Raw genomic sequence first — 53,849 nt, 5'->3', positions numbered from 1 at the left:
GGCAGGGGGCGGCCGGACGGACCGGGTGCGCACGGCCCGGTGCGGGAACGCAGTGAGCGGTCGGCGCGCTCGATTCGGCGAGTTCGTCGAGGAGCCGCACCGCGACGTCGCGCAACCCCGGGGCCGGTGGACCGGACGCCCCCGCGCGTTCCGGCGCCGGATGGCCGCCTGCCGCCAGCCAGCGCGACTCCGCCCACGAGGTGTCGTAACCCTCCAGGGCCAACTGCCGCAGCTCGTGGCCGATCAGGTCCTCCGGCTGGACCCACGTGAGGCGGAGATTCATCGGGCGTCCAGGAGTGCGGCGAAGGCTGCCTCGTGGGTGCGGCGGCGGGAGAGGTCCCGTGCGTAGATCTCGCGGGTCACCTGGGACAGGGCCAGTGCGGGGGACGACAAGTCGATACGGCTGGCCTCCGCGACCTGCTTCGCCCACTCCTCGGGGACCTCCGCACCCAGCGCCCCCGCCATCGCCCCGCTCATCGTGGCGATCGAGTCGCAGTCCCGGCCGTAGTTGACCGCGCCGAGCACCGTGGAGCGGTAGTCGCCGCCGCCGACGAGCAGCATGCCGAGGGCGATGGGGAGTTCCTCGATGGAGTGGAGGCGGGACGGGCGGCGGGCGCCGAGGGACGGGGCGCGGTAGTTGGGGCCCACGGTGTCGAAGGGCTCGACGGCCGCCCGCAGCGGGGCTAGGGCGGGTTCGAAGGAGTCGTACGACGCGGCCGTCGTGCACACCGCCTCGATCGCGGCCCGTGTGCCGTCCTTCGCCAGGGACAGACAGGTTTCCACGACGGAGGCGGGCGTCGCGCCCGGGGTGCAGGCCGCGGCCACGCCCGCCGCGAAGACGCCCGCCGCCTCACGGCCGTACGAGGACTGGTGCGCGCCCGCGATGTCCAGGGCCTCGGCGTAAGCACCGGCCGGATGGCCCGCGTTGACCAGGCCGACCGGCGCCATGTACATCGCCGCGCCGCAGTTGACGATGTTGCCCGCGCCCGCCTCGCGCGGGTCCACATGGCCGTAGTGGAGGCGGGCGACCAGCCACTTCTCCGCGAGGAAGACCCGCTGGAGCAGGATCGCCTCCGTCTCCAGCTCCGGGATCCAGCGCGGCTCGCCGGTCAGTTCGGGGACCAGGTGCTCGGCCACGGCGTACGCGTCGAGGTGGTCCCGTACCTTCTCGTACACCCTGATCAGCGCGTGCGTCAGCAAGGTGTCGTCCGTGATGTGGCCGTCGCCCTTGTGGTACGGGGCGATCGGCCGGGCGGTGCGCCAGTCCTCGAACCAGGGGCCGACGACACCGTGCACCCGGCCGCCGTGGCGCTCCAGGATCTGCTCGGGGCTGTAGCCCTCGACCGGTCCGCCGAGGGCGTCGCCGACCGCGGCGCCGGTCAGGGCACGGCTGATGCGGTCGTCCAGGGGAAGACCGCCTGCGTCAGATGCGCCTTTCCTGTCTGTCATGCGTGAATTGTCCACCCGTGGAGGCCGGTTCCCGGTCTGGTGCGAGGAGTTCGGCGAGTTCCGCCGCGAGTTCCACCAGATCGGTGCCCGCGAGCCGGGGCAGCGCACAGCCCGACAGGGTGCGGCAGGCCGCGCGCCAGGACTCGGGCACGCCCGCGGCCCCTTCGTACGCGCCCGCGAGCGCGCCCGCGAGCGCCGGCGCCGAGTCGGCGACGCGGGAGAGGCAGGCGGCGGCCGGTACCGCGCGTGCGAGGGAGCCGCGCGACGCAGTGGTCAGGGCGAGGGCGACCGGGACGGTTTCGGCGGCCGCGATGCCGTAGCTGTAGACGTGATCGACGATCTGGTGCTCGAGGACCGGCACGAGGGCGAAGGCGTCGGCCGCGTAGACCGGGTCCCGGGCGAGCTTCACGGCATGTTGGGCGTTGCGGCCGATCTCCGTCGCGTCCGGCAGCTGATCGAGCGCCGCGTCCACGGCCGCGTCGATGTCCCAGCCGCCGAGCAGTGCGGCACTCGCCGCGGCCATGGCGCGTGCGCCGTGCACACCGTCGCCGTCCTGGGTGTAGCGGGCGTCGAACTCGGCCAGGTCCGCGGCCTGTTGAGGATCGCCGGGGTGCAGCAGGGCGAGCACGCAGCCGCGTACACAGGCCGCGTCGTCGAAGTAGTGCGGATTGTCGTGGCCGGTCGCGGGCGGCCGCAGACCGCCGGCGAGATTGCCCAGACCCGCGCGTACGGAGATACGGGCCCGCAGCGGCACGACCGCGGACTCGACCTCGGGGGCGCGCTGTTCTGCCTCGGCGATCTGGGCCGCGAGGGTCTGCCAGGTGTGGTCCACGGCGGCTCGTACGCGCAGTGCGGGCACACCCGCGGCGGCCGACTTGAGCAGCGAGACCGCCGTGAACGCCGCCCACTCGGCGTCGTCGGACGGCCCCAGCTGCAGGGGCTCGGGCGGCTGGTTGAGGGCGATGGGCACGGGAAGCGTGGTGGTGGCGTTCTGCTCGGCGAACGTGTCGAGCTCCCGGGTGAGCCGGCGGGTCCACTCGGGCATCCGGGCGGCGCGGTGCCGGGCGGCGGGCCAGCCGGCGGCGTCTCCCGCGGCGATCCCGAGGAGGAGCCCTTCGATACGTGAGTGGCTCGGGGCGGGGTTCGTGTCGTGATGCGGCAGGGCGGCGTCGTCGCGCGTCATGGTGTCGTCTCCTCGTCGTCCGGGGTGAGCAGGTCGGCGACGTCCAGGACGTGATGGCCCGCCATGGAGGGCAGGCAGCTGCCGCGGACCGGGCCGATCGCCTGCGCCCACGGTTCGGGGATGGCCGTCTCGCCCTGCAGCGCCCCGGCGAGGGCGCCGGCGAGCGCGGCCGTCGTATCGGCGTCGCGGCCCATGTTGACCGCCATGAGGACCGATGCGCGGAAGTCGCCGCGCGCGGCGGCGAAGGCGCCGAAGGCCAGGCCCACCGCCTCGGGCGCGAGATCGGTCCACGGGTAGCCGCCGATGACGACCGCGCTGCGGACCGCGCGCTCCCCGGCGGGGGCGGCGATCACCGCGCGGCGCAGGGAACGTGCCGTCCACGAGTCCATGGGGATGACGGAGAGCGCGGCGCCGATCACCGAGGCCGCGCCCGCGCCGCCCATCGCGGCGGCGACTCCGGCGGCGACGGCCTGACCGCCGTAGATGCCCTCGCCGTCGTGGCTCACCGAGCCGTCGATCGCGACGAGGCGGGCGGCCTCGGCGGGGTTGCCCACCGCGTACACCCCGAAGGGCGCGGCCCGCATCGCGAGCCCGTCGCTCCAGGCGTGCCGGTGCTGGGCGGTGACGGGGGCGGCGAGGCCCCGGCGGAGGTTCTCGAGGGTGCCGCGCTCGCTGAACCCGGCCCCCTTGAACGGGCCCTCGTCGAGGTCGGCGATCCACTGGTGCCAGGCGGTCTCGGCCCGCGCGGTGGTGAGTCCCGAGCCGTAGCGGGCGAGCAGCAGGCCGGAGAAGATCGCGTACTCGGTGTCGTCGGTGCCGGCGGGGTCGTCGACGACGAACCCCTCGATACGGCCCCAGCGGGCGCGGATCTCGGAGGGCTTGAGGTTCTCGGCGGGGGCGCCGAGGGCGTCGCCGACGGCGAGGCCGAGGAGGGCGCCTCTTGCGCGGGTGCGCACGGAGGGGCTGTTCGTGGTGGGCGCCGCTGCTTCCGGCGGAACGTATGCAATCGGCTGCTGCATAGGGGATGCGTTCCCCGTCGGGTGCTTTGCGCTGCGTGTGTGGGGGCTTATGTCACCCCTTCGCCCGTGAGGGGCTTTTCTCCCCCACCCCGCCCCTTCCCGAAACCGAGGGCTTCGCCCCCGGACCCCCGCATCCGAACTTCGTTCGGATCTGCTCAAACGCCGCAGGGGCTGAAGGGTGTTAGCCAGGCCTTCCTTGCTGGCAGGAGCCATTTTTCGCGCGTACTTTCGAGGTCGTACGACGAGAAAACAGGGGGCCGGAACATGGCGATCATCGAGACCGAAGCACCACTCCACGAGGCGCACCGCGACAACCACACGCACCGCGATGTGAACGGCGGCTGGCTGCGGCCGGCCGTGTTCGGGGCGATGGACGGACTCGTGTCCAACCTCGCGCTGATGACCGGTGTGGCCGGCGGGTCCGTGTCGCAGCAGACGATCGTGATCACCGGGCTCGCGGGTCTCGCGGCCGGTGCGTTCTCCATGGCCGCCGGCGAGTACACCTCCGTCGCCTCCCAGCGCGAGCTCGTCCAGGCGGAACTCGACGTCGAGCGGCGCGAGTTGCGCAAGCACCCGGAGTGCGAGGAGCGGGAGCTCGCCGAGCTGTACGTCTCGCGCGGTGTCGAGCCCGGGCTCGCCCGCGAGGTGGCGCGGCAGCTGTCGCGCGACCCCGAGCAGGCCCTGGAAATCCACGCGCGCGAGGAACTGGGCATCGACCCGGACGATCTGCCCTCGCCTGCGGTGGCGGCCGTCTCCTCCTTCGGTGCGTTCGCGCTCGGGGCCCTGCTCCCCGTACTGCCGTATCTGCTCGGTGTCTCCACGATGTGGCCGGCCGTGCTGCTCGCGCTTGTCGGGCTTTTCGCCTGCGGGGCCGTGGTGGCGAAGGTGACGGCGCGCAGTTGGTGGTTCAGCGGGCTGCGGCAGCTGGCGCTCGGTGGGGCCGCTGCGGGTGTGACGTACGCCCTCGGCACACTGTTCGGAACGGCCGTAGGATAAGGGCTTGCAGGTCTATGCGGCGGCTGGCATAAGTAGTCGTTACCGAGCGGTTTCGATCCCATGACGGCCGGGCATGAGCCGTAAGCGCCGTGGGCAATGAGGCCCCGGCGTACCCATGGGCAAAGAAGCCCACGCGAAACATGGGCCCCCGGTCATTGATCTGCCCGCGTAGGTCCTGTCCCCGACGGGACGACCGTCACGCGCGGTGTCCGCATGATGGAATGCGCTATCCGATTTTCGAGAAGCGCCTCATCATGTAACCTGCACGAAATTTCGCGCAGTTCTTGAAGCGTGAGGGCCAACGTCGTCCCTCGGCACCTGCACTTTTGCCTCGACGACGACGGGAGAGCCGATGCGTTCCGACGCCTGGTCGCCCATGGACGGTCGCCCCGCCCAGCAGGGGATGTACGACCCCCGTAACGAGCACGACGCCTGCGGTGTCGGGTTCGTGGCCACCCTGACCGGTGTTGCCAGCCACCAGCTGGTGGAGCAGGCGTTGACCGTACTGCGCAACCTCGAACACCGCGGTGCCACCGGCTCCGAGCCCGACTCGGGTGACGGCGCGGGCATCCTGTGCCAGGTCCCCGACGCCTTCCTGCGCGAGGTCACCGCGTTCGAGCTGCCCGAGGCCGGTGCGTACGCCGTGGGCATCGCCTTCCTTCCGGTCGAGGGCGCCGACGAGACCGCCGAGAAGATCGAAGGTATCGCCGCCGAGGAGGGCCTGAACGTCCTCGGCTGGCGCGAGGTGCCGGTCGCGCCCGAGCTGCTCGGCGCTTCCGCCCGCTCGACGATGCCGGTGTTCCGGCAGCTGTTCGTCGCGGACGGCGAGAGCGAGGGCATCGCGCTCGACCGCAAGGCGTTCGCGCTGCGCAAGCGGGCCGAGCGGGAGGCCGCGACGTACTTCCCGTCGTTCTCCGCGCGCACCATCGTCTACAAGGGCATGCTGACCACCGGCCAGCTCGAGCCCTTCTTCCCGGACCTGTCCGACCGCCGTTTCGCCTCGGCGCTCGCGCTCGTCCACTCGCGCTTCTCGACGAACACCTTCCCGAGCTGGCCGCTCGCGCACCCGTACCGCTTCGTCGCGCACAACGGTGAGATCAACACCGTCAAGGGCAACCGGAACTGGATGACGGCGCGCGAGTCCCAGCTGGCTTCCGACCTCTTCGGCAGTGAGCAGTTGCAGCGGATCTTCCCGATCTGTACGCCGGACGCCTCGGACTCCGCGTCCTTCGACGAGGTGCTCGAACTCCTGCACCTGGGCGGCCGTTCGCTGCCCCACTCGGTCCTGATGATGATCCCGGAGGCCTGGGAGAACCATGCCTCCATGGACCCGGCCCGGCGCGCGTTCTACCAGTACCACTCCACGCTGATGGAGCCCTGGGACGGTCCGGCCTGTGTCACCTTCACCGACGGCACCCAGGTCGGCGCGGTCCTGGACCGCAACGGTCTGCGCCCCGGCCGCTACTGGGTCACCGACGAGGGTCTCGTCGTGCTCGGTTCCGAGGTCGGCGTGCTCGACATCGACCCGGCGAAGGTCGTCCGCAAGGGCCGGCTTCAGCCCGGCCGGATGTTCCTCGTCGACACCGCCGAGCACCGCATCATCGAGGACGACGAGATCAAGTCGGCCCTTGCCGCCGAGCACCCGTACGCGGACTGGCTCGAAGCCGGCGAGATCGAGCTCTCGGACCTGCCCGAGCGTGAGCACATCGTGCACACCCACGCCTCGGTCACCCGCCGCCAGCAGACCTTCGGTTACACCGAGGAAGAGCTGCGCATCCTGCTCACGCCGATGGCCAAGTCCGGTGCCGAGCCGATCGGTTCGATGGGCACCGACTCGCCGATCGCGGCGCTGTCCGAGCGTCCGCGGCTGATCTTCGACTACTTCACCCAGCTGTTCGCGCAGGTCACCAACCCGCCCCTTGACGCGATCCGCGAGGAGCTCGTCACCTCGCTGCTCTCCTCGCTCGGCCCGGGCTCCAACCTGCTCGACCCGCAGGCCTCGTCCTGCCGTTCGGTCACGCTGCCCTTCCCGGTGATCGACAACGACGAGCTGGCCAAGCTCATCCACATCAACGCCGACGGCGACATGCCCGGCATGAAGGCCGTGACGCTGTCCGGTCTCTACCGGGTCTCCGGCGGCGGCGAGACCCTCGCCGCCCGGATCGAGGAGATCTGCGCCGAGGCCGACGACGCGATCGAGGGCGGCGCCCGTCTGATCGTGCTCTCGGACCGGCACTCGGACGCCGAGCACGCGCCGATCCCGTCGCTGCTGCTCACCGCGGCCGTGCACCACCACCTCATCCGTACGAAGCAGCGCACCCAGGTGGGTCTGCTCGTCGAGGCCGGCGATGTCCGCGAGGTGCACCACGTCGCGCTGCTCATCGGGTTCGGCGCGGCCGCGGTCAACCCGTACCTGGCGATGGAGTCCGTCGAGGACCTCGTCCGGGCCGGAACGTTCCTGCCCGGCATCGAGGCCGAGCAGGCCATCCGCAACCTGATCTACGCGCTCGGCAAGGGCGTCCTGAAGGTCATGTCCAAGATGGGCATCTCGACCGTCGCCTCCTACCGCGGCGCGCAGGTCTTCGAGGCCGTCGGTCTCGAACAGGCCTTTGTCGACAAGTACTTCAACGGCACCACCTCCAAGATCGGCGGCGTCGGCATCGACGTCATCGCCAAGGAGGTCGCCGCCCGCCACGCCAAGGCCTACCCGGCCTCCGGCGTCCCCTCGGCGCACCGAGCCCTGGAGATCGGCGGCGAGTACCAGTGGCGCCGTGAGGGCGAGCCGCACCTGTTCGACCCGGACACGGTCTTCCGCCTTCAGCACGCCTCGCGCAACCGACGCTACGACATCTTCAAGCAGTACACCTCGCGTGTGGACGAGCAGTCCCAGCGCCTGATGACGCTGCGCGGTCTGTTCGGCTTCAACTCGGGCCGTCCCTCGATCTCCATCGACGAGGTCGAGCCCGTCTCCGAGATCGTCAAGCGGTTCTCGACCGGCGCCATGTCGTACGGCTCCATCTCCAAGGAGGCGCACGAGACCCTCGCCATCGCCATGAACCAGTTGGGCGGCAAGTCCAACACCGGTGAGGGCGGCGAGGATTCGGAGCGTCTGTACGACCCGGCGCGGCGGTCGAGCATCAAGCAGGTCGCCTCGGGCCGCTTCGGTGTGACTTCGGAGTACCTGGTCAACGCCGACGACATCCAGATCAAGATGGCCCAGGGCGCCAAGCCCGGCGAGGGCGGCCAGCTGCCAGGACCGAAGGTCTACCCGTGGGTCGCCAAGACCCGTCACTCGACGCCTGGTGTGGGGCTCATCTCGCCGCCGCCGCACCACGACATCTACTCCATCGAGGACCTGGCTCAGCTGATCCACGACCTCAAGAACGCCAACCCGTCGGCCCGCATCCACGTGAAGCTGGTCTCCGAGGTCGGCGTCGGCACGGTCGCCGCGGGTGTCTCCAAGGCGCACGCGGACGTGGTCCTGATCTCCGGCCACGACGGCGGTACGGGTGCTTCGCCGCTGACCTCGCTCAAGCACGCGGGCGGTCCCTGGGAGCTCGGTCTCGCCGAGACCCAGCAGACGCTGCTGCTCAACGGCCTGCGCGACCGCATCGTCGTGCAGACCGACGGTCAGCTGAAGACCGGCCGTGACGTGGTCATCGCCGCGCTGCTCGGCGCCGAGGAGTTCGGTTTCGCGACCGCGCCGCTCGTCGTCTCCGGCTGCGTCATGATGCGTGTCTGCCACCTGGACACCTGCCCGGTCGGTATCGCCACGCAGAACCCGGTCCTGCGCGAGCGCTTCACCGGCAAGGCCGAGTACATCGTCAACTTCTTCGAGTTCATCGCCGAAGAGGTCCGCGAGATCCTCGCCGAGCTCGGCTTCCGTACGATCGAGGAGGCCGTCGGCCACGCCGAACTCCTCGACACCGAGCGGGCCGTGCAGCACTGGAAGGCGCAGGGCCTGGATCTGGAGCCGCTGTTCCACGTGCCGGACCTGCCCGAGGGCGCCGTCCGTCACCAGCTGATCTCCCAGGACCACGGTCTGGAGAAGGCGCTCGACAACGAGCTGATCAAGCTCGCCGCCGACGCCCTCGCCGTGGACTCCGTCGAGGCCGCCCAGCCGGTCCGGGCCCAGGTCGCGATCCGCAACATCAACCGGACCGTCGGCACGATGCTCGGCCACGAGGTCACCAAGCGCTTCGGCGGCGCCGGTCTGCCGGACGACACGATCGACATCACCTTCACGGGCTCCGCCGGTCAGTCCTTCGGTGCCTTCGTTCCGCGCGGTGTGACGCTGCGCCTCGAGGGCGACGCCAACGACTATGTGGGCAAGGGCCTTTCGGGCGGCCGCGTCATCGTCCGCCCGGACCGCGCGGCCGACCATCTCGCCGAGTACTCGACGATCGCCGGCAACACCATCGCGTACGGCGCGACGGGCGGTGAGATCTTCCTGCGCGGTCGTACGGGAGAGCGCTTCTGCGTCCGTAACTCCGGTGCGCTCGTCGTCTCCGAGGGTGTCGGTGACCACGGGTGTGAGTACATGACCGGTGGCCAGGCGGTCGTCCTCGGCGAGACGGGACGCAACTTCGCGGCCGGTATGTCCGGCGGCACCGCGTACGTCATCGACCTGGACCGCGACAACGTCAACGCCGGGAACCTGGCGGCGGTCGAGGAGCCGTCCGACGCCGACAAGCAGTGGCTGCACGACGTCGTGCGCCGCCACGCCGAGGAGACCGGATCCACCGTCGCCGAGAAGCTGCTCGTCGACTGGGACGCTTCGGCCCAGCGCTTCACCAAGATCATTCCGCAGACGTACAAGGCAGTGCTCGCCGCCAAGGACGCCGCCGAGCGAGCCGGACTCTCCGAGTCCGAGATCACCGAGAAGATGATGGAGGCGGCGACCAATGGCTGATCCGAAGGGCTTTCTCAAGCACGGCCGCGAGGTCGCCTGTTCCCGTCCGGTCGAGGAGCGCGTTCAGGACTGGAAGGAGGTCTACGTCCCCGGATCCCTGCTTCCGATCATCTCGACGCAGGCCTCGCGCTGCATGGACTGCGGCATCCCGTTCTGCCACAACGGCTGCCCGCTCGGGAACCTGATCCCGGAGTGGAACGACTACGCGTACCGCGAGGACTGGGCCGCCGCTTCCGAGCGTCTCCACGCGACGAACAACTTCCCCGAGTTCACCGGTCGCCTGTGCCCGGCTCCCTGCGAGTCGGCCTGCGTCCTCGGTATCTCGCAGCCGGCCGTCACCATCAAGAACGTCGAAGTCTCGATCATCGACAAGGCCTGGGACGCCAACGACGTCAAGCCGCAGGCGCCCGAGCGCCTGTCCGGCAAGACCGTCGCGGTGGTCGGCTCGGGTCCCGCGGGTCTCGCGGCCGCGCAGCAGCTGACGCGGGCCGGTCACACGGTCGCCGTGTTCGAGCGTGCGGACCGTATCGGTGGTCTGCTCCGGTACGGCATCCCCGAGTTCAAGATGGAGAAGGTGCACATCAACCGGCGCATCGAGCAGATGCGCGCGGAGGGCACCCGCTTCCGTACGGGCGTCGAGATCGGCCGTGACCTCAAGTCGACGGACCTGCGCAAGCGGTACGACGCCGTGGTCATCGCCGCCGGCGCCACCACCGCCCGTGATCTCCCCGTCCCCGGACGGGAGTTGAAGGGCATCCACCAGGCGATGGAGTACCTGCCGCTCGCCAACAAGGTGGTCGAGGGCGACTTCGTGGCCCCGCCGATCACGGCCGAGGGCAAGCACGTCGTGGTCATCGGCGGCGGTGACACGGGCGCCGACTGCGTGGGCACCGCCCACCGTCAGGGTGCCGCGTCCGTCACCCAGCTGGAGATCATGCCCAAGCCGGGCGAGGAGCGTGCTTCCGGTCAGCCGTGGCCGACGTTCCCGATGCTGTACAAGGTGACCTCCGCGCACGAGGAGGGCGGCGAGCGGGTCTACTCCGTGTCGACCACGCACTTCGCGGGCGACGAGGACGGCAACGTCCAGGAACTGCACCTCATCGAGGTCGAGTTCATCGACGGCAAGCTGACCCAGAAGCCGGGCACCGAGCGGGTCATCCCGGCGCAGCTCGTGACGCTCGCCATGGGCTTCACCGGTACGGATGTCGAGAACGGGCTGGTCTCCCAGTTCGACCTCGAGCTCGACGCGCGCGGCAACATCGCCCGCAACGACGACTACGAGACCAACGTCCCCGGTGTGTTCGTCGCCGGTGACGCGGGCCGTGGTCAGTCGCTGATCGTCTGGGCGATCGCCGAGGGCCGCTCGGCGGCGCGCGGTGTGGACCGCTTCCTGACGGGTGCGTCGGAGCTGCCGGCCCCGATCCGCCCGACGGACCGGTCGCTGACGGTCTGACCCACGGGCCCGCTGCTTGCGCTGTTCGCGGCGGGCCCCAACTGACGCTCCGTACAACGGCGTACGGACCTGACGCTACGCCCACCCCTGTCCCCGACCGGACTGTGGGGTGGGCGTTGCGGCGTGTGCACCCTGTTCAGGGAGACGTGCCGTGGTGGGCTCTGCCGTCCTGATCCCGGCTTGTCAATCGTGGCTGAATACACGGCGGGCGCGAAGTTCGACGAGTCTGCATGTCGACGCGGCGAATTCGAGGTGGGACCCCTCGGAATCCGCGCTGAAACGGATCGTGCCGTCAGCATGGCGGTACAGGCGTGCGTGTTTGTTCCCCGGAGCCTGCCACCCTTTCACTCGAAGTCTCTCGACGTCGGTGAACTGCAAGTAGAACTCGACAGAGTTGGGGACGGGTGTCTGCTCGCCTTCGTGGTGCTCCGCATCCAATGGTGCATCGAGGCCGAGCGTGACGGAATGATGTCGCTCGTCCATCTGGACATAGAACAGGTCGCATGCGTCCAACGCCGGAGGAGTGTCCCAGTGGGAATTGAGTTCGTAAGTATTGGCGACCAGTGAAGCCCAGTCAGACTCGCTCATAGAAGGTCTTCTCATGAGGGGGCGGAACAGAATCATGTCGGAATCTGTCGATTCTGCTCAGGAACAAGTGAGGTCCGTCGTCGGATCCGTCCTCTCGGCTCCTGAAAGCGCTGACGTGGCCGATGAGAACGGATTTGTTGCACGTGAAGGACAAGATGACTTCGGGGTTCGAGACCGTGACCGCCATGCGGTTCTCGAAACCCAGGTCAGTGGTCGAAATGTCGGCGAGCGCGGCTGTGGGCCAATCTTTGAGTGAGAGGTCTTCCACAGCCAGAAACTGAACATGGCACTGCACGGTGTCCATGCCCCTTTCGACCCATACGGTCGGGGCGCCCGCCGGGTGCTCCGGCAGGTCCATGCGAAGGGTGAGGGCGGGGCCTCGCCAGTTCAGTTGGATCGATCTCAGCCGCACGTTGTGGAGCGGAGGGATCCTGCCGTAAAGGGCTTCGAGCGCACCGGAATTCTCGAAGCGTAGTTCACTTGCCACAGTAGTAGTGTTCCTCCGCACGGCACCCCGGCGGCCGGCACCGCCACGTCCAGGAGCCGAGCGCCGGAACTCACCGAGCATCGCGGCGAACTCGCGGCGATGCCCCTTCACCTCGGCCGATTCGTCCGGCTTCACGGGCGGCTCGCTGCTCTGCGTCTCGCTCCGCACCGGTTCGTGAACCGCTTCGAGCGGCTCCGCGTAGTCCGACAGTCGTGACCGTGGCGGATCGCCCGCCGTTCCCCCGTACTCAGACATGCGCCCGATCATCGCAACCGCACACGGACAGCAGCAACGCAAGCCTCGTCACAGGAGGCATGAAGAGGCATGAGGAGACATGAGGAGGCGTAAGGAGGCATGCCGAGGGCCCGGACCTCGACGGTCCGGGCCCGGTGGGGTGGGGTCAGCTCTGGGTCATCAGGAGCAGGCGGGTCTGCGGGACCAGCTTCCGGTTCACGCTGGTGCTCTGGATGAAGATGGTGAACTCGTCGTTGTGGTCCGGCTTGATGCGGACCTCCGCGTTCGGCAGGCCGAGGAGCGTCCGGGCCTGGGGGCCCGTGTAGATCTTGTCCGTCTTCTTCTCCAGGACCGCTATCTGCTTGCGGGCCTGGACCTTCTCGGACTTGCTCAGTTCGTAGTAGGCGGCGCCCGTACGGTAGGTGTGGCCGCCGTCGACGATCCACGTGCGGATCGTCTCCGCGCGGTCCACCGCGAGCAGTTGGTAGCCGGACGGGTCCACCGAGGTGAGGCCGGCCGCCAGAATCGTGTCCTTGTTGACCGCGTCCGCGCCCGTGGAGAACACGGCACGGGAGCCGCGGATGCCCTTGGTGCGGCCCACCATGAACTTCTCGGTGGCCTCCTGGATGACCTGGCCGGCCTCCTCGAGGCCCTGGGTGCTGGTGGCGTCCCAGATCGCGATGTTGTCCTTCGGGAAGCCGCACTGCATGGCCTCGCGCTTGCCCATCTGGTCGGGGACGAGGACGGCCAGCGTCCAGTTGTCCTCCTGGGTCCGCGCCAAGTCGGCGACCGCCCGCACCAGTTGCTGCTGCGTCTTGCCCTGGCTGTCCGAGCAGCGATGGCTCGTGTTCTCCTGGCCGTCGGTGAGGACGAAGGTCAGGAAGCTGTGGTCCCCGTAGAGCTGGGCTGTCTGGGCCAGTTCGCGCTGCGACTTCAGGGTGGCGGCGAGCAGCGCCGTCGAGCCGTTCGCCCGGTACAGCTGCTTCAAGGACGGCATCCGCAGCACGTCCTTGTCGTAGATGACGCACTCGACCTGGCTCGAGAAGACGTACACCGTCACGCGCGTCTCCTGGTCCAACTCCTGCGAGCGGCGCGCCAGATACGCGATCTGCTGGTCGGCGACCTCGACGACCTTGCTGCTCAGGTGGGACATGGACGAGCTGGCGTCGAGCACCAGTGCGACGTGGTTGATGTAGTTCTGCGCTCCGGACATGGATGATCCCCCTCGTCCCGGAAGCCCCTGCAGCTCCCGTTCGATGTCTCCATCTTCCCAGCCGGCACTGACAATTGATCTTGGTCGGAGGGGGTGACGCGCAGGGTGCCCAGGGCCGATGCCCAGGGCCGATGCCCAGGTCGAGGGGGCGCTGCTCAGCCGTGGAACCTCACGTACCCGTTCCCGTCCGGGTCGCTGCCGGCCTTCGTGTACGAGTGGACGTCGGCCCGGGGGCCGGACGGCTTGTAGAAGTAGATGGTGTCGCCCGGGTTGTTCCAGATGAAGTTGCAGTTGTTGCGGTAGACCACGTTGTTCGCGTCGGAGTCCGTGCCGTTGCCGCCGCGCAGCTTGATGTGGTCGCCGGGCTGGAGGGTGTGGTTCCTCGTGAACGTGAAGCGGTTGCCCGTCGCGTCCTTCACGAAGTAGCCCTTCAGGTTCACGGTCGTGCCGCGCGAGTAGTTCTTGATCGTCAGATACTCGTCCTTCGTATTGCCGCCCGAGCAGCGGTTGCTGTCCGTGCCCGGTGCGTCGTACTGCACGCCGTAGAGCTTGAGTGCGGATGAGTATTCGGCCGCCTGCGACGGGGCGGCGAGCGCGGTCAGGCCGCACGTGACGAGCGCGGCGGTGACTGCGGCTATGGCGGTGCGAGAGTGCAAGAAGACTCCTCGGGGCGTCCCGTGCAAGGGAGTTGAGTGACGAAGGGACACAAGTCACTCACGAAATCTCCACATTCGGCGGGCGTTGGCTGAAAGCGATCGATTGTGGACGTCAGGCAGCCAGGTGCGTTGCGTCAACTGCAATGGGCTGCGCGCATGTTGCAGTGTTTGCAATGGTCATTACGGTTCGGCCGCGTATCGGGAATGGCCTAGACCGCTCATGAACCCCTGTGCTGAGAATCACTTCACGCAAGTGGACCGCCATCCATGAAGGGGGCTCGTCATGAAGCGACGTGTCATCGCGGCAGCAATCGCCTTGACGCTCGGACTGACCGCCACGGCCTGCGGCGATGACTCGGGCGACAGCGGGGGCAAGGACGGTGCGACCGACGGGAAGGGCAAGACCCTGACCGTATGGATCATGGAGGGGACCAACCCCGACGCGCGCCCGTTCTTCAAGGAGGCCGCGGCGGCGTTCGAGAAGAAGACCGGCGCCAAGATCAAGGTCGAGTACCAGCAGTGGGCGACCGCGAACCGCAAGTTCACCACCGCGATCGCGGGCGGCGCGGACCAGGTGCCCGATGTCGCCGAGGTCGGCACCACCTGGGTGCCGCAGTTCGCCGAGACCAAAGCGCTCGTGGATGTGACCGACGAGGTCAAGGAGTCGGGTCTGACCGACGACCTCGTCGAGGGTCTCAAGGACGCAGGCACGCTCGACGGCAAGCAGTACGGCATGCCCTGGTACGCCGGGGTCCGCTCGATCCTGTACCGCAAGGACATCTTCGAGAAGCACAAGATCAAGCCCCCGACCACCTGGAAGGAGCTCCAGGAGGCGGCGAAGACGCTGAAGGAGAAGGAGCCCGGGCTTCTGTCCTTCCCGGTCGCCGGCGGCGCGGAGATGTTCGCGGCCCCCTTCATCTGGGGCGCCGGCGGCGAGCTTGCCGAGCAGGAGGGCGACTCCTGGAAGTCGGCGATCAACTCGCCCGAGGCGATCAAGGGCATCGAGTTCTACACGGGCCTCGCGACCAAGGACAAGGTCTCCCCGGCCAAGGTCAACACCTGGACGGAGAAGGAGGTCGGCGACGCCTGGAAGAAGGGGCAGATCGCGATGTCCATCTCCGGCAACTGGACCCCGAAGGCCTTCGTCGACGAGAACCCCGAGCTCGAGGGCAAGCTCGGCGCCGTACCGATCCCGGGCCCCGACGGCGGTATGAGCCGCTCCTTCCTCGGCGGTTCCTATCTGTCCACGTTCGACACGGACAAGAAGGAACTCGCCTGGGAGTTCGTGAAGATGCTCACCACCGGTGAGTTCGCCGCCAAGTGGGCCGAGCAGACCAACTACTTCCCCGGCCAGAACTCCGAGCTCGAGAAGGTCGCCGCGAAGAAGGATCCGCTCGTCGAGCCCTTCGCGCAGCAGATGCTGGAGGCCGGTGCCACGGTGCCGAAGACCGAGTCGTACGGGAAGATCCAGGCCGCTCAGGTCGTCCCCGGCATGATCCAGTCGATCATCACGGGCAAGGCCTCCGTCAAGGAGGCCGCGGACAAGGCGGCCCAGCAGATGGACGACATCTTCGCCAAGGACAAGTAGGGCGCTGCGAACCGTGAAGAACGCGCTCGTGGGCGGTGGGCAGAAGACTTCTGCCCACCGCCCCTCCACCGAGGGTGCCCGCCGCCGGCGCCTGATCCGGCTCACCCGCCCCTGGCTGCTGCTCGCCCCCGCGCTCGTGGTCCTCGCCGGACTCCTGCTGTACCCGATCTTCCAGGTGGGCAAGATCTCCTTGCAGGACTGGGAGGTCACGTTCGGGGGCGGGGTAGGGGAGTTCACCGGGTTCGACCACTACAGCGAACTGCTCTCCAGCGAGCTGCTGTGGAAGACGGTCATGCCCAACACCGTCTTCTTCGCCGTCGCCTGCGTCGGCCTCACCGTGGTGCTCGGCACCCTGGTCGCGCTGCTGCTCAACCGGCTCGGCACGACTTGGCGCGCCATCTGCTCGGTGTCGATCCTGGCCGCCTGGGCGATGCCGGCGGTCACCGGTACGTATGTCTGGATCTGGCTCTTCCAGCCGGAGGAGGGCATGTTCAGCCAGCTCGCCGGCGCCCTCGGCCTGATCGATCCGGCGACCACCAACTGGTTCACCGAGCGGCTGCCGTTCTACGCCATCGCGACGCTCAACGTGGTGCACCACGGCTTCCCGTTCGTGGCGATCACCGTCTTCGCCGGACTGCTCACGATTCCACGGGAGTTGTACGAGGCGGGCATGATCGACGGCGCCAATGCCTGGCAGCGGTTCTGGAAGATCACCGTGCCGACCATCCGTCCCGTCTTCCTGGTCGTCACGATCCTGTCGACCATCTGGGACTTCAAGGTCTTCACCCAGATCTTCCTGATGCCGGGCGGCAGCGGCTCCAACGAGGAGGTCTACAACCTCGGCGTCTACTCGTACGTGCAGGCCTTCGGCCAGGACGACTACGGGGCCGGGTCCGCGGCGGCGGTGCTGCTCACGCTGCTGCTTGTGCTGATCACCATCGTCTACATCCGGGCGCTGTTCCGACAGGGGGAGGAGGATCTGTGAGCACCCGCCGTACGTCCCGTGCCACGCGGATCGGCCTGCCGGCCGCCGTGTTCGCACTGCTGGTCTTCACGCTGTTCCCCGTGTACTGGATGGTGTCGACCTCGTTCGATCCGAAGGCGGTCACCCGAGGTTCGGACGTGCTGCCCAGCGGTTTCAGCTTCGAGCACTTCGAGTTGGTCTTCGAGCGGGGCAACTTCGGTACGTTCCTGCTGAATTCGGCCCTCGTCGGGCTCGGCACGATCCTCGCGGCCGCGGTGCTCTCGCTGTTCGCGGCGATCGCGGTGGCCCGTTTCAAGTTCCGCTTCCGCACCTCGGTGCTGATCATGGTCCTGATCGTGCAGATGGTGCCGCTCGAAGCCCTTGTCATCCCGCTGTTCCTCCAGATGCGGGACTACGAGCTGCTCAACTCCCTGCTCGGCCTGACCATCGTCTACATCGCGCTCTCGCTGCCGTTCGCCATCTGGACGCTGCGCGGCTTCGTCCAGGCGGTGCCCAAGGAGGTCGAGGAGGCGGCGTACATCGACGGGGCGTCCTGGTTCCGGATGTTCCGTTCGGTGCTGCTGCCGCTCGTGGCGCCCGGCCTCGTGGCCACCTCGATCTTCGCCTTCATCACGGCGTGGAACGAGTTCGTGTTCGCGTACACCTTCATGAAGGACAGCGAGAAGTACACGGCGGCCGTGGGCATCTACCAGTTCTTCGGCGAGAACTCGACGGCCTGGGGCCCGGTCATGGCCAGCTCCACGCTGGTCACGCTGCCCGTGATGATCTTCTTCGTCCTGGTGCACAAGCGGCTGGGATCGGGCCTGGCCGCGGGCGCCGTCAAGGGCTGAACCCTCCGCTGCGAGGCCCCGTCCGTACGCGGGCGGGGCCTCGTTCACTACACGCGGTACGGGTCCCTCGCGCCCTCACTTCACGCGGTACGGGTCCCCGTACACCTTCCACTCCAGCGGAGTCTTCAGCTGAAGGTTGCCCGCCTCGAGGAACACGCGCTGGGCGGTGTCGATCCGGGAGGTGTCGCGATGGGCCTCCTTGGTCTCCATCACCTCGCGCCGCACATCGAGAAAGGCCTTGAGGTACGCCTTCTCGTCGCCGCCCTCGGCCTTGGTCTTCGCCCGCTGCATGGCCTCCTCGCGGATCCCGTAGAAGGCGTTCGGGTCGGTGCCCGGGCCGTGCTGCACCATCGCGTCGTAGTAGACGAACTGGCCGAGCGTGCTCAGGCCGTCCATCTTGGCCTGCCGTACGGCGGGGTCGAAGTAGTCCTCGTCGCGCAGCCGGTCCTGCGCCTCGCGGAACTCGGCCCGCCCGGCCTCCTTCGCCCAGGCCTCGGGGAAGCCGTCCAGACCCTCGTGCGAGTCGGAGCCGTCGACCGCGCGCAGGGCGGGCAGATAGGTCGCGAGCCCGTTGTCCGGGTGGTCCTCCGTGTAGCTCTCGACGAGCTTGAGCATGTCGTGCGTGCCGGAGCAGAAGCCGATGATGCCCGCGGTGTAGCCGTTGCCGTCGCCGATGTCCTCGATGTAGCCGTAGTTCGCACGCCAGTCGAGCGTGGAGTTCTCGGCGCTCGACACGAGCTGCTGTGCCAGCTCCTTCTTGTCCTTCGCCGCGAGCCCGGGCGGCATCTTCGCGAGGCGCTCCTGGAGCTCCTTCTCGGTCTCCCGCGCCAGGCCGTCCGAGCCCTGGGAGGCCGAGGGCTTGTCGTCCGGGCCGCCCGCGTCGGGGTCGGGACCGAGCAGATAGACGACGAGGGTCGCCACCGGGGCTATGGCGAGAAAGAGGCAACCAGCACGTTTCATGCGCACAGGGTAGAGCTTGGGCCCAGGCCTCACTCCGTGCGGACCCGCCTCAGGCCGTCTGTCCACCATCGACCGAGAACTCCGTGCCCGTGATGTACGACGAGGCCTCCGAGGCCAGGAAGACCACCAGCTCGCCGACCTCCCGCGGCTGCCCCACCCGCCCGAGCGGCACATGGGACCAGTCGCGGCCCGCCGTGGCCTCGGCGATCATCGGGGTGGCGATGGCGCCGGGGTGCACCGAGTTCACGCGGATGCGGTACGGGGCGAGGTCGAGCGCCGCGGAGCGGGTCAGTCCGCGCAGCCCGAACTTCGTCGAGCCGTAGGCGGCGTGGCGGGGGAGGCCCTTCAGGCCCGCCGTGGAGGAGATGTTCACGACCGAGCCGCCGCCCGCCTCCTTCATCGCCGGCACGACGGCCTGGATTCCGAGGAACGGCCCGAGCAGGTTGACCCGGAGCAGCGCCTCGAAGTTGTCGTACGTCTCCTCCTCGACGGACGCGGTACGCCACAGCGCAGCGTTGTTGACCAGCGCGTCGAGCCGTCCGAAGCGGTCGAGCCCCGTGCGCACCGCCGCTGCCCAGCTCTCCGGGCCGGTCACGTCGAGCCGTACGAACAGGCCTTGGTCACCGAGGCACTTGGCGACCTGGTGGCCCTCCTCCTCCAGCACATCCGTCACCACCACGCGCGCGCCGGCCTCGGCGCACAGCCGCGCCTCCTCCGCGCCCTGGCCGCGCGCCGCACCGGTGATGAGGACCGTCCTGCCGTCGAGCGAGATCATGTGCGCCTCCCGAGCCCTCCCGCGTATATGACTGTTCGTCATATTCGTGCTGCGGCGCCGGAACATCAACAGGTGTGCCGCAACTGCCTAACCGGGGGCGCCTGTTGGCACCGGGGAGGGGTGTGCCTAACCTGGAGTACGCCTGAAGGGGAGAGGCCGGGGATGAGCAGCCAGGAGCGGATACGCAGTAATGGCCGGCCGGCACAGCCGGCCAAGGGTGAGAGCTTCGCCGACTGGGCCGACAGCCGGCTCGGCATCTACGGCCTCGCCAAGACGCAGATGCGCAAGGTGTTTCCGGACCACCCGAGCTTCATGCTGGGTGAGATCTGTCTGTACAGCTTCATCATTCTGATCCTGACCGGCACCTGGCTGACGCTCTTCTTCGAGCCGAGCAGTGTCGAGGTCGTCTACGGCGGTTCGTACGAACCGCTCAAGGGCGTCCTGATGACCAAGGCGTTCGAGTCCACCGTCGAGATCAGCATGGAGGTCCGCGGCGGGCTGCTCATCCGGCAGATCCACCACTGGGCCGCGCTGGTCTTCGTGGCCGCGATGCTCGTGCACATGATGCGGGTGTTCTTCACCGGAGCGTTCCGCAAGCCGCGTGAGATCAACTGGCTGTTCGGCTGGACCCTGTTGATGCTCGGTCTGATCACGGGTCTGACCGGCTACTCGCTGCCGGACGACCTGCTCTCCGGCACCGGCCTGCGCTTCGCCCAGGGCGCGATCCTGTCGATCCCGATCGTCGGCACGTATCTCGCGATGTTCCTGTTCGGCGGCGAGTTCCCCGGCACGGACATCATCGCGCGCCTCTACCCGATCCACATCCTGCTGCTGCCGGGCATCATGCTGGGCCTGGTGGTGGCCCATCTGATCCTGGTCTTCTACCACAAGCACACCCAGTTCGCGGGGCCAGGACGGTCCGAGAAGAAGGTCGTGGGTGCGCCGTTCTTCCCGATCTACGTGGCGAAGGCCGGCGGATTCTTCTTCCTGGTCTTCGGTGTGCTGGCGTTCATGGGCGCGGTCGCGACGATCAACCCGGTGTGGCTCTTCGGGCCGTACCGCGCGGACCTGGTCACCACGGGCGCTCAACCCGACTGGTATCTGGGCTTCTCCGAGGGCCTGATCCGGGTGATGCCGGGATGGGAGATCAACGCCTTCGGCCATACGCTCGCGCTCGGCGTCTTCATCCCGTTCATGCTCTTCCCGGTGTACATGACGCTGATCGCGGTCTACCCCTTCATCGAGGCCTGGGTAACCGGCGACAAACGCGAGCACCATGTCGCCGACCGGCCGCGCAACGTCCCGACCCGTACGGCGCTCGGCGTCGCCTGGCTCGCGGGATACGGGGTGCTTCTGATCGGCGGTGGCAACGACATCGTGGCCACCAAACTCCATCTCTCCATCAACGCGATCACCTGGTTCGTACGGATCGGCATCTTCGTCGTCCCGGTCCTGGCGTTCTGGATCACGCGCCGGATCTGTCTGGGGCTGCAGCACCGCGACCGGGACAAGGTGCTGCACGGCCGCGAGAGCGGCACGATCAAGCGGCTGCCGCACGGCGAGTTCGTGGAGATACACGAACCGCTCAGCCAGGGGGAGCGGTTCACGCTGACGGCCCATGAGCAGCGGGCGGCGCTCGACCCCGGCCCGGCGGCCGACACCAATGGGGTGCGGCGGCCCGTGCCACGGGGCGAGCGGATGCGCGTACGCCTGTCGAAGGCGATGTACGGGCCGGGCACCCAGGTGGAGAAGCCGACGGCCGAGGAGTACCGCGAGGTCACCAGCGGGCACGGTCACGGGGGTGACGGCGGCGGTCACTGAGGCGCGTTCCGCAGGTCCCCACCCTCCGCCATCCGCGCGCGGTGGCGCCTCATCCTGCGGGCGTGCTCGATCGCGTGCGGCAGAGCCAGCCGCACCGACCGCGTCAGATGCCGGGTGGACGGCCAGCGCACCAGGTCGTCCGCCACCACGCGCAACTTGATGTTGGTGTGCTGCGAGATGTACTTGAGGACCTCGAGGCCGTCCTCGGGAGGCAGTCCGCCGATGGTGATGACCACGCCGATGGCGTGATCGATGAGCGCCCGGGACTTCAGGGCCTGCCGCAGGTGTGCCACCTCGGACTCCAGGTCGGCGATCCGGCCCTCGTCCTCACCTCGTTCGATCATGCACAGAGCCTTCGTGCAGGTGGGGGACCGGGGACAGTCGGTAGGCGAAGCCCTCCAGCAGGGCTGTCCGGAAAACGAAAGCACCCGGCATGAGCGAGGCATGGGGACGTTCAGGTGTGGCATCTTCACATCTGTGGAGACGCTGACCTTCGAGAGCGACGACGTGGCGACGACCGAGGACTTCCTCTGCCGCGCGTACGCCAGGATGAGCATCGGCGGCGGTACACCGGGCTCCCACCGCGCCAGGATCTCCCGCACGGGCATCGGCGCGGTGAGCGTCGACGAGATCGATCTCGCCTGCGAGTTGAGCTACTCGGCGACACCGCTCGGCAGGATATGCGTGTGCGTCGTGCACGAGGGCACGATCCAGGACCACTCCTTCGCCGGCGTCGACGACGAGGCCTTCGGCCCCGGGGACGCCGTGCTGCTCGCCCCGCCCGAACTGCCGTACGCCGGGCGGATCCAGGAGGCCCGCTACACCATCGCCATGCTCGACCCCGAGCTGCTGGCCCAGCTCACGGGCAAGCCGGTGCAGTTGACGGGTCACCGGCCCGGCCCGGCTGCCGCCTCCCGGCAGCTCGCCAGGGCCATCGCCTATCTGCGCGACCATGTCCTCGCCGACGCGGCCGTCGCCGACGAACCCCTGGTGGCCTCGACGGCGGCGCAGCACCTCGCCGCGAGTGTGCTGTACGCGTTCCCGCACACCGCACGCGGTGAGGGGGCGGTGCGCGACCGCGTCGACGCGCACACGGCCACACTGCGCCGTGCCCTCGCCTACATCGACGACCACGCCGATCAGCCGGTCACCGTCGCGGAGATCGCCGCGGCCGCCCATGTCACCCCGCGCGCCCTGCAGTACGCGTTCCGCCGCCATCTGGACACCACGCCGCTGGCCCACCTGCGCCGGGTGCGCCTTGCCCACGCCCATCGCGAGCTGGCCGCCGCGGGGCCCGGCGACGGGGTCACGGTCACCGAGGTCGCCGCACGCTGGGGCTTCTACCATCCGGGCCGGTTCGCGTCCCACTACCGCGAGACCTACGGGCAGGCGCCGCACCGGACGCTGGGCGCGCCCTGACCGGAACGCGGGCCTCCCTTCACTGATCCCGCGGCAACGGGGGACTCGGCTTCCAAGTACCCCTTGTGTCCAGCCGAGTCCGCCGCGGCTTCGGCCGCTCTCATCACTGACTGGAGACCCGTCGATGGATGCTCAGACCTTGCAGAAGCACAACCGGCTGCTCATACGCCAGCGCGTACGGTTCATGGTCAACCAGTACGAGGTGCACACCCAGGCCCCCGACGGCTCGGAGGGCGACCTGGTGGCGTTCGCACAGCAGAAGCGGATGGCCTTCAAGGAGAAGGTGACGCTCTACACGGACGCGTCCAAGGAGCAGGTGTTCGCCGAGTTCCGGGCCCGCAACATCGTGGATGTGGGCGCCACATACGACGTCACGGTCCCGGGCGGCGGCACACTCGGCTCGTTCCGCAAGCTCTTCAAGCGCTCACTGCTGCGCTCCACCTGGCAGCTGGAACAGCCGGGTGCGCCCAAGGCCAAGGGCGAGGAGAGCAACGCGGCGCTTGCCGTGGTGCGCCGCGTCTGGGAGTTCATCCCGTTCCTCAACTCGGTGCCGTTCGCCTGGCCGTACCACTTCACCTTCACCTCGGACGGCGCGCCGTCCTTCTCGGTGACGAAGAAGTTCGCCCTGCGCGACAAGTACCTGGTGGACATCACCGATCCGGGCCTCGACCGGCGTCTGGTCATCGCGCAGGCGGTCGCGCTGGACGCCCTGCAGTCCCGCTAGGGCGCCCACGGCAGTCCCGGCTGAGGGCGCCCACGCAGGTGCCGTCCGCTCAGATACGGCCTGCCGGCGCTTGCGCCTCGGCGATCTCCGCCGCCTCCTGGGGCGTCTCCACCGAGGGCGGCGAGCCCTCGAGCGGCTGCTGCGCCGTCTCCTTCATGAAGGCGATGGCCACCAGGCCGACGAGCGCCGCGCCCATCGCGTAGAACGCCGGGAGCATGTCGGTCCCGGTCACCTGGATGAGTGCGGTGACGACCAGGGGCGTGGTGCCGCCGAACAGGGAGGCCGACAGGTTGTAGCCGACGGCGAGGCCGCCGTAGCGCACCTGCGTGGGGAACAGCGCGGGCAGGGCCGCGGACATCGTGCCGAGCAGGCACACCAGGGAGAAGCCGAGCATCAGCATGCCGGCCGAGACCGCGGCCAGGCTGCCCTGCTGCACGAGGGCGAAGGCCGGGATCGAGAGCACGAAGAAGCCGAGCATGCCCGCCGTCAGCAGGGGCTTGCGGCCGAAGCGGTCCGAGAGCCGGCCGACCTGGTTGATCACCAGCATCAGCACGATCATGGTGCCCACCAGGAGCAGCAGTCCATGGCTCTCGCTGTAGTGCATCTCGTCGGAGAGATAGGTCGGCATGTACGAAAGCAGCATGTAGTTCACGATGTTGTACGCGCCGACCAGGCTGATGCACAGCACGAGGGTGCCCCAGTACTGCTTGAAGATCTTCTTCAGATCGCCCTTCGCGGAGGTCTCCACCGCCGAGGCGGCATCGGAGGCCTTGTACGTGGAGGAGTCCTCCAGCTTCTGGAAGGCCGGGGTCTCGTCGAGCCGCAGCCGCAGATACAGGCCCACCAGGCCGAGCGGCCCGGCGACCAGGAACGGCACGCGCCAGCCCCAGTCCTCCATGCCCTCGCTGCCCAGCACGGCGGTCATCGCGGTGACCAGGCTCGCGGCGCCGACGTAGCCGGCCAGCGTGCCCAGCTCCAGGAAGCTGCCGAAGAAGCCCCGGCGCTTGTCCGGCGCGTACTCCGCGATGAAGGTCGAGGCGCCGCCGTACTCGCCGCCCGTCGAGAAGCCCTGCACCAGACGGAAGAGGATCAGCAGGACGGGCGCCCAGAAGCCGATGCTGTCGTACGAGGGGATGAGGCCGATCGCGAAGGTGCCGACCGCCATCATGATCATGGTGAGGGCGAGCACCTTCTTGCGGCCGACCTTGTCGCCCATGGGCCCGAACACCATGCCGCCGAGGGGCCGCACCAGGAAGGCCACGGCGAAGGTCGCGAACGACGAGAGCAACTGGGCGGTGTCGTTGCCCGAGGGGAAGAAGACATGGCCGAGGGTGACCGCGAGATAGCTGTAGATGCCGAAGTCGAACCACTCCATGGCATTGCCGAGGGAAGCGGCCTTCACGGCACGTTTGACCGCCGCCTGGTCCGTGATCGTGATGTCGGTGCGGCGCAGGCGGGGGTTGCGGCGACGCTCGAGCGCACGGAACAGAAGGCGGTGCCGTCTGCGGGCCTGCGGATCGGCCTCGGTCTCGTGGCCGTCGGAGGACATGGAGTGACCTTTCACTGAGGGGGCACCCGCTGAGCGGGCCGACGGAGCCCGCTTACCCGAAGATCCCGGCAAGATGCACCGTGCAACCGCTTTAGGTGTGTTTTGTGCCTCAGCCTTTCCCGTCCGGCCGTGGTCCCGCCAGTCCGGCCGGTCCGGCCGCGTGGCGCAGGACGTCGACGAGCATCGGCAGGGTCACGCGTTTGGTCGAGGTGTTGCGCTGGCTGGGGTGGTAGCAGCCGAGGACGGTCAGCTCGCGCCCGTCGACCGGGTCGTACGCGGTGAACCGGACGCCATGGCCGAAGGCCGGGCGCGGCCGCGGCAGCCGCCATCCCGCGGCGGCGAGCACCGGGAGCAGGGCCTGCCAGCCGAAGCCGCCGAGGACGACGACGGTGCGCAGGGTGGGGCGAAGCAGTTCCAGTTCACGGGCCAGCCAGGGCCGGCAGGTGTCGCGCTCCTGGGGTGTGGGGCGGTTGTCCGGAGGCGCGCAGTGCACGGGTGACGACAGGCGCACTCCGTACAGGCGCAGTCCGTCGTCCGCGGCGACCGAGGTGGGCTGCGAGGCGAGGCCCACCTCGTACAGAGCGGCCATCAGGAAGTCGCCCGAAGGGTCGCCGGTGAACATCCGGCCGGTGCGGTTGCCGCCGTGCGCGGCCGGGGCGAGTCCGACGACGGCGAGGCGCGCGTCCGACGGACCGAAGCCGGGGACGGGGCGGCCCCAGTACCGCTCGTCCTTGAAGGCGGCCCGACGGGTGTGGGCGACCTGCTCGCGCCACTCCACGAGCCGGGGGCACGCATGGCAGTCCGTGACCGCGAGGTCGAGCTCATCGACGGTGCGGCAGGCGGCGGCCTGGTGGCCGGGAAACGCGGGACTGCCGGGCGGGGGAGCATCCCTGTCGTCCATCCTCCGTGGCCTCCCTTCCCGCCGACGTCACCGCAGGACCGTATGCCCCTTGACCAGGCCTCCATGTGTACGGCACGCGGACGAGCCGGGCCGTCCAGGGGCCGTTACCCCTGGGTCGCCGCCTCGATCCGCGCGAACTGCTCGGCGTCGAGGGCGACTTCGAGCGCCCCGACGTTCTCGGCCAGATGGGCCGCGGACGTCGTGCCCGGGATGGGCAGCACGGTCGGGGAGCGGTGAAGGAGCCAGGCGAGCGCGGTCTGCGCGGCGGTGGCGCCCAGCTCGTGGGCGATCGTGTCGAGCGGGCCGCCGGGTGCGGCGTGCGCGCCCATGGCGACCGGGAAGAACGGCAGGAAGGCGATGCCCTGCCCGGCGGTGTACGTGACCACGTCCTCGTGGCCGCGCGTGGCCAGGTTGTAGAGGTTCTGGACGCTCGCGACGGGCGCGGTCTCCTCGGCCTCGCGTATCTGCTCGACGGTCACTTCGGACAGGCCGATATGCCGCACCTTGCCCTCCTCCTGGAGCTGCTTGAGCGCGCCGAGCTGCTCGGCCACCGGGTAGGCGGGGTCGATGCGGTGCAGCTGGAGCAGGTCGATGCGGTCCGTACGCAGCCGGCGCAGGCTCAGCTCGGTCTGCTGACGCAGATACGCGGGGTGCCCGAGCGGCACCCATTCCGTGGGGGACGGGCGGACGACGCCGACCTTCGTGGCGATCATCAGGTCGTCGCGGTACGGGTGCAGCGCGTCGGCGATCAGCTCCTCGCCCGCGCCGAGCGCGTAGGCGTCCGCGGTGTCGATCAGCTGGACGCCGAGCTCGACGGCGGTACGGAGCAGAGCGATCGCCGCGTCACGGTCGGCGGGCGCGGTCCAGATGCGGGCTTCGGGTCCGGTGGGGTCGCCGGGGCCGTCGGCGAGGCGCATGGTGCCGTATCCCAGGCGGCGGACGGGAAGATCACCGCCGAGCAGGACGGTTGTAGGGTTCTCGGCCGTGAGCCGGGAGGGCTGCGTGGGCTGCGTGCTGTGCGTGGTGTTCGTCATGGCAGGGACGCTATGAGCTCACACCGATGTGAGGTTCAAGTGTCTGTGAGGGGGGTCACAGTGGACGGGATGAAGATCGGGCAGCTCGCTGCCGAGACCGGTGTCTCCGTACGGCTGTTGCGCTACTACGAGGAGCAGGGGCTCCTGGCGTCCACCCGGACGCCCGGCGGCCATCGGGTGTACGGAGTGGACGCCCCCGCGACCGTCCGGCGGATCCGCCGCTTCCTGGACGCGGGCCTGTCCACGCGCATCATCGCCGAGATCATCGAGTGCGTCTGCGGCAGCGAGCAGGAGATCGAGCCGTGCCTGAGCCCGCTGGTCCTCGAGCAACTCTCGCGCGTGGACCAGGAGATGGAACGGCTCGCGCTCACCCGTGAGTCGCTCGCGGAGCTGGTGGCTGCCGCCCGGGCCTGAAGGGCCCGGGGCCGCCCAAGTCTGAAGGGCCCGGGCCGCTCAGGCCAGCACCCGCTTCCTGCACGCGCTCGGCGTGCCCCAAGCGGTGCGCAGGGCCTGCGCCTTGCGGATCCACAGGGACAGGTCCAGCTCCTCGGTGTACCCGATCGCGCCGTGCAATTGGAGCGCCGTGCGCGAGGCGTGATACGCCGCCTCCGAGGCCGTGAGCTTGGCGGCGGCGAGGTCGGCGCGGGTCATGGTGAGGGCCGCGCCGTACAGGAGCGGGGTCGCGAACTCGAGCTTCACCAGCGTGTCCGCCAGCTGGTGCTTCACCGTCTGGAACGTGCCGATCTCGGTCCCGAACTGCTTGCGCTGCTTCACGTACGCGACCGTACGGTCGAGCAGCGCCCGGCCCACCCCGAGCGCCTGCGCGGCCGCGGCGAGCGTGCCCCAGGCGTCGGTGGCCGCGAAGGCCGCGCGGTCCTGGGTGAGGAGTTCGGCGGGCGCGCCCGGTTCGGTCAGCCGGCGGGCGGGGTCGGCGGAACGGTGGGTCGGGCCGTGTCCGGTGCAGGTGTGCAGGCCGCCGTCCGCGAAGGTGATGGTGAGGTCGGCGGCTTCCGCGTCCAGGGCGTACGGGCCGCCCGGCGCCTTGACTGTCGCCATCACGGAACCGGAGGCGATGCCCGGCAGGAGCTGCTTGGCATGCGCGGAGTCGCCGGTCGCCGCCAGGAGCCCGGCGACCGCCGCGGTCTCCACGACCGGTCCCGGTACGGCATGGCGGCCCAACTCCACGTAGGCGACGGCCAGTTCGACGGGCAGCGGCCCCACACCCTCGTACGCCTCGGGTACGGCGAGCGCGAAGACGCCCGCGTCCGCGAGCCGCGACCACAGGGCCCGCCCGGCCGTGAAGTCCCCGGCGCCCCAGGACCGTACGACCGCAGGAACATCCGTGGCCGTCAGCATCGCGTCCAGGCTGCGGGCGAACTCGCGCTGCTCGTCGTCCAAAAGGAACCTCATGTGCGCCGTCCCTTCGGCAGGCCGAGCAGCCGCTCGGCGATGATGTCGCGCTGGATCTCGTTGGTGCCCGCGTAGATCGGGCCCGCGAGCGAGAAGACATAGCCCTCCGCCCAGTCGTACGGGCCGTCGTGGGACTCCAACTCGCCGTCCGCGCCCAGGAGATCGAGGGCGGTCTCGTGCAGCGCGATGTCGTACTGGGACCAGAAGACCTTGTTCAGGGAGGACTCCGCGCCGATGTCCCCCACTCTCGACTCCGCTCGAGCGGGGGTGCCCCCACCGCCGGCGGCGAAGCGGGACGCGTTGGCCGCCGTGAACAGCTGGTACGCGCGGGCGCCGACCACCGCGTCCGCCACGCGGTCCCTGGCGGCCGTGTCGGCGGGGTTCCCCTGCTCGCGCCACAGGTCGACGAGACGGTCCGCCGCCGCCATGAAACGGCCGGGGGAGCGCAGCGTGAGCCCGCGTTCGTTGCCCGTGGTCGACATGGCGATACGCCAGCCCTGGCCGACTTCGCCGATCACGTCCTCGTCCGGTACGAAGACCTCGTCCAGGAAGAGCTCCGCGAACGCCGGTTTGCCGTCAAGGCGGCCGATCGGGCGGACGGTCACGCCGGGGGCCCGCAGATCGAACATCAGGTAGGTCAGGCCGCGATGGGGCCGGTCCGCGTCAGGATCCGTGCGGAAGATGCCGAAGGCCCGGTCCGCGAACGCCGCCCGCGACGACCAGGTCTTCTGGCCGCTGAGCAGCCAGCCCCCGTCGGTCCGTACGGCCCGTGACTTCAGTGAGGCGAGATCGCTGCCCGCCTCCGGTTCCGACCAGGCCTGCGCCCAGATCACCGCACCGCTCGCCATCGACGGCAGGATGCGCTGCTTCTGCTCCGGGGTGCCGTGGTCGAGGAGCGTGGGGGCGAGGAGGTTGATGCCGTTCTGCGAGACCCGGGCGGGTCCGCCGGCCGCGTAGTACTCCTCCTCGAAGATCAGCCACTGGAAGATGTCCACGCCGCGGCCCCCGTACTCCTCGGGCCAGGACACCACCGACCAGCGGTCCTCGGACAACCGCCGCTCCCACGTGCGGTGTTGGGCGAAGCCCTCTTCCGTCTCCAGCGAAATGAGCGGCTGCGAGGGGACGTTCGCGCGCAGCCACTCCCTCGCCTCCTGACGGAACGCCTGCTCTTCGGGTGATTCGTCCAGGTCCACGGGCCGCCCAACTCCCTTCCCTAACAAGTGTTTGGTAGGTTAGCCTCCTGCTGTGACTGACAACAAGCCTGGGACCGGCGACAAGCTTGGGGCCGACAACAAGCCGCAGTACGTGAAAGGCCACGGGCTCCTCGACGGACGCACCGCCGTGATCACCGCGGCGGCCGGTGCGGGGATCGGGGGCGCGACCGCCCGACGCTTCCTGGAGGAGGGCGCGTCCGTCGTCATCAGCGACGCGCACGAGCGCCGCCTCGCCGAGTCCGAGGCCGAACTGGCCAAGGAGTTCGGGGCGGACCGCGTGGCCTCGGTGCCGTGCAATGTGACGGACGAGGACCAGGTGCGGACGCTGTTCTCGTACGCCGCCGAACGCCACGGCGGGCTCGATCTGGTCGTCAACAACGCCGGACTCGGCGGGACTTCGGCGATCGTCGACATGACGGACGAGCAGTGGTCACGCGTCCTCGACGTCACGCTCAACGGCACCTTCCGCTGCGTACGCGCGGCCCTGCGCCACTTCAAGGAGTCCGGCTCCGGCGGAGTGATCGTCAACAACGCCTCCGTCATCGGCTGGCGCGCCCAGGCCGGACAGGCGCACTACGCGGCCGCGAAGGCCGGCGTCATGGCGCTCACCCGGACCGCCGCGATCGAGGCCGCCGAGTACGGGGTGCGGGTCAACGCCGTCTCGCCCAGCCTCGCCATGCATCCGCACCTGGTGAAGGTCACGACGCCGGAGCTCCTCGAGGAGCTGACGGCCCGCGAGGCCTTCGGGCGGTACGCCGAGCCGTGGGAGGTGGCCAACGTGATCGTGTTCCTGGCCGGGCCCTACTCCTCGTACATGACGGGCGAGGTCGTATCCGTCAGCAGCCAGCACGCATAGGGGCGGGACAATGAACGCGTGCCGAAGCAGAACGACAGCAAGAACGTGACCCCCTCGCCCGCCCGCCGCGGTGAACTCCTTGGCGTCGCCGCGGAGGTGTTCGCCGCGCAGGGCTACAACGCCACGACCGTCCGCAAGATCGCCGACGAGGCGGGCATGCTGGCGGGCAGCCTCTACTACCACTTCGATTCGAAGGAGGGGATCCTCGACGAGATCCTCTCCTCCTTCCTCGACGAACTCTGGCAGGGCTACGACGAGGTGCTCGCCGCCGGGCTCGGCCCGCGCGAGACCATCGAGGCCCTCGTCACCGAGTCCTTCCGCGAGATCGACCGGCACCGCGCGGCCGTCGCGATCTACCAGAAGGAGTCGCGGCACCTCGCCCAGCAGGAGCGCTTCGCGTATCTCGTCGAGTCGCAGCAGAAGTTCGAGAAGGCGTGGCTGGGCACGCTGGAGCGCGGGGTCGCCGCCCAGGTCTTCCGCTCCGACCTGGACATCCGGCTCACGTACCGCTTCGTGCGCGACACCGTATGGGTGGCCGCGTCCTGGTACCGGCCGGGCGGGCAGCACAGCCCGGAGGAGATCGCCCGGCAGTACCTGTCGATGGTCCTGGACGGAATCGCCGTACGTATCTGACCTGTTGAGGGAGTTGTGTCATGGCCGAGGCCTACATAGTCGAAGCGGTCCGTACACCGGTGGGGCGCCGCAAGGGCGGACTGTCCCAGGTGCACCCGGCGGATCTCGGCGCGCATGTGCTCAAGGCGCTCGTGGAGCGCTCGGGTGTCGACGCCGCCGCCGTCGAGGACGTGGTCTTCGGCTGCCTCGACACCGTCGGACCGCAGGCCGGGGACATCGCGCGCACCGCGTGGCTGGCGGCCGGGCTGCCCGAGGAGGTGCCGGGCGTGACCATCGACCGGCAGTGCGGCTCCTCGCAGCAGGCCGTGCACTTCGCCGCGCAGGGCGTGCTGTCCGGGACCCAGGACCTGGTGGTCGCCGGCGGCGTACAGAACATGACGATGATCCCGATCGCCTTCGCCTCCCGGCAGGCGGGCGAGCCGCTCGGGCTCACGGACGGGCCCTTCCACGGGTCGGTGGGCTGGCAGCAGCGGTACGGGAAGCAGCCGGTCAATCAGTTCCACGGGGCCGAGCTGATCGCCACGAAGTGGGGGATCAGCCGGCGCGACCAGGAAGAGTTCGCCCTCCGCTCGCACCAGCGGGCGCTGGCCGCCATCGACGAGGGCCGTTTCGCCCGCGAGACCGTCGCCTACGGGGACGTGGCCGTGGACGAGGGGCCGCGCCGCGACACCTCCCTGGAGAAGATGGCGGGCCTCAACCCTGTGGTCGAGGGCGGCACCATCACGGCGGCCTGCTCCTCACAGGTCTCGGACGGTGCGGCGGCGATGCTGCTCGCCTCCGAACAGGCCGTACGGGAACACGGGCTGACCCCGCGCGCCCGCATCCACCACCTCTCCGTACGCGGCGAGGACCCCATCCGGATGCTCTCCGCGCCCATCCCGGCGACGGCGTACGCGCTGAAGAAGACCGGGATGTCGATCGGCGACATCGACCTGGTCGAGATCAACGAGGCCTTCGCCCCGGTCGTCCTCGCCTGGCTCAAGGAGACGGGCGCCGACCCGGACAAGGTCAACGTCAACGGCGGCGCGATCGCCCTCGGCCACCCGCTTGGCGCCACGGGCGTCAAGCTGATGACCACGCTGCTGCACGAACTGGAGCGCACGGGCGGGCGGTTCGGGCTGCAGACGATGTGCGAGGGCGGCGGTCAGGCGAATGTGACGATCATCGAGCGGCTCTGACGACGGACGAACGGCGGGTCCTCCGGGGCCCGCCCGCTCGCTGGGCGACGGACCTCGGCCTCTAGGCGACTGACCTCGGCCTCGAAGCGGGCGCCAGGGCCGAGACGGACCCCAGCGCGGGATCCTGGCGCAGCACCGCGAGCTCCAGGTCCCGCAGCGCCCGGCCCGGCTCGGCGCCCAGCTCCGCCGCGACCCGGCGCTGATGCGTCCGGTAGGCGGCCAGGGCCTCGCCGTCACGGCCTGCCCGGTGGAGCGCGAGCATCAGCAGCCATACGAAACGTTCGTGCAGCTCATGGCTGTGCACCAGGCACTCCAAGTACGGGATCGCCTCGCGGTGCCGCCCCAGGTCGAGCTCGATCTCGGCGCGCAGTTCGAAGTCGACGAGCAGCCGTGCCCGGGTGAACGTCCGCTCCCGGTCCAGGAGCGGTGCGTCCAGACCCTCCGCCAGCGGGCCCGTCTTGAGGGCCCGTGCCTGGTCGAGCAGCCGCGCCGCCCCGGCCGGTTCGCCCGCGGCCAGCGCCGTCCGGGCGGCCGCCGTCAGCCGGTCGTAGGCGTACAGGTCCACGCAGGCCCCGCCCGGGTCGAGGCGGTATCCGGCCCCGGTCCACTCCACCGTCATCCCGTGATCCGCGAGCGCGGGACGCAGGCCCGACAGATACTTCTGCAGCAGATTCTTGGTGTGCGCGGGCGGCCGCTCGCCCCACAGTGCGTCGGTCAACTGCCGCAGCCCCAAGGTGCGTCCGGGCTGAAGCAGCAGGACCGCGAGCAGCGCCTGCTGCTTCGGCGGGCCCAGGGCGGCCTTCACACCGCCCCGGTGCACGGTGAAGGGGCCGAGCAGCGTGACCGAGGAGCGCTCGGGGTGCTCGCGGCAGTCGTGGCCGCCCTGTCGTTCGCGCAGCAGGACTCCGGACATCGCTCCCCCTGGTCGCCGCCGGGTGTCTCCGGTCTCTGAGTCTCAACTCCCGGCAGGCGCCGATCAGTTCCCGGATCTCCCGTGCTCCTTCCAGTGGATCTTCCAGCGGTCCTGGAAGCGATACGGACGAAGGTGGGCCGACCGTTCCCGTACCCACGGGGCCCGCTCCCGTACAGGAGACCTGCCGTGCAACCTCGCGATCCCCTCGCCCGCCTGGGGTCCGCCCTCGCCCGCCGTCCGCGCCGCGCGCTGTGGGCGAGCGTCGTCCTCACCCTGCTCGCCCTCGTCCTCGCCGCCGGGACCATGGACAAGCTGGTCCTCAGCCGCTTCGAGAGCCCCGGTTCGGAGTCGGTGCGGACGCGGGCGGTCCTGGAGAAGGAGTTCGGCACGGGCACGCCGTCGGTGCTCCTGATGGTCACCGCCAAGGAAGGCACCGTCGACACACCCGCGGTCGCCGAGGCCGGGCGGGAGCTGGAGAAGGAGCTGGCCGCGCAGGACGGGGTGGCCGAGACCGCCTCGTACTGGAGCCGTGGCGACTCGCCCGTGATGCGCGCCGAGGACGCCCGTCAGGCGCTGGTGATCGCCAGGATGGCGGGCACGGTCACCGAGGCGCGGGCGGAACTGGCGGAGTTCTCACCGGAGTTCACCCGGGACGGCGAGCTGGTCGAGGTCCGGGTCGGTGGCGGCGACGAGGTGTTCCGCCAGGCCGCCGAGCAGGCCCGTGCGGACTTCCTGCGGGCCGAGCTGATCGTGATCCCGCTGGTGCTCCTGCTGCTCTTCGCCCTCTACCGCCGCTTCTCGGCGGCCGCGCTCACCCTCGGCATGGGGCTGTTCTCGGTCATCGGAACGCTGGCGCTGCTCCGTATCGTCACCCTCTTCACCGACGTCTCGACCTTCGCGGCCAACCTCACGCTCGTCATGGGCATCGGACTCGGGGTCGACTACAGCCTGTTCGTCATCAACCGCTTCCGTGAGGCGCTGGCGTCCGGCGCCGAAGTGCCCGATGCCGTAAGGGAGTCGGTGGCGCGGGCCGGGCGTACCGTCGCCTTCAGCGGTCTGACCGTGGTCGTGTCCCTGGCCTGCCTGCTGCTCTTCCCGTTCCCGTTCCTGCGCTCCTTCGCGTACGCGGGCATCGGCACCGTGCTGACCTCGGTGTTCGCCGCCCTGGTGATCCTGCCCGCCGCACTCGCCCGTCTCGGCCACCGGATCGCCCGGCGCAAGGCTCCCCGGGCCGGCGGGTGGTGGCGGCGTACGGCGCTGCGGATGATGAAGCGCCCTGTCCTGTACGGGGTTTCGGCGCTCGCCGTGCTGCTGACGATCTCCGCGCCCGCGCTCGGCCTGACCTTCGGCACCCCCGACGAGCGGGTGCTGCCCTCGTCGACTTCGAGCCGGGTCGTGCAGCAGGACATCCGGGACAACTTCGCCGCCGAGGAGATGGACGCGATCCAAGTGCTCGACCCGGGTGCCGCACCGGCGGCGATCGAGGAGCGCGCGCTCGCGCTCTCCCGCATCCCCGAAGTGCGCCAGGTCGACGCGCTCACCGGTTCGTACGCCGAAGGCCGCAAGATCCGTGCACCGGGCGCCTGGTCGGATCGCTTCGAGGGAGGGCAGGGCACCTGGTACTCGGTCGTCGCCACGCACGAGGGTCTCGAAGGGGAGGTCGACCGTGTGCTCGCCGACATCCGCTCGACGGCCGGCGCCGAGGCGCGCCTCGCCGGCTATCCGGCCGAACTGGCCGACTTCCGCACCGAATTGACCGACCGGCTGCCGCTGGTGCTCGGCCTGATCCTCGCCGTGACCTTCCTCATCCTCTTCCTGATGACCGGCAGTGTGCTGCTGCCCGCGAAGGCGATGGTGCTCAACGCCCTGAGCCTGGCGGTGATGTTCGGCACGCTGGTGTGGATCTTCCAGGACGGCCATCTGTCCGGCCTGCTCGGCTTCACGGCCACCGGCAGTATCGAACCGTCCATCCCGATCCTGATGTTCTGCACGGCGTTCGGGCTGTCCATGGACTACGAGGTGTTCCTGCTCTCCCGTATCAAGGAGGAGTACGACCGGACCGGCGACACCACCGCGGCGGTCGCGCTCGGCCTGGAGCGCAGCGGTCCGCTGATCACCTCGGCGGCGGTGATTCTGGCTGCGTCCTTCGCGACGTACGCCTCGTCGGGGGTCGTCTTCCTCAAGATGCTGGCGATCGGCATGGTGGTGGTGATCCTGGTCGACGCGACCCTGATCCGGGTGGTGCTCGTGCCGGTGTTCATGCGGCTCGCGGGGCGGGCGAACTGGTGGGGGCCGGCGTGGATGCGGGCCGCGCACGTCCGCTTCGGCCTCACGGAGTCCCGTCCGGAGCCGGAGCGGCCCCGCGCACCCGCTCCGGCCGAGGTGTGACCCCCACCAAACTCTCTTGACGTCAAGATTCCTCGGTGTGAGACTGCCGCGGTGTCTTGATGTCGAGATAAATCGGGGGAGATGTGCGGCGTACGGGCAACGGCACCGGGCTGGTCGGGCAGTTGAGGCGGCCGCCCGGTGGGCGGGATGCGCGGCTGATGTTGTTCGGGCAGTTCGTGGACCGTACGGGGACCGGGGTGTGGGCCGCCTCGTCGGTGCTCTACTTCACCGTGGTCACCGGGCTCGATGCCGCCCGGGTCGGGCTGTTGCTCGGGGTGGCCGGCGTGGCGGGGATCGTCGGGTCGCCGCTCGCCGGGCGGCTCGCGATGACCTTCCCCGTACGCTCGCTGCTGATCGCCTGCCATCTGCTGCGGATCGGAACCGTCGGGCTGCTCCTCGCCCTGGACAGCTTCGCCGCGCTGCTGCCCGTGGTGGCGGCCGGCTTCGCCGGTGACCGGGCCGCGAAGACCCTGGAGATGGTGTTCGCGACCGAGGTGGCGGGGGAGCGGCGGGGCACGTACCAGGCGCTGTTCCGTACGGTCGCGAACGCCGGATACGCGCTCGGTGCCGGGATCGCGGCGGTCGGGCTCGCGTTCGGTGCGTACCGGGCGCTGATCCTGGCCAACGCGCTGTCGTTCCTGGTGGCCGCGCTGCTCGTACGGTGCACCCGGCTCCGCACGCCGGCCGGGCTCGCCAAGTCGGCTGCCGGGCACGGGGGTTCGCCTGCGGGGCGAGGTCCTTGGCGGGACCGCGGCTATCTGCGGTTCGCCTTGCTCGACATCCCGTTGAACCTCGACGACACGATCCTGATGGTGGGTCTGCCGCTGTGGCTGGTGACCTGCACGGACGCGCCGCATCTCCTGGTGCCGGTGTTCCTCGTGGTCAACACGGTGATGGTGGTGCTGCTTCAACTCCCCTTCTCCACACGCTTCGACGGGCCCGAGGGTGCGGTGCGGGCCCTGCGCGGTTACGGCGTCGCGGTCGCGGCGGGATGCGGACTGCTCGCGCTGTCCGACCGGGCCCCGGCGCTGTGGGCGGGAGTGCTGCTCGTGGCCACGGCGGTCGTGGTGACCGTCGCGGAACTGCTGCGTTCCGTCAGCTCCTGGGAACTGGCCGTCTCCCTCGCCCCCGTGCCGGAACGCGCCGCCTACCTGGGCGTCGCGGGCATGTCCCAGTCCGTGCAGAAGTCCGCGGGCCCACCGCTCATCACCGGTGCGGTGATGGCGGCGGGCCCGCTCGGCTGGCTGGCGCTCGGCGGGGTGCTGGCCGGGCTGTCAGCCGTACAAATGCGGGGCAGTGAGCGGCGGTTGAAGGTGCTGACGCCCGCGTCCACGGTGCAGGCGGCCGGCCCCGAACCGGCCGCCGTAACCGCAGGTCACGAGAGCGGGCGGGTCAGTCCACCAGCCGCCCCCTGAGCGCCGCGATCACCCCCCAGTTCAGCCCGAGCCCTTCCCGTACGTACCCCGTGAGCCCGCCGAAGTCCGCGTCCGCCTGGCCCAGCGCGGCCCCCAGATAGTCCGGCCGCACCTCCTGGACCGGGATCAGCAGATCCGGGTTCTGCATCAGGCCCAGCGCCCGGACCCCCTCGCGCGTACGGCGGTCGGCCTCGGCGCGGTACGTGTTCGACAGGAGGTAGTCCTGCGACGCGGTCGTCGCGGGCACGCCCACCAGACGCAGGAGCAGGTAACTCGTCCAGCCCGTACGGTCCTTGCCCGAGGTGCAGTGGTAGAGGACCGGGCCCCGTGCCCTGGCCAGATCGCGCAGGGTGTCGGCGAACCGGGCGCGGTTCGTGGCATCCGTGACGAACGCGCGGTAGATCGTGCGCATCAGCTCCGCGCCCCGGTCGCCGCCGAGGGCGGCCTCCTGGCGTACCGGATCGCGGGAGCCGATGATCTGGAGGAGCTGGGCGTACAGGCCGAGGTCGCTGACCGGGCGGGCCACCGCGGTCACCCCCGCCGGCAGCCGGTCCGCACCGTTCTGCTGGATCTCGAACGGGACCCGGAAGTCGATCGCCCGGTCAAGCCGCAGACCGGCGAGCGTGGTCACGTCCGCGTCCGTCAGCTTGCCGAGTTCGTCGGCGCGGTAGACGCGGCCGTGCCGGAACCGGTCGCCGTCGTAGGTGCGGTAGCCGCCCAGGTCACGGACGTTGACCGCGCCCTGGAGCGGGATGTGGCGTACGGATCCCGTCTGTTGGCGGGCCCTCGCAGGCGGCGCCGTGAGAGTGAGGGCGGCCGTGGCGGCGGTGGTGCTCAGCAGTGCGCGTCTCGTCAAGGGCATGACGCTCCTCCCTTACGGAGAAGAGGGATCACCCTGGTGTCGGCAGGGTGCCTTGCGCTTGCGCTGGTGCGGCTGGACGTGACTGCGCTTGCAGTCGCATGAGGACCGCGTCGGCCTCGGCCAGCACGCGGTCCACCAGTTCCTTGCAGGAGGGCAGGTCCTCGATCACACCGGCGACCTGCCCCGACGCCATGACGCCGAGGTCCGTGCGGCCCTCGACCATGGAGGCCTTGAGGAGCATGGGGGTGTTGGCGGCGAGCAGCACCTGGCTCCACGCCAGGTCCTTGCCGTGCTTCATCGCGAGCCCCTCGCGGACCATCTGCCGCCAGCTGAGCCCGGAGAGCTTGCGGAACGCCGCCGCATGGCGCACGGCACGCGTCAGGGTGCGGGTGCGGCCCGCGTTCTCCAGGGACGTCACCAGCTCCGTACGGAGCATGCGGTGCGGGAGGCCGTCCACGGCCGTCGTGACCGTGACGTCCTTGACGGTCGCGGCGAGATAGCGGGCCTTGACCGCGTCCGGGACGGTCGAGTCCGAGGTGAGCAGAAAGCGCGTCCCCATCGCGATACCGGCCGCCCCGTACGCGAGCGCGGCCACCAGACCGCGCCCGTCGTGGAACCCGCCCGCCGCCACGACCGGGATGTCCACGGCGTCCACCACCTGCGGCAGCAGCACGGTGGTCGCCACGTCCCCCGTGTGCCCGCCGCCCTCGCCGCCCTGCACGATCACCGCGTCCGCACCCCACGCCGCGACCTTCTCGGCGTGCCGCCGCGCCCCGATGGACGGCACGACGACCACACCCGCCTCCTTGAGCTCGGCGATCAGCTCCTTGGACGGCGCGAGCGCGAAGGAGGCGACCTTCACGCCCTCGTCGATGATGATCCGCACCCGGTCGCCCGCGTCCCCGGCGTCCGCCCGCAGATTCACCCCGAACGGCTCCGACGTACGGGACTTGACCTCCCGTACCGCCGTACGCAGTTGGTCGACCGTCATCGTCGCGGAGGCCAGGATGCCGAGCGCGCCCGCGTTCGCCGTGGCCGACACGAGACGGGGACCCGCCACCCAGCCCATCCCGGTCTGGACGATGGGGTGGCGGACGCCGACGAGGCGCGTGAGAGCAGTCTGCAGAGATGTGACAGCCATTACGCGGGCACCTCGCGGTCCCGCAGCGCACGTGGGTCGATGACCTCGCGGATCAACTCCAGCTCGTGCGCGGACGGTTCACGCGTGCGCGGTACGTCGTCGGGGACGACCAGCGCGAACCCGGTGGCCTCGGCCACCTCGTCCACCGTGACCCCGGGGTGCAGGGACGCCAGGCGCATCGCGTGGTCGGGGGTCTCGAAGTCGAAGACGCCCAGGTTGGTGACCACGCGCGGAAGGCGGTGGTAGCGCGTCGCGCTCGGGCCCGCCTCGGCGGCCCGCTGGTAGCCGACGCCGGACACCATGTCGACGTGCTCGACGAAGACCCGCCTGGAGTGCTTGGGGATCCAGTAACTCGTCGGATTGTTGAGGGTGTTGACCGGTGCGCCGCGCACCCCGAGCAGCTGGCGCTTGGGCTGTGCCCAGTCGCCGATGCAGGAGATGTTCTGGTTGCCGTAGCGGTCGATCTGGCTGGCGCCCATCATCACGTGCCGCTTGCCGCCCGTGACCATGGCGAGGTGCTGGCGGTAGGGCAGCCAGCCCTCGACCGTTCCGTCCAGGTCGACGAGCATCGCCTCGCCGTCGGTCAGGAGCAGATCGGGAGCGAAGGTGCGCTTGGCCAGGCGGGCGCCGAAGCCGGGGATCAGCCCCATGGGGCTGGCGAGCACTTCGCCGTTGTCGCGCCAGGCCTCGGCGCAGGCGATCACGCAGTACTCGGCGCGGGTCACAGTCGTCATGGTCGTCACTTCTGCTCCTCGTGCCAGGCCTCCACGGCCGACTGGTAGGCGGCCTCGTCCCCGGCGAGGAAGCGCTCGGCGAACTCGGCGTACGGCGTGGTCGCGTACAGCTTCTGGAAGGGCTCGTCCCGCTCGTAGTCGGGCGCGCAGGACGTGAAGTGCGCACCGTTCGGGGTCTCGATCACGCCGGCCACGCTGTGCCGCTTCACCAGGAGCGTCTGGGGTGCGGACTCCTTGGTGAGCTCGGCCGTCTCCACGATCCGCTCGCAGGAGACATACGCGGCGTCGGCGGCCTCGCAGAACAGGTCGTCGAAGTAGGGGTCGGGGCCCAGGTACTGGCCGTTGCCGAGCCGGTCGGCGCGGTTGAGGTGGACGAAAGCGGCGTCCAGCTTGAGCGCCGGCATCGCGACGAAGGTCTCGCTGTCCTCGTACGGTGAAGTCACCGTCCTCAGGGCCGGGTTGACGCGCATGACGTCCGAGCCGATCCCGGCCCGCACCGGCAGGAACGGCAGCCGGTTCACGGCCGCGTGCAGTCCCCACATGAACATCGCCTCGTCGACCTCCGTCAGCTCGAAGGCCCCGCTCTCGCGCGCGGCGCGGAAATGCGGTTCGAGCGGGATGGTGTCGAGGGTGGTGAAGGGGCTGATCAGCTTGCGGATCCGGCCGGCCGCGGCGAGCAGGCCCACATCGGGGCCGCCGTACGAGACCACCGTCAGATCGGTGACCTCGGACCGCAGCAGGGCGCGGACCAGGGCCATCGGCTTGCGGCGCGAGCCCCAGCCGCCGATGCCGAGGGTCATACCGCTCTCCAGGCGGCCGATGACGGCCTCGACGGTCATGGTCTTGTCGGTCACTTGTCTTCCCCTCCATCGGAGCCGAAGGTGTCGCGGACCCGGTCGGCCACCCCGCTGAGGTTGGCCTCGAAGGTGAAGCCCTGCTCGAAGCGGTAGCTGCGGTGGACGTCCACCGGGTCGATGCCGTTGATCGCGGCCTTCGCGAGCCGCAGCAGATAGCCGTCCTTCTGCGCGATCTCGCGCGCCAAGTCGAGCGCCTCGTCCAGGAGTTGCTCGCGCGGCACCACCTTCCAGACCGAGCCGTGCGCATGCAGCTCGGCGGCGGTCGCGGTGCGCGAGGTGTAGTACAGGGCGCGCATCAGATGCTGCGGGACCAGACGTGACAGATGCGTGGCCGCCCCGAGCGCGCCGCGGTCCAGCTCCGGCAGACCGAAGGTCGCGTCCTCGCTGGCCACGATGGCATCCGCGTTGCCGACGAGCCCGATCCCGCCGCCCAGACAGAACCCGTGCACCGCGGCGACGACCGGGACCTCGCAGTCGTACACCGCCGAGAAGGCCGCGTAACAGCCGCGGTTGGCGCCGATGAGCGCGCCGTGCCCGGAGTCGCGCTGCATCTCCTTGATGTCGACGCCCGCATTGAAGCCCCGGCCCGCGGAGTTGAGGACCACGACCCGCGTCCCGGGATCGCGTCCCGCCGCGAGCAGCGCGTCGGCCAGGTCGTACCAGCCTTGTACGGGAAGGGCGTTGACGGGCGGGAAGTCGACGGTGACCAGTGCGATGCCCTTGTCCGGGCTCGAGGTGGAGACGCCTTTGACAGTGGAGGCGGGCCTGACAGTCATTGCGGGATCAGCTACCTTTCCACCAAACATTTGTTAGGTGGGGAAGGTAGCAGCGAATGGAGATGGATGGGAGGGTCGCGGTCGTCACGGGCGGCACCCGTGGCGTCGGCGCCGGAATCGCCCGGGCCTTTCTCGCGGCCGGTGCGCAGGTGGTGATCTGCGCCCGCAGACCACCGGACGCACCGGTCGAAGAGGCGGGCCGCAAGGCGGAGTTCGTGGCGGCGGATCTGCGGGACCCCGCCGGGGTCGAGGCGTTGTTCGCCGAAGTCTCCGGCCGGTACGGCCGGTTGGACGCGCTGGTCAACAACGCCGGTGGCACGCCGTACCGGTTGCTCTCCGAGAGCGACGCGGCCCGGCACGTACGCGTCGTCGAACTCAATCTGACCGTCCCGATGGCCGTCTCGCTCGCCGCGTACCCGCTGCTGCGGGAGAGCCGCGGCTCGGTCGTCATGATCGGCAGCGTCAGCGGTCAGCGGCCTTCGCCGGGCAGTGCGGCGTACGGGGCGGCGAAGGCGGGACTGGCGAATCTGGCCGCTTCGATGGCGGTGGAGTGGGCGCCGGAGGTACGGGTGAACACGCTCGTGCTCGGGATGGTGCGCACCGAACTCACCGAGCTGCACTACGGCGACGAGGCCGGCGTGGCGGCGGTCGCGGCGACCGTACCGCTGGGGCGGCTCGCGGAACCTTCTGATGTGGGGGAGGCGGCGGTGTTCCTGGCCTCCTCGCGCGCCGCGTATGTCAGCGGGGCGAGTCTGCTGCTGCACGGGGGCGGGGAGCGGCCCGCCTTTCTGGACGCTGCGAATGCCAACAAGGAGAGTTGATATGCCGGTTGAGGCAACGGGTCTGTGTGCGGAGCGCGTGGTCGTCGTGACGGGAGCGGGCCGCGGCCTCGGCCGGGCGCACGCGCTGGCCTTCGCCGCCGAGGGCGCGCGGGTCGTCGTGAACGACCTCGGCGTGGGACTCGACGGAACGGCCGCCGGGGCGGACAGTCCGGCCGCCCGTGTGGTCGCCGAGATCGAGGCCGCGGGAGGCTCGGCGGTCGCGCACGGCGGCGACATCGCGACGTCCGAGGGAGCGTCTTCGCTGATCGGTACGGCCCTCGAGGCGTACGGCCGCGTGGACACCTTGGTGAACAACGCGGGCTTCCTGCGGGACCGGATGCTGGTCAACCTCGACGAGGACGACTGGGACGCGGTGATGCGGGTGCATCTCAAGGGCCACTTCCTGCCGCTGAAGCACGCTGCGGCCTGGTGGCGTGCGGAGGCCAAGGCGGGGCGCACGGTCGCCGCCCGCGTCGTCAACACCAGCTCAGGGGCAGGTCTGTTGGGCTCTGTCGGCCAGGGCAACTACTCCGCCGCGAAGGCCGGCATCCTCGGCCTGACCGCGGTGGCCGCCGCCGAAATGGGCCGCTACGGCGTCCAGGTCAACGCGATCGCCCCGGCGGCGCGCACCCGTATGACGCAGGAGACCTTCGCCGCGACGATGGCGGCCCCGGGGGAGGGGGACTTCGACGCGATGGCCCCCGAGAACGTCTCGCCCCTGGTGGTCTGGCTCGGCTCGTCCGCTTCGGAGGGTGTGACCGGCCGGGTCTTCGAGGTGGAGGCCGGCAAGGTGACGGTCATGGAGGGCTGGCGCCGCGGCCCGTCCGCGGACAAGGGTGCGCGCTGGTCGCCTGTCGAAGTGGGCGACGTGGCACTGAAGTTGCTGGCGTCGTCCGAGGCGCCGGGAGCGGTGTACGGAGCCGGTTGAGGGCCCCGGGCCGGCTGGTGCGATGTGCACTTCCGGCCCATCACCGCCCTGGCCGGATGCGGCCTGTACCGCCCCGTACCTGCGCGCGAGGATGCGAACCACGGCCGTCGCGCGGAGGTGCGGGGTGGACTTCGTAGGACGAAGGACAGCACTCGCCACCCTCGCCCACGCGCGCCACCTGGCGAGCGAGGGCCGGCCGCAGAGCGTGCTCGTGCAGGGCCCCGCCGGTATCGGCAAGACCGCTCTCGTACGGGAGTTCCTGACCACCGTCGACCGGGCCCTGCTCGTCGACGGCGACGAGGCCGAGGCGCAGCTGACCTTCGGGCTGCTCGAGCGGCTGCTCGACGGGCAGCGCACCCGCTGGGTCGACCCGCCGGCCGCGGGCGCCGCGCTCCTGGAGGCGCTCGACGAGGCGCAGGACAACGAGGCGCAGGGCAACGAGGCGCAGGACAACGAGGGCGGCACGGGCACCCCGGCGCCCGACGAGCGCGTGACCGCCTTCGACGAGGCCCAGGGCGCGCAGACCGGCGCGGCGGACGGGCACGTGGTCGCGCTCGTCGTCGACGACGCCCAGTGGGCGGACCCCGCCTCCCTGCAGGCCCTGGCGTTCGCCGTCCGCAGACTCCGCGCCGACCGGGTCCTGACCCTCCTCGTCGTACGCGATATCGACGACGCCCGGCTCCCGGACGGCCTGCGCCGTCTCTTCACCGCGGACACCACGACCCGGATCGACCTGGACGGTCTGGACACCGTGGAATTACGGGAGTTGACCGGCGGCGGTCTCACCGCACGCGCCGCGGCCCGGCTGCGCGCCCACACCGCGGGCAACCCGCTGCACACCCTCGCCCTGCTCGAACAGGAGGGCCCGGAGCTTCTCCTCGCCCTGGAACGCAGCGATATGGCACCCCCCGCGCCGAAGTCGTTCACCGCACTCGTCCTCGCCCGGCTCCGCGCCTGCACACCGGGCGCCGAGGCGCTGGTCAGCGCGGCCAGTGTGCTCGGCATGCAGTGCACCCTCGACGACGCGGCCGCCCTCGCCGACGGCACACCACCGCGGCCGTGCCCGGCCGAGGCCTCCCAGGCGCTCGAAGAGGCCGTGCGGGCCGGGCTCCTGACGGAGCGCCCCGGCGTTCAACTGATCCGTTTTCCGCACCCTCTCGTCCACGCCGCCGTCTACCACCAGCTCGGCCCGTCCCGCCGCACCACGCTCCATCTGCGCGCCGCCGCCCTGTACGGGGCCGATCCCGCGGGCGCCCTGCGGCATCGCGCGGCGGCCGCGACCGGACCCGATCCCGCCCTTGCCGCCGACCTCGCCGCGCTCGGCCGCCGGCTCGCGGCCGAAGGCGCGTGGGTGAGCGCCGCGGCCCGACTGGGCGCCGCCGCACGGCTGGTCAAGGACAGGACGGCGTACGAGCGCTACACCCTGGAGGAAGTGGAGTGCCGCATCCTCGCGGGCGATGTACCGGATGTGGCGGAGGCGGCCCGCGAGCTCGGCACGTTCGCCGCGACGGGCTGGCGCAGCTATCTGCTCGGCAGGCTCAGCCTGTTCGACATCGACCGGGCCGAGCGGCTGCTCAGGGACGCCTGGCGGCAGTGCGACCCGCAGGGCGAACCGGTGCTCGCGGCCCGGATCGCCGGCCAGTTCGCCGCGTTGTACGGGAGCATGGCGCGCGGCGCGGAGATGGCGGAGTGGGCCGGGCTCGCCCTGCGCACCGCACCGGACGACACCGCCACCGACATGATCCGCTACCTCGCCCTGATCGGACGGGCGATGAGCGGCGACGCGGCGGGCGCGCTCGCCGCACTGCCGAAGCTCCCCGACCCCGCACTCGCCTCGCCCGCCGAGCTCGAGGAACTGCTCGCGCGCGGTGGACTGCGCGAGATCGCCGGTGATGTGCGGGGCGCGGTGGCCGACCTGACCGGTGTGTTCGCGCACTGCCAGGGCCGGGCCGCGTCGTTCCGGGTGCTGACCGCCACCGCGCTCGCCTCGGCCGAGTACCGCGCGGGCCGCTGGGACGACGCCCTGGTGCACTGCGAGTTCGCGCTGACCCTGGCCGCGGACACCGATCAGCCGCATATCGCCCTGTACTGCCGCACCATCGCCGCCCTTCTGCACAGCGCCCGCGGCTCCTTCGGCAAGGCCGCGGCGGACGCCCGGGTCGTCCGCGAGTACGCCGCCTTGGGTCATCTCAACCCGGTCGTCTGGGCGTCACTCGCCGAAGCGCATCTGGCCCGTGCCCAAGGCCGCCACGAAGAGGTCGCCGCCGCCCTCGACCCGCTGCTCGCGCTCGACGGCCGGGGCGATTTCGCCGAGCCCGGGTCGCTGCCGTGGGCCGATGTGCTCGCCGACGCCTGGACGGCCCTCGACGACCACAAGCGCGCCGCGTCCGCCCTGGCGCCCTGCGAGACGGCGGCCGTGCAGCGCGGCCACCACGGTGCGCTGCTGCTCGCCGCCCGTGCCCGTGGCGCGCTGGAGGCGGCCCGCGGCGACCCGGCCGCGGCCGAACGCTCCTTCCGGCTCGCCCTGAAGCACGCCGAGCACGTCGAGATCCCCTTCGACCGTGCGCTGCTGCACCTCGCGTACGGGCAGTTCCTGCGCCGTACGGGGCAGCGCAAGCGGGCGGGCGCGCAGCTCGGCAAGGCCCGCGAGCTGCTCGGACGCCTCGATGCCCGGCCCGATCTGGAGCGCTGCGAAAGGGAGTTGGCGGCCTGCGGCCTCCAGCCGGCCGAGCGCCGGGCCAGGGAGTCGGCGCTCCTGACACCCCAGGAGCTGGCCGTGGCCAGTCATGTGGTGCGCGGACTCACCAACCGTCAGGTGGCGCGCGAGCTGGTGATCAGTGTGAAGACCGTCGAGTACCACCTGGGCCGGATCTTCTCCAAGCTGGGCGTGGACTCCCGTACGCGCCTCGCGGCGGTGCTCGCCGCCGAGCAGTAGGAGGCCGTCGCGCCCACCCTGGGGATTCCCCTGGGCCGCTCCCCGGGGCGGGCAACGTCCCTGCTCCCTAACGTCGTTGACACCTTCACGGAATGCCGCGGAGGGAATCGATCGGGGAAGTAGCCGTCATGGCCGACAACAAGGACAGCGTGGTGACCACGCTGCCGAACGCCAAGATCAAAGCGGTCACGGACCGTGTCGTACGCGAAATGCAGCTGGCTGCGGAGAAGGTCGCCTGCCACCACGCCGAGCCCACCAAGTACCCCATGCCGACGGCGAAGTCGGCCGTGGAGCAGCTGTTCGCCGCGCGGTTCAAGAGCCTGCCGGAAGGGCAGCGCAAGAAGGCGGCCGACAAGGTGGCCGCCGAGCTGAAGAGCCCGGCACGCGCCGGCCGCCTCGGCGACCTCGCGAAGGTCGATCTGCGCTCGCCGGCATCGGTGGAGTCGCAGGTCAAGGCACTGCCGTTCCCGGACAAGCTGAAGTTCCCCGCGGACGAACTGCGCAGGATGCCGGGGACCTCCCTGACCGGTGCCGAAGAGACCGCGGCGCAGACCGGGGCTCAGGCGGTCGCCGAGCTCAGGCAGCTCGAACTGCGGATCCACAAGGTCCAGTGCCTGGACGAGACCAGCGAGCTCGGCAAGGACGAGATCCACCTGGGCGGCACGAGCATCGACGAGAGCGGCGACACGAAGAAGGTCTCGGCCTTCAAGGTGCGCAGCTTCAACACCGGTGACGTGCAGACGTACACGCCGCCGAAGCGGTTCACGTTCTTCTCGCTCACCGAGTCCACGGTGACGTTCCCCAAGTCGTACTTCGTCACGCTCGTGCTCGCCGAAGTCGACTGGGGCGGCCTCGCCGACTTCCTGAACGGACTGCTCGAGAAGGTCAAGGCGAAGGTCGTCGCGGCGGTCGCGGCCGCCATCGGCGGGGCGATCGGCTCTCCCGGCGGGCCGGTGGGCATCGCCATCGGGATCGCCGTGGGCTACGCCGTGACCCAGATCTTCGAGTTCCTCAAGAACCTGTGGGGCGACGAGGTGTTCAAGCCGATCACCGTCAGCACCGTGATCCCGTCCCTGACCAGCCGCTGGGCCGGCCAGGACAACAGCAGCGACCGGTCGGTCGAGTACGCGGGCCACGGTGGCCGCTACCGGCTGACGTACGACTGGCGGATGTACAGCTGATCCGGCGGCAGGGCGCCGTCCGTCTGCGGGAGAGACGGGCGGCGCCCTCTCGTGCCCTCACACCGGCGCGCTCAGCCCCAACTCCCGCAGCACGAGCGCGAGATCCTTCGGCGAGGCGGCGAGCCGCACCCAACGCCCTCCGTCCTCGAGCTCGGCGATATGCCAGGCACGGGGCACCGACTCGGCCTCCTCGCCCCGGGCACGGCGTATCGCCCGTACCGCAAGGCGCTGGGCCGGGATCTCCTTCGCCGCGAACCGGCCAGGACCCGCATGCGGGACCACCGCGGGCAGCCCGTCGCCGAGCACGATGTGCGTGCCGAAGCCGTGCGGGTTGTAGTCGGTCGCGTCCAGGAAGCGGGCCGGTACGAACGTCTCACCCGTGACCGGAGCCGTCGCGGCCGCCGCTTGCGGGCGGCGGATCCGGGTCGCCCGCCAGGCCCAGGCGAACAGCGCCGCCGACGCCACCGCACCCGGGCCGAGCCACAGATACGCGGCGCGCGACAGGAACGGATCCGTCGTCAGCGTATGGGCGTACGGAAGGAGCCAGACGCCCGTGCACAGCAGGGCCATGAGGAACGGCCCCACCGACGGCAGGACTTCATCGGCGGGCAGCCCGCGCCCGCGCCGGCGGATCACCAGCTGGGCCGCCGGTACACCCGCACCCAACGCGAACAGCGCCGAGAGCACCGCCACTTCACCACCCGTGGCGAAGTGCTCCGTCCACCGGTGGTGCTCGCCGGTGATCCGGTATACGCCGCCGTGCCACAGCGTCAGCGTGACCCGGTCGCCCGGCTGGAAGGCACGGGCGGTGTCCTCGGGCACCGACTTGCGGTCGAGGGGCCGGTCGTCGGTGAAGTACACCCAGCTCTGGCTCTTGCCCGAGTTCGGATCGGTGTGCTCGACGACCGCCCGGACCGTGCTCAGACAGTCGCGGTCGACCTGGTCGGCGGGGCAGGCGACGGCGGACTTCCACGCCCGCAGATGGCCCGAGGCGGTCGGTACGAAGGACGCGGCGAGCGCACTGCAGGCGAGCAGCCCGACGCACAGCACGAGCAGGGCCTTCCAGGAGCGTCCCGCCGTACGGGAGTTGATCACCACGAGATAGTCCGTGGCGGGTGTTCCGTACCGGCGGTGCAGCGCGCGCAGGGACTCGAGGTCGGCGTCGAACAGGGCCCGGAACCGCGGGTGATCAGCGCCGTAGGGCCCCGGAAGCGTCACCTGGCGGCCGTCGCGCAGCCGCAGCACGACCCGCTGGACCGGGGTCGAGCGATAGACCTTGACCAGCTGCTGAACGTCCGCGATGTCATCCCAGGAGACGGTGCGCCGGCGCAGCCAGGTGGCGAGGTGCACGCCGTGCGCGTCGGCGCGCACGGAGATCGTGGCCATCCGGAACACGTACACCGCGAGCAGGACGAACGGCAGCGCGATCAGCGCCGCGGCGTCCGTGGGCTGGAACGGCGCGTCCAGGCCGAGCCGGACCACGCGATACGCCCAGGACGCCGCCGCCACCAGAGCGGCGAGCGCGCCGAGGCCGACGAGGATCCACGTACTCATGTGGCGTGGCAGACGGATGACCAGGGCGTCGTTCATGGCAGGAAGTGTCGCCGAGCGCGGGCGGCGTGCGCGCCGGGGGGTACCGGCAGTCTCACCGGCCGTACATTGCCGGGATCTGGCGCGGCCCGTGCGGCTCACTGCCCCCGCGGCGCGTACATGATCACGGCCATCCCGGCCAGGCAGATCAACGCCCCGATCACATCGAACCGGTCGGGCCGGTACCCGTCGGCCACCATGCCCCAGGCGATCGAACCGGCCACGAAGATCCCGCCGTACGCGGCGAGGATGCGCCCGAAGTTGTCGTCGCTCTGGAAGGTCGCGACCACGCCGTACAGACCGAGCGCGATCACTCCGGCGCCGATCCAGATCCAGCCCTTGTGCTCACGGACGCCCTGCCAGACCAGCCAGGCACCGCCGATCTCGAAGAGCGCGGCGACGGCGAACAGGGCGACGGAACGGGCGACGATCACCCGGTCATGCTAGGGCCTGATCCACAGGCCAGGCCCTGGGCCGCTTCACGTCCCCAGCCGCGGAAAGGTCCCCCGCAGCACAGCCCGCGCCCGTTCGTCGCCGACCTCGTCGACCGCCTCGGTCGCCGTGTCGTACGCGGCGCTGCCCGGCTCCCCGTGCGTCAGCAGCCGTGCGAGGGCGTCGACCGCGCGAGGGTCCCCGCGCCGGGCCAGACCGCGCGCCGCCTCGGCGGCCGTCGCGGGATCGTGGTCCGCCAGGAGCGCGGCCAGGCTCTCGCGTACCTCCATGGAGTCGCTGTCGCACCAGGAGAGCGCGATGGCCGCCCGGTTGCGGACCACCGGGTCGGGGTCGTTCGCCAGATGGGCCAGCGTCCGCACGGCCGACTCGTCGGCGTCCGGGCCGAGCGCGTGCAGCGAGGCCGCCGCCGCGGACCGCACCCCGGCGTCCGCGTGCCCGGCGAAGGGCAGCACGGCGGGCAGGGCGGATGGGTCGCCCGGCTCACTCAGGGCGCGTACGAGGGTGCGCGCGAGCACCGTGGCCCCGCCCTCGGTACCGGCCAGCGTGGCCCCGCCCCCGGTCCCGTCCACCGTGGCTCCGCCCACGGCCCCGTCCGCTCGCACCCGCTCCGCGGCGCTCACCAGGAGCGGCAGCACCCGTCCCGCGAAGGCCGGCGCGGTGTGTGCGAGCCGGCCGAGCACCTCCGCCCCGAACGCCCGCCGCAGCGCGGACGCGTCGCGGGTGAGGGCGGCCGCCGTCCGATAGGTCACCTCGTCGCCGCGCGAGGCCAGTTCGCTCGCTGCCTCGCGCCAGTTCTCGTTGCCGGGGTCCGCGAACGGCAGGGCGCGGTCGAGGAGTTCACCGAACGGCGCACGCACCCCGAGCCGGTGCTCGAGGACGGTCGCTATCGCGCCGTGCCCCGTCTGCTGCTCGCGCCCGTGGCCGCCGCCGTCGGGCCGCAGCACCTCCACGCTCACCGTGACCCCCGCGTACTCCGGAAAGCGGCGCACGACCACGGCGGCCGGATCGGCCCCGGCGGCCACCTCGCGCCTCAGCTCGGCCTCGATGTCCGTGGCCAGCCGGCGCCGCGCCTCGGTCAGCGCCTCGTGCGTGGGCCGCGCGCCATGGAAGAGCAGCGCCCGTACGGTCCCGAACGAGCCCCGCCGTACCGCCGAGACCAGCGGCGGCACCCCGTCGGGCCCCGGCCGCTCCGGGTCCGCGCCGGCCGCGAGCAGGGCCTCGGCGGTGTCGGCGTGGCCCAGCTGCACGGCCCAGGCGAGCGCGGTGAACCCGCCCTGCTCCACCTGGTCCGGCTCGGCGCCCGCGGCGAGCAGCGCCCGTACGACCTCGTGATGTCCCGCGCAGGCCGCGCCGCACAGCGGCAGATCCGCGCCCGAGCTCAGCCGGGCGGGATCGGCGCCCGCGGCGAGCAGCAGCCGCACGAGGCCCGGCCGGTTGTTCATCGCCGCCAGATACAGCAGGCTCTCGCCGTCCTCGTCCACCGCGCCGGGATCGGCGCCGGCGCGCAGCAGACGTACCGCGGTGTTCTCGTCTCCGTCGAACACCGCGGAGAAGAGGGCCGATTCGGTGGTTTGGTCCGGGGCGTGAGGGTTCTGCATGGTTCGACTACCTTCACTCGGAAAGGCCGCCGGACGCAAAGTTTTTCCACCCCTGTTCTCAAGATCACGTGTCTGTGCGCGGGCTTCCCGGGCTCACGTGTCGCATTCGAGGACCGATCCGCACAACGTGCAGCGCGCCCGCACCCGGCCGCGTACCGGCACCCTGATCCGCTGCCGGCAGGTCGGGCAGGGGAACGAGACCCGCAGCGGGCTCCCGGCGTCGAAGGCGTACGGTCCGCCGCACGCCCCGCCCGGACCGTGGTCCTGGGCATAGCGCCGGTCCTTGGCGTAGCGCCTGCGCCCCGCCCAGCCCGCCGCCGTCAGCGGCGGCTGCCGCTCGTCCTGGCGGGCCAGCTGCAGCCCCTTCGTATACGCCGTGTACGCCTGCGGGCTGGTGAACCAGATCGCCGGGTCCTCACCGAACGCGAGCGCCCGCTTGGCAAGCACGTACCCGAACTCCTCGGGCGTCAGATAGCCGAGCTTCTGCGAACTGGTGCCGTCCTCGCGGAAGGCGTCGAGCAGCAGCCAGCCCGCGCCGAGATAGGTCGTCGCGGTGTCGGTGAGGATCTCGTTGTCGCGGGTGCCGGGGAAGGAGAGGCCGAGGCGGTGCAGGTAGACGTGCATCGCCTCGTGCGCGAGCGCGGCGCCGATGTCGCGGCGGTGGCTGCGGAAGCGGTCGTTGAGCTCGATGAAGTACTCGGGTCCCGCGGCCAGTTCGACGTTGGCCGCGTGCTCCATCTCGCGGAAGGACACGATCATCCGGGCGTCGGGAAGCCGCAGATGCTGCACCATGACGCGGGCCACCCGCTGGGCGCCCATGTGGAGATCGTCCACATCGCAGAAGGCCACGTCGGCCGGGGCGACGCTGGTGTCGAAGGAGTGCACGGTGTCGTAGGAGAGCCGCTTGTAGAGCGCGGTGATCGCCGAGCGCACCGTCTCCAGATGCGGGTAGCCGTGCTCCACGGGTCCGCCGTTCGCCACGCCCGCACCCCCTCGCGTAGGTCGCTTCCCACTGTAAGTCGAGCCGCTAGTTCTTCCTGTAAGTCGAGCCGCCGCTGGTTCTTCCGGCCGATCGGGGTCCGCCCGGAGTCGGCCTTGCGCCCGAGGCAGCGCCGACCCCGGCGGCGTAGCGTCATACGTGGCATCGCAGGGCTGGATCAGCGCCGCTCCGGCCCTGCGGCCTCCTTTCGGCGACCCGCCCCCGGTTGCGCACCGCGCAGGGCGCCGGTCCCATGGAAGGCACATGTCAGGAACCCGGCGGGCAGGCGGCGTCATATGGCGATCACGGTGGTCATCGCGGATGACCAGGAGATGGTCCGCACCGGCTTCCGCATGATCCTGGAGAGCCAGTCCGACATCCAGGTCGTCGAGGACGTCGTGGACGGCGAGGCCGCGCTCGAAGCCGTACGGCGGCACGACCCCGATGTGCTTCTGCTCGACATCCGGATGCCCAGGCTCGACGGTCTCGAAGTGACCCGGCGTCTTGCCGCGAGCGGCAGCGAACGCCCCCGGATCGTCATCGTCACCACCTTCGACCTCGACGAATACGTGCACTCCGCGCTGCACGGCGGCGCCAGCGGCTTTCTGCTCAAGGACGCGAGCCCCGCGATGCTCGTCGAGGCGGTCCGGGCCGCGGCCGTCGGCGACTCCCTGGTCTCGCCCGCGATCACCGTGCGGCTCCTTCGCGAGATGGCCCCGATCTCCGCACGCCGCGAGGCCCGCGAGCCCGCCGAACCCCTCACCGAACGCGAGATCGAGGTCGTCCGCTGCCTCGCCCGCGGCATGACCAACGCCGAGATCGCCTCCGCCCTGTTCGTCTCGCTCTCCACGGTCAAGACCCACCTGGCCAACGTGCAGGCCAAACTCGACGCCCGTAACCGCGTGGAGATCGCCGCATGGGCCTGGGAGAGCGGACTGGCCTCGGGCGAGAAGTGAACGGGCTGCTCGCCTGGTTCGGGCGCAGCCGGCTGCGGGTCGCGGCCGCCAAGGTGCTCTTCGCCGCGGTGCTCATCGCCCTGGTCGCCTTCGAAGGCGTCGCGCTCGCCCGCCAGCCCACCTACCCGCACGCCCTCGTCGCCTTCTCCGGCGTCTTCGTCTGCCTGTGCGCGGTGCCGTGGACGGGGGTGCCGCTGCCGTTCCGCGCCTGGCCCGCGGCGGCCGTGTCCTGGGCGGTGACGCTGACGCTGTTCGCGGGGGACCACCCGCTGAAGGTCTGGGGCCTGGCCGAGGCCATCGCCCTGCTCATTCTGCTCAGCGGGGTCCTTCAGCGTGCCCCGACCCGGATGGCCGCGGTCCTCGGCCCGCTTCTGGGTCTCGCCGCGATGGCCGCTCCGGTACGGGACGAGAACCCCGGCCGCTTCACCACCCTGTTCGCGGTCCTGACCGTGGTGGTCGCCGCGTACTCCCTGCTCCTTCGCGACCAGTCCGTGCAGCGCACCCGCGATCTGCAGGCCGTACGGTCCGCCGAGCGCATCGAACTCGCCCGGGAACTGCACGACTTGGTCGCCCACCACGTCACCGGCATCGTCGTGCAGGCGGGCGCCGCACGCTTCACCGCCGTCTCCGCCGAGCAGGCCGCCGAGACCTTCGAGCGGATCGAGAAGGCGGGCGAGGAGGCGCTGGGCGCGATGCGCCGCCTGGTCAAGGTGCTGCGCGAAGGCGCCCCCGAGACCGCCCCGGTCGCCGGCCTCGCCGAACTGCGCGACCTGACCGAACGCTTCTCGCGCACCGGCCCGCCCGCGATCCTGTACGTGGAGCCCGGCCTCGACGAGAACCTGCCCGCCGACCTCGCGGCCGTGGCCCACCGCGTCGTGCGCGAAAGCCTCACGAACATCCGCAAGCACGCGGCCGACGCCACGGCGGTACGCATCGGCCTCCGCATGGTCCCCGCCGGCCTCGAGGTCCGCATCGCCGACGACGGTACGAAGCCCGCGCGCCTGAACGAACAGGCCAGGGGCGGGGGCTTCGGCCTGGCAGGACTGACGGAACGCGTCACGGCGCTCGGCGGGGAGCTGAGCGCCGGTCCCAGCCCGGAGGGCGGCTGGGAGGTGCGGGCGGTGGTGCCGTACGACGGTGGCCGCAACAACTCGCTTACGTAGGGGAGTGGTTGGTCAGCCCCCTACGCAGGGAAGCGGTTGGTCAGTCCAACACCTGCCCCGCGTTTGTCCATGGGCCCACCCGCCCCCAGCGC

Annotated in this window: 46 protein-coding genes and 1 pseudogene; 21 read left to right on the top strand and 26 right to left on the bottom strand. The window is 70.5% G+C overall.

Annotated elements, in window-relative coordinates; all coding sequences use genetic code 11:
• The 4 genes and pseudogenes from G6045_RS09450 to G6045_RS09435 form a co-directional block, all read right to left on the bottom strand.
• Positions 1–283 (bottom strand): annotated as a pseudogene (locus tag G6045_RS09450) (ADP-ribosylglycohydrolase family protein); the annotation flags it as partial.
• Positions 280–1,449, bottom strand: coding sequence for an ADP-ribosylglycohydrolase family protein (locus G6045_RS09445; RefSeq protein ID WP_165331405.1), 1,170 nt, complete (start codon positions 1,447–1,449; stop codon positions 280–282). The pseudogene G6045_RS09450 and the gene G6045_RS09445, both read right to left, overlap by 4 nt.
• Entirely contained in the window at positions 1,424–2,632 is a 1,209-nt protein-coding gene (locus G6045_RS09440; RefSeq protein WP_165331404.1) for an ADP-ribosylglycohydrolase family protein, read from the bottom strand. The genes G6045_RS09445 and G6045_RS09440 overlap by 26 nt, the downstream gene beginning before the upstream one ends.
• On the bottom strand, positions 2,629–3,651 hold the full coding sequence (locus tag G6045_RS09435; RefSeq protein ID WP_165331403.1) for an ADP-ribosylglycohydrolase family protein: 1,023 nt from the start codon (positions 3,649–3,651) through the stop codon (positions 2,629–2,631). Before G6045_RS09435 ends, G6045_RS09440 begins: the two co-directional genes overlap by 4 nt.
• Positions 3,652–3,915: 264 nt before the next feature.
• Here G6045_RS09435 and G6045_RS09430 point away from each other — a divergent pair, with 264 nt between their 5' ends.
• The 3 genes from G6045_RS09430 to G6045_RS09420 all read left to right on the top strand — a co-directional run bounded on the left by G6045_RS09430 (position 3,916) and on the right by G6045_RS09420 (position 11,012).
• Positions 3,916–4,647 (top strand): VIT1/CCC1 transporter family protein, encoded by a 732-nt coding sequence (locus G6045_RS09430; protein ID WP_165331402.1) that lies wholly within the window; start codon positions 3,916–3,918, stop codon positions 4,645–4,647.
• Between the two features lie 352 nt (positions 4,648–4,999).
• Positions 5,000–9,559, top strand: coding sequence for a glutamate synthase large subunit (gltB, locus tag G6045_RS09425; RefSeq protein WP_165331401.1), 4,560 nt, complete (start codon positions 5,000–5,002; stop codon positions 9,557–9,559).
• Positions 9,552–11,012, top strand: coding sequence for a glutamate synthase subunit beta (locus tag G6045_RS09420; RefSeq protein ID WP_165331400.1), 1,461 nt, complete (start codon positions 9,552–9,554; stop codon positions 11,010–11,012). Before gltB ends, G6045_RS09420 begins: the two co-directional genes overlap by 8 nt.
• Positions 11,013–11,195: 183 nt before the next feature.
• Here the strand turns inward: G6045_RS09420 and G6045_RS09415 are convergent, their stop codons facing one another.
• The 4 genes from G6045_RS09415 to G6045_RS09400 all read right to left on the bottom strand — a co-directional run bounded on the left by G6045_RS09415 (position 11,196) and on the right by G6045_RS09400 (position 14,190).
• A complete protein-coding gene (locus tag G6045_RS09415) occupies positions 11,196–11,600 on the bottom strand; it encodes a hypothetical protein (protein ID WP_165331399.1) in 405 nt (134 codons plus the stop codon).
• Positions 11,587–12,342 (bottom strand): Imm50 family immunity protein, encoded by a 756-nt coding sequence (locus tag G6045_RS09410; RefSeq protein WP_165331398.1) that lies wholly within the window; start codon positions 12,340–12,342, stop codon positions 11,587–11,589. The genes G6045_RS09415 and G6045_RS09410 overlap by 14 nt, the downstream gene beginning before the upstream one ends.
• Positions 12,343–12,487: 145 nt before the next feature.
• The gene (locus G6045_RS09405; RefSeq protein WP_165331397.1) at positions 12,488–13,534 is read right to left on the bottom strand and encodes a VWA domain-containing protein; all 1,047 of its coding nucleotides are present in this window, start codon (positions 13,532–13,534) and stop codon (positions 12,488–12,490) included.
• 155 nt (positions 13,535–13,689) lie between these two features.
• Positions 13,690–14,190, bottom strand: coding sequence for a lamin tail domain-containing protein (locus G6045_RS09400; RefSeq protein WP_165331396.1), 501 nt, complete (start codon positions 14,188–14,190; stop codon positions 13,690–13,692).
• A gap of 283 nt (positions 14,191–14,473) precedes the next feature.
• Between G6045_RS09400 and G6045_RS09395 the strand changes: the two genes are divergently transcribed.
• The 3 genes from G6045_RS09395 to G6045_RS09385 are packed head-to-tail and all read left to right on the top strand — an operon-like array spanning position 14,474 to position 17,593.
• Positions 14,474–15,778 carry a sugar ABC transporter substrate-binding protein gene (locus tag G6045_RS09395; protein ID WP_165331395.1) on the top strand — a complete coding sequence of 435 codons (1,305 nt, stop codon included), beginning with the start codon at positions 14,474–14,476 and terminating at the stop codon, positions 15,776–15,778.
• Positions 15,779–15,791: 13 nt separating this feature from the next.
• Positions 15,792–16,763, top strand: coding sequence for a carbohydrate ABC transporter permease (locus G6045_RS09390; RefSeq protein ID WP_408056322.1), 972 nt, complete (start codon positions 15,792–15,794; stop codon positions 16,761–16,763).
• Entirely contained in the window at positions 16,760–17,593 is an 834-nt protein-coding gene (locus tag G6045_RS09385) for a carbohydrate ABC transporter permease (RefSeq protein WP_165331394.1), read from the top strand. The genes G6045_RS09390 and G6045_RS09385 overlap by 4 nt, the downstream gene beginning before the upstream one ends.
• A gap of 75 nt (positions 17,594–17,668) precedes the next feature.
• Here the strand turns inward: G6045_RS09385 and G6045_RS09380 are convergent, their stop codons facing one another.
• Both G6045_RS09380 and G6045_RS09375 read right to left on the bottom strand, forming a co-directional pair.
• Positions 17,669–18,553 (bottom strand): chitosanase, encoded by an 885-nt coding sequence (locus tag G6045_RS09380; protein ID WP_165331393.1) that lies wholly within the window; start codon positions 18,551–18,553, stop codon positions 17,669–17,671.
• A gap of 49 nt (positions 18,554–18,602) precedes the next feature.
• The gene (locus tag G6045_RS09375; RefSeq protein ID WP_165331392.1) at positions 18,603–19,328 is read right to left on the bottom strand and encodes a glucose 1-dehydrogenase; all 726 of its coding nucleotides are present in this window, start codon (positions 19,326–19,328) and stop codon (positions 18,603–18,605) included.
• Positions 19,329–19,490: 162 nt separating this feature from the next.
• On the opposite strand from G6045_RS09375, the gene qcrB reads away from it, so the two are divergent.
• Entirely contained in the window at positions 19,491–21,149 is a 1,659-nt protein-coding gene (gene qcrB / locus G6045_RS09370) for a cytochrome bc1 complex cytochrome b subunit (RefSeq protein WP_165331391.1), read from the top strand.
• On the opposite strand, the gene G6045_RS09365 is transcribed toward qcrB, so the two are convergent.
• Complete coding sequence (locus G6045_RS09365) at positions 21,143–21,493, bottom strand: ANTAR domain-containing protein (protein WP_165331390.1); 351 nt, start codon at positions 21,491–21,493, stop codon at positions 21,143–21,145. The two genes, qcrB and G6045_RS09365, sit on opposite strands and share 7 nt — an antisense overlap.
• A 133-nt stretch (positions 21,494–21,626) precedes the next feature.
• On the opposite strand from G6045_RS09365, the gene G6045_RS09360 reads away from it, so the two are divergent.
• Entirely contained in the window at positions 21,627–22,568 is a 942-nt protein-coding gene (locus G6045_RS09360) for a helix-turn-helix transcriptional regulator (protein ID WP_165331389.1), read from the top strand.
• Positions 22,569–22,692: 124 nt separating this feature from the next.
• Positions 22,693–23,292 carry an LURP-one-related/scramblase family protein gene (locus G6045_RS09355; protein ID WP_165331388.1) on the top strand — a complete coding sequence of 200 codons (600 nt, stop codon included), beginning with the start codon at positions 22,693–22,695 and terminating at the stop codon, positions 23,290–23,292.
• 49 nt (positions 23,293–23,341) lie between these two features.
• Here G6045_RS09355 and proP read toward each other — a convergent pair whose 3' ends face one another.
• The 3 genes from proP to G6045_RS09340 form a co-directional block, all read right to left on the bottom strand.
• Positions 23,342–24,841, bottom strand: coding sequence for a glycine betaine/L-proline transporter ProP (gene proP / locus G6045_RS09350; protein ID WP_165331387.1), 1,500 nt, complete (start codon positions 24,839–24,841; stop codon positions 23,342–23,344).
• Between the two features lie 109 nt (positions 24,842–24,950).
• Entirely contained in the window at positions 24,951–25,742 is a 792-nt protein-coding gene (locus G6045_RS09345) for a uracil-DNA glycosylase (RefSeq protein ID WP_165331386.1), read from the bottom strand.
• 104 nt (positions 25,743–25,846) lie between these two features.
• Entirely contained in the window at positions 25,847–26,776 is a 930-nt protein-coding gene (locus G6045_RS09340; protein ID WP_165331385.1) for an aldo/keto reductase, read from the bottom strand.
• 69 nt (positions 26,777–26,845) lie between these two features.
• Here G6045_RS09340 and G6045_RS09335 point away from each other — a divergent pair, with 69 nt between their 5' ends.
• Complete coding sequence (locus G6045_RS09335; RefSeq protein WP_165331384.1) at positions 26,846–27,190, top strand: MerR family transcriptional regulator; 345 nt, start codon at positions 26,846–26,848, stop codon at positions 27,188–27,190.
• A gap of 39 nt (positions 27,191–27,229) precedes the next feature.
• On the opposite strand, the gene G6045_RS09330 is transcribed toward G6045_RS09335, so the two are convergent.
• A complete protein-coding gene (locus G6045_RS09330) occupies positions 27,230–28,186 on the bottom strand; it encodes an acyl-CoA dehydrogenase family protein (protein ID WP_165331383.1) in 957 nt (318 codons plus the stop codon).
• The gene (locus G6045_RS09325; protein WP_165331382.1) at positions 28,183–29,379 is read right to left on the bottom strand and encodes an acyl-CoA dehydrogenase family protein; all 1,197 of its coding nucleotides are present in this window, start codon (positions 29,377–29,379) and stop codon (positions 28,183–28,185) included. The genes G6045_RS09330 and G6045_RS09325 overlap by 4 nt, the downstream gene beginning before the upstream one ends.
• Positions 29,380–29,431: 52 nt before the next feature.
• Between G6045_RS09325 and G6045_RS09320 the strand changes: the two genes are divergently transcribed.
• Genes G6045_RS09320 through G6045_RS09310 form a run of 3 tightly spaced genes read left to right on the top strand, consistent with a single transcriptional unit; the run spans position 29,432 to position 32,067 of the window.
• Positions 29,432–30,256, top strand: coding sequence for an SDR family oxidoreductase (locus G6045_RS09320; protein WP_165331381.1), 825 nt, complete (start codon positions 29,432–29,434; stop codon positions 30,254–30,256).
• A gap of 45 nt (positions 30,257–30,301) precedes the next feature.
• Positions 30,302–30,889, top strand: coding sequence for a TetR/AcrR family transcriptional regulator (locus G6045_RS09315; RefSeq protein WP_165331407.1), 588 nt, complete (start codon positions 30,302–30,304; stop codon positions 30,887–30,889).
• Between the two features lie 20 nt (positions 30,890–30,909).
• On the top strand, positions 30,910–32,067 hold the full coding sequence (locus G6045_RS09310) for an acetyl-CoA C-acetyltransferase (protein WP_165331380.1): 1,158 nt from the start codon (positions 30,910–30,912) through the stop codon (positions 32,065–32,067).
• 61 nt (positions 32,068–32,128) lie between these two features.
• Here the strand turns inward: G6045_RS09310 and G6045_RS09305 are convergent, their stop codons facing one another.
• Positions 32,129–32,980 (bottom strand): AfsR/SARP family transcriptional regulator, encoded by an 852-nt coding sequence (locus G6045_RS09305; RefSeq protein ID WP_165331379.1) that lies wholly within the window; start codon positions 32,978–32,980, stop codon positions 32,129–32,131.
• A gap of 186 nt (positions 32,981–33,166) precedes the next feature.
• Between G6045_RS09305 and G6045_RS09300 the strand changes: the two genes are divergently transcribed.
• Positions 33,167–35,368, top strand: a complete 2,202-nt coding sequence (locus G6045_RS09300; RefSeq protein ID WP_165331378.1) for an MMPL family transporter — start codon at positions 33,167–33,169, stop codon at positions 35,366–35,368.
• 158 nt (positions 35,369–35,526) lie between these two features.
• The gene (locus G6045_RS09295; protein WP_165331377.1) at positions 35,527–36,783 is read left to right on the top strand and encodes an MFS transporter; all 1,257 of its coding nucleotides are present in this window, start codon (positions 35,527–35,529) and stop codon (positions 36,781–36,783) included.
• Here G6045_RS09295 and G6045_RS09290 read toward each other — a convergent pair.
• Genes G6045_RS09290 through G6045_RS09270 form a run of 5 tightly spaced genes read right to left on the bottom strand, consistent with a single transcriptional unit; the run spans position 36,761 to position 41,183 of the window.
• Positions 36,761–37,645 (bottom strand): tyrosine-protein phosphatase, encoded by an 885-nt coding sequence (locus tag G6045_RS09290; RefSeq protein WP_165331376.1) that lies wholly within the window; start codon positions 37,643–37,645, stop codon positions 36,761–36,763. The genes G6045_RS09295 and G6045_RS09290 overlap by 23 nt on opposite strands.
• Before the next feature lie 28 nt (positions 37,646–37,673).
• The gene (locus tag G6045_RS09285) at positions 37,674–38,771 is read right to left on the bottom strand and encodes an NAD(P)H-dependent flavin oxidoreductase (protein WP_165331406.1); all 1,098 of its coding nucleotides are present in this window, start codon (positions 38,769–38,771) and stop codon (positions 37,674–37,676) included.
• 14 nt (positions 38,772–38,785) lie between these two features.
• A complete protein-coding gene (locus G6045_RS09280) occupies positions 38,786–39,520 on the bottom strand; it encodes a CoA-transferase subunit beta (RefSeq protein WP_165331375.1) in 735 nt (244 codons plus the stop codon).
• Between the two features lie 5 nt (positions 39,521–39,525).
• The gene (locus G6045_RS09275; protein ID WP_165331374.1) at positions 39,526–40,374 is read right to left on the bottom strand and encodes a CoA transferase subunit A; all 849 of its coding nucleotides are present in this window, start codon (positions 40,372–40,374) and stop codon (positions 39,526–39,528) included.
• Positions 40,371–41,183: an enoyl-CoA hydratase family protein gene (locus tag G6045_RS09270; RefSeq protein ID WP_165331373.1), complete on the bottom strand. Its 813-nt coding sequence runs from the start codon at positions 41,181–41,183 to the stop codon at positions 40,371–40,373. Before G6045_RS09270 ends, G6045_RS09275 begins: the two co-directional genes overlap by 4 nt.
• Positions 41,184–41,209: 26 nt before the next feature.
• Between G6045_RS09270 and G6045_RS09265 the strand changes: the two genes are divergently transcribed.
• The 4 genes from G6045_RS09265 (at position 41,210) to G6045_RS09250 (ending at position 47,018) form a co-directional block, all read left to right on the top strand.
• The gene (locus G6045_RS09265; RefSeq protein ID WP_165331372.1) at positions 41,210–41,974 is read left to right on the top strand and encodes an SDR family oxidoreductase; all 765 of its coding nucleotides are present in this window, start codon (positions 41,210–41,212) and stop codon (positions 41,972–41,974) included.
• Between the two features lies 1 nt (position 41,975).
• Positions 41,976–42,902: an SDR family oxidoreductase gene (locus tag G6045_RS09260; protein WP_165331371.1), complete on the top strand. Its 927-nt coding sequence runs from the start codon at positions 41,976–41,978 to the stop codon at positions 42,900–42,902.
• Positions 42,903–43,026: 124 nt separating this feature from the next.
• The gene (locus tag G6045_RS09255) at positions 43,027–45,837 is read left to right on the top strand and encodes a helix-turn-helix transcriptional regulator (protein ID WP_328707714.1); all 2,811 of its coding nucleotides are present in this window, start codon (positions 43,027–43,029) and stop codon (positions 45,835–45,837) included.
• A 128-nt stretch (positions 45,838–45,965) separates the two neighbouring features.
• Positions 45,966–47,018: a hypothetical protein gene (locus G6045_RS09250; RefSeq protein ID WP_165331369.1), complete on the top strand. Its 1,053-nt coding sequence runs from the start codon at positions 45,966–45,968 to the stop codon at positions 47,016–47,018.
• A 57-nt stretch (positions 47,019–47,075) separates the two neighbouring features.
• Here G6045_RS09250 and G6045_RS09245 read toward each other — a convergent pair whose 3' ends face one another.
• From G6045_RS09245 to G6045_RS09230, 4 genes are all read right to left on the bottom strand, one after another.
• Positions 47,076–48,608 (bottom strand): PH domain-containing protein, encoded by a 1,533-nt coding sequence (locus tag G6045_RS09245; RefSeq protein WP_165331368.1) that lies wholly within the window; start codon positions 48,606–48,608, stop codon positions 47,076–47,078.
• Positions 48,609–48,706: 98 nt separating this feature from the next.
• On the bottom strand, positions 48,707–49,042 hold the full coding sequence (locus G6045_RS09240) for a YnfA family protein (protein WP_165331367.1): 336 nt from the start codon (positions 49,040–49,042) through the stop codon (positions 48,707–48,709).
• Between the two features lie 45 nt (positions 49,043–49,087).
• A complete protein-coding gene (locus G6045_RS09235) occupies positions 49,088–50,659 on the bottom strand; it encodes an ankyrin repeat domain-containing protein (protein ID WP_165331366.1) in 1,572 nt (523 codons plus the stop codon).
• 93 nt (positions 50,660–50,752) lie between these two features.
• Complete coding sequence (locus G6045_RS09230; RefSeq protein ID WP_165331365.1) at positions 50,753–51,640, bottom strand: hypothetical protein; 888 nt, start codon at positions 51,638–51,640, stop codon at positions 50,753–50,755.
• Positions 51,641–51,934: 294 nt separating this feature from the next.
• On the opposite strand from G6045_RS09230, the gene G6045_RS09225 reads away from it, so the two are divergent.
• Both G6045_RS09225 and G6045_RS09220 read left to right on the top strand, forming a co-directional pair.
• Positions 51,935–52,594: a response regulator gene (locus tag G6045_RS09225; RefSeq protein WP_165331364.1), complete on the top strand. Its 660-nt coding sequence runs from the start codon at positions 51,935–51,937 to the stop codon at positions 52,592–52,594.
• Positions 52,555–53,757: a sensor histidine kinase gene (locus G6045_RS09220; protein WP_165331363.1), complete on the top strand. Its 1,203-nt coding sequence runs from the start codon at positions 52,555–52,557 to the stop codon at positions 53,755–53,757. Before G6045_RS09225 ends, G6045_RS09220 begins: the two co-directional genes overlap by 40 nt.
• Positions 53,758–53,849: the final 92 nt, after the last annotated feature.

This window comes from Streptomyces mesophilus (genome assembly GCF_011044995.1).
GTDB classification, from domain to species: Bacteria; Actinomycetota; Actinomycetes; order Streptomycetales; family Streptomycetaceae; genus Streptomyces; species Streptomyces mesophilus.
Note: the sequence above shows the minus strand (reverse complement) of the source record. Positions and strands in the feature narration are given on the sequence as shown.

Coding starts and splice junctions, on each gene's coding strand:
- qcrB (WP_165331391.1), top strand. CDS start 19,491: ATGAGCAGCCAGGAGCGGATACGCAGTAATGGCCGGCCGGCACAGCCG.
- gltB (WP_165331401.1), top strand. CDS start 5,000: ATGCGTTCCGACGCCTGGTCGCCCATGGACGGTCGCCCCGCCCAGCAG.
- G6045_RS09245 (WP_165331368.1), bottom strand. CDS start 48,608: ATGAACGACGCCCTGGTCATCCGTCTGCCACGCCACATGAGTACGTGG.
- G6045_RS09365 (WP_165331390.1), bottom strand. CDS start 21,493: ATGATCGAACGAGGTGAGGACGAGGGCCGGATCGCCGACCTGGAGTCC.
- G6045_RS09280 (WP_165331375.1), bottom strand. CDS start 39,520: ATGACGACTGTGACCCGCGCCGAGTACTGCGTGATCGCCTGCGCCGAG.
- G6045_RS09220 (WP_165331363.1), top strand. CDS start 52,555: ATGGGCCTGGGAGAGCGGACTGGCCTCGGGCGAGAAGTGAACGGGCTG.
- G6045_RS09295 (WP_165331377.1), top strand. CDS start 35,527: ATGTTGTTCGGGCAGTTCGTGGACCGTACGGGGACCGGGGTGTGGGCC.
- G6045_RS09270 (WP_165331373.1), bottom strand. CDS start 41,183: ATGTTTGGTGGAAAGGTAGCTGATCCCGCAATGACTGTCAGGCCCGCC.
- proP (WP_165331387.1), bottom strand. CDS start 24,841: ATGTCCTCCGACGGCCACGAGACCGAGGCCGATCCGCAGGCCCGCAGA.
- G6045_RS09225 (WP_165331364.1), top strand. CDS start 51,935: ATGGCGATCACGGTGGTCATCGCGGATGACCAGGAGATGGTCCGCACC.
- G6045_RS09265 (WP_165331372.1), top strand. CDS start 41,210: ATGGAGATGGATGGGAGGGTCGCGGTCGTCACGGGCGGCACCCGTGGC.
- G6045_RS09340 (WP_165331385.1), bottom strand. CDS start 26,776: ATGACGAACACCACGCACAGCACGCAGCCCACGCAGCCCTCCCGGCTC.
- G6045_RS09435 (WP_165331403.1), bottom strand. CDS start 3,651: ATGCAGCAGCCGATTGCATACGTTCCGCCGGAAGCAGCGGCGCCCACC.
- G6045_RS09440 (WP_165331404.1), bottom strand. CDS start 2,632: ATGACGCGCGACGACGCCGCCCTGCCGCATCACGACACGAACCCCGCC.
- G6045_RS09355 (WP_165331388.1), top strand. CDS start 22,693: ATGGATGCTCAGACCTTGCAGAAGCACAACCGGCTGCTCATACGCCAG.
- G6045_RS09345 (WP_165331386.1), bottom strand. CDS start 25,742: ATGGACGACAGGGATGCTCCCCCGCCCGGCAGTCCCGCGTTTCCCGGC.
- G6045_RS09405 (WP_165331397.1), bottom strand. CDS start 13,534: ATGTCCGGAGCGCAGAACTACATCAACCACGTCGCACTGGTGCTCGAC.
- G6045_RS09420 (WP_165331400.1), top strand. CDS start 9,552: ATGGCTGATCCGAAGGGCTTTCTCAAGCACGGCCGCGAGGTCGCCTGT.
- G6045_RS09430 (WP_165331402.1), top strand. CDS start 3,916: ATGGCGATCATCGAGACCGAAGCACCACTCCACGAGGCGCACCGCGAC.
- G6045_RS09305 (WP_165331379.1), bottom strand. CDS start 32,980: ATGTCCGGAGTCCTGCTGCGCGAACGACAGGGCGGCCACGACTGCCGC.
- G6045_RS09235 (WP_165331366.1), bottom strand. CDS start 50,659: ATGCAGAACCCTCACGCCCCGGACCAAACCACCGAATCGGCCCTCTTC.
- G6045_RS09330 (WP_165331383.1), bottom strand. CDS start 28,186: ATGAGGTTCCTTTTGGACGACGAGCAGCGCGAGTTCGCCCGCAGCCTG.
- G6045_RS09290 (WP_165331376.1), bottom strand. CDS start 37,645: ATGCCCTTGACGAGACGCGCACTGCTGAGCACCACCGCCGCCACGGCC.
- G6045_RS09380 (WP_165331393.1), bottom strand. CDS start 18,553: ATGAAACGTGCTGGTTGCCTCTTTCTCGCCATAGCCCCGGTGGCGACC.
- G6045_RS09410 (WP_165331398.1), bottom strand. CDS start 12,342: ATGTCTGAGTACGGGGGAACGGCGGGCGATCCGCCACGGTCACGACTG.
- G6045_RS09395 (WP_165331395.1), top strand. CDS start 14,474: ATGAAGCGACGTGTCATCGCGGCAGCAATCGCCTTGACGCTCGGACTG.
- G6045_RS09375 (WP_165331392.1), bottom strand. CDS start 19,328: ATGATCTCGCTCGACGGCAGGACGGTCCTCATCACCGGTGCGGCGCGC.
- G6045_RS09310 (WP_165331380.1), top strand. CDS start 30,910: ATGGCCGAGGCCTACATAGTCGAAGCGGTCCGTACACCGGTGGGGCGC.
- G6045_RS09445 (WP_165331405.1), bottom strand. CDS start 1,449: ATGACAGACAGGAAAGGCGCATCTGACGCAGGCGGTCTTCCCCTGGAC.
- G6045_RS09250 (WP_165331369.1), top strand. CDS start 45,966: ATGGCCGACAACAAGGACAGCGTGGTGACCACGCTGCCGAACGCCAAG.
- G6045_RS09415 (WP_165331399.1), bottom strand. CDS start 11,600: ATGAGCGAGTCTGACTGGGCTTCACTGGTCGCCAATACTTACGAACTC.
- G6045_RS09260 (WP_165331371.1), top strand. CDS start 41,976: ATGCCGGTTGAGGCAACGGGTCTGTGTGCGGAGCGCGTGGTCGTCGTG.
- G6045_RS09335 (WP_165331384.1), top strand. CDS start 26,846: ATGAAGATCGGGCAGCTCGCTGCCGAGACCGGTGTCTCCGTACGGCTG.